The organism is Ramlibacter sp. 2FC (genome assembly GCF_005503345.1).
Taxonomy (GTDB): Bacteria; Pseudomonadota; Gammaproteobacteria; order Burkholderiales; family Burkholderiaceae_C; genus SCMQ01.
Window position 1 is genome coordinate 54,945 of sequence record NZ_SCMM01000003.1, and the last position, 56,797, is coordinate 111,741.

The 56,797-nt window shown below is 62.3% G+C and carries 52 protein-coding genes, 3 tRNA genes and 5 pseudogenes (2 of these 60 only partly in view); 13 read left to right on the forward strand and 47 right to left on the reverse strand.

Features of this window, described 5'->3' with window-relative positions; translation table 11 throughout:
* From FFS10_RS02680 to FFS10_RS02735, 12 genes and pseudogenes are all read right to left on the reverse strand, one after another.
* A pseudogene (locus FFS10_RS02680) lies at positions 1–244 on the reverse strand (integrase core domain-containing protein) (its annotated part extends 164 nt beyond the left edge of the window); the annotation flags it as partial.
* Positions 235–951 (reverse strand): transposase, encoded by a 717-nt coding sequence (locus FFS10_RS02685; protein WP_137891212.1) that lies wholly within the window; start codon positions 949–951, stop codon positions 235–237. The gene FFS10_RS02685 and the pseudogene FFS10_RS02680, both read right to left, overlap by 10 nt.
* Positions 952–1,097: 146 nt before the next feature.
* Positions 1,098–2,279, reverse strand: a complete 1,182-nt coding sequence (locus FFS10_RS02690) for an ABC transporter substrate-binding protein (protein WP_137891214.1) — start codon at positions 2,277–2,279, stop codon at positions 1,098–1,100.
* A gap of 74 nt (positions 2,280–2,353) precedes the next feature.
* Positions 2,354–3,553: a cytochrome P450 gene (locus FFS10_RS02695; protein ID WP_171016035.1), complete on the reverse strand. Its 1,200-nt coding sequence runs from the start codon at positions 3,551–3,553 to the stop codon at positions 2,354–2,356.
* 305 nt (positions 3,554–3,858) lie between these two features.
* Entirely contained in the window at positions 3,859–4,698 is an 840-nt protein-coding gene (locus FFS10_RS02700; protein WP_137891219.1) for an SDR family NAD(P)-dependent oxidoreductase, read from the reverse strand.
* 30 nt (positions 4,699–4,728) lie between these two features.
* The gene (locus FFS10_RS02705; RefSeq protein ID WP_137891221.1) at positions 4,729–5,664 is read right to left on the reverse strand and encodes a DMT family transporter; all 936 of its coding nucleotides are present in this window, start codon (positions 5,662–5,664) and stop codon (positions 4,729–4,731) included.
* A gap of 49 nt (positions 5,665–5,713) precedes the next feature.
* Positions 5,714–6,478, reverse strand: coding sequence for an SDR family NAD(P)-dependent oxidoreductase (locus FFS10_RS02710; RefSeq protein WP_137891223.1), 765 nt, complete (start codon positions 6,476–6,478; stop codon positions 5,714–5,716).
* Between the two features lie 232 nt (positions 6,479–6,710).
* Entirely contained in the window at positions 6,711–7,445 is a 735-nt protein-coding gene (locus tag FFS10_RS02715) for an ABC transporter ATP-binding protein (protein WP_171016036.1), read from the reverse strand.
* Complete coding sequence (locus FFS10_RS02720) at positions 7,438–8,196, reverse strand: ABC transporter ATP-binding protein (protein ID WP_137891227.1); 759 nt, start codon at positions 8,194–8,196, stop codon at positions 7,438–7,440. The genes FFS10_RS02715 and FFS10_RS02720 overlap by 8 nt, the downstream gene beginning before the upstream one ends.
* Positions 8,196–9,116, reverse strand: a complete 921-nt coding sequence (locus tag FFS10_RS02725; RefSeq protein ID WP_137891229.1) for a branched-chain amino acid ABC transporter permease — start codon at positions 9,114–9,116, stop codon at positions 8,196–8,198. Before FFS10_RS02725 ends, FFS10_RS02720 begins: the two co-directional genes overlap by 1 nt.
* On the reverse strand, positions 9,113–9,967 hold the full coding sequence (locus tag FFS10_RS02730) for a branched-chain amino acid ABC transporter permease (protein ID WP_137891231.1): 855 nt from the start codon (positions 9,965–9,967) through the stop codon (positions 9,113–9,115). Before FFS10_RS02730 ends, FFS10_RS02725 begins: the two co-directional genes overlap by 4 nt.
* Before the next feature lie 12 nt (positions 9,968–9,979).
* Complete coding sequence (locus tag FFS10_RS02735; protein WP_249931139.1) at positions 9,980–11,011, reverse strand: SDR family NAD(P)-dependent oxidoreductase; 1,032 nt, start codon at positions 11,009–11,011, stop codon at positions 9,980–9,982.
* 745 nt (positions 11,012–11,756) lie between these two features.
* Between FFS10_RS02735 and FFS10_RS02745 the strand changes: the two genes are divergently transcribed.
* Together FFS10_RS02745 and FFS10_RS23740 are read left to right on the forward strand one after the other, a co-directional pair.
* A complete protein-coding gene (locus tag FFS10_RS02745; RefSeq protein WP_137891235.1) occupies positions 11,757–11,945 on the forward strand; it encodes a hypothetical protein in 189 nt (62 codons plus the stop codon).
* On the forward strand, positions 11,942–12,181 hold the full coding sequence (locus tag FFS10_RS23740; RefSeq protein ID WP_137891237.1) for a ferredoxin: 240 nt from the start codon (positions 11,942–11,944) through the stop codon (positions 12,179–12,181). The genes FFS10_RS02745 and FFS10_RS23740 overlap by 4 nt, the downstream gene beginning before the upstream one ends.
* Before the next feature lie 26 nt (positions 12,182–12,207).
* On the opposite strand, the pseudogene FFS10_RS02755 reads toward FFS10_RS23740, so the two are convergent.
* Positions 12,208–13,498: pseudogene (locus FFS10_RS02755) on the reverse strand (IS4 family transposase); the annotation flags it as partial.
* A gap of 192 nt (positions 13,499–13,690) precedes the next feature.
* Here FFS10_RS02755 and FFS10_RS02760 point away from each other — a divergent pair.
* The 4 genes and pseudogenes from FFS10_RS02760 to FFS10_RS23820 form a co-directional block, all read left to right on the forward strand.
* Positions 13,691–14,824 (forward strand): annotated as a pseudogene (locus tag FFS10_RS02760) (ISL3 family transposase); the annotation flags it as partial.
* Between the two features lie 18 nt (positions 14,825–14,842).
* Positions 14,843–16,069, forward strand: a complete 1,227-nt coding sequence (locus tag FFS10_RS02765) for an NAD(P)/FAD-dependent oxidoreductase (RefSeq protein ID WP_137891241.1) — start codon at positions 14,843–14,845, stop codon at positions 16,067–16,069.
* A 34-nt stretch (positions 16,070–16,103) separates the two neighbouring features.
* A complete protein-coding gene (locus tag FFS10_RS02770; protein WP_137891243.1) occupies positions 16,104–17,309 on the forward strand; it encodes a cytochrome P450 in 1,206 nt (401 codons plus the stop codon).
* 77 nt (positions 17,310–17,386) lie between these two features.
* Positions 17,387–17,917, forward strand: a complete 531-nt coding sequence (locus FFS10_RS23820) for an SDR family NAD(P)-dependent oxidoreductase (RefSeq protein ID WP_212744074.1) — start codon at positions 17,387–17,389, stop codon at positions 17,915–17,917.
* A gap of 33 nt (positions 17,918–17,950) precedes the next feature.
* On the opposite strand, the gene FFS10_RS02780 is transcribed toward FFS10_RS23820, so the two are convergent.
* The 5 genes from FFS10_RS02780 to FFS10_RS02800 all read right to left on the reverse strand — a co-directional run bounded on the left by FFS10_RS02780 (position 17,951) and on the right by FFS10_RS02800 (position 22,583).
* Complete coding sequence (locus tag FFS10_RS02780) at positions 17,951–19,003, reverse strand: alcohol dehydrogenase catalytic domain-containing protein (protein WP_212744075.1); 1,053 nt, start codon at positions 19,001–19,003, stop codon at positions 17,951–17,953.
* 64 nt (positions 19,004–19,067) lie between these two features.
* Positions 19,068–20,129 (reverse strand): ABC transporter ATP-binding protein, encoded by a 1,062-nt coding sequence (locus FFS10_RS02785; RefSeq protein ID WP_137891245.1) that lies wholly within the window; start codon positions 20,127–20,129, stop codon positions 19,068–19,070.
* Between the two features lie 27 nt (positions 20,130–20,156).
* The gene (locus tag FFS10_RS02790; protein ID WP_137891247.1) at positions 20,157–20,978 is read right to left on the reverse strand and encodes an ABC transporter permease; all 822 of its coding nucleotides are present in this window, start codon (positions 20,976–20,978) and stop codon (positions 20,157–20,159) included.
* Positions 20,975–21,820: an ABC transporter permease gene (locus FFS10_RS02795; protein WP_137891249.1), complete on the reverse strand. Its 846-nt coding sequence runs from the start codon at positions 21,818–21,820 to the stop codon at positions 20,975–20,977. Before FFS10_RS02795 ends, FFS10_RS02790 begins: the two co-directional genes overlap by 4 nt.
* A 7-nt stretch (positions 21,821–21,827) precedes the next feature.
* The gene (locus FFS10_RS02800; RefSeq protein WP_137891251.1) at positions 21,828–22,583 is read right to left on the reverse strand and encodes an extracellular solute-binding protein; all 756 of its coding nucleotides are present in this window, start codon (positions 22,581–22,583) and stop codon (positions 21,828–21,830) included.
* On the opposite strand from FFS10_RS02800, the gene FFS10_RS02805 reads away from it, so the two are divergent.
* Positions 22,497–24,058 (forward strand): IS3 family transposase gene (locus FFS10_RS02805; RefSeq protein ID WP_137891253.1). Its coding sequence is split into 2 segments (ribosomal slippage): positions 22,497–22,935 and positions 22,935–24,058, totalling 1,563 coding nucleotides; the frame shifts between segments, so codons are not numbered across the junction. The two genes, FFS10_RS02800 and FFS10_RS02805, sit on opposite strands and share 87 nt — an antisense overlap.
* Before the next feature lie 12 nt (positions 24,059–24,070).
* Here the strand turns inward: FFS10_RS02805 and FFS10_RS02810 are convergent.
* From FFS10_RS02810 to FFS10_RS02825, 4 genes are all read right to left on the reverse strand, one after another.
* Entirely contained in the window at positions 24,071–24,523 is a 453-nt protein-coding gene (locus FFS10_RS02810; protein WP_137891255.1) for an extracellular solute-binding protein, read from the reverse strand.
* Between the two features lie 390 nt (positions 24,524–24,913).
* Entirely contained in the window at positions 24,914–26,362 is a 1,449-nt protein-coding gene (locus tag FFS10_RS02815; RefSeq protein ID WP_137891257.1) for an NAD-dependent succinate-semialdehyde dehydrogenase, read from the reverse strand.
* A 310-nt stretch (positions 26,363–26,672) separates the two neighbouring features.
* Entirely contained in the window at positions 26,673–27,647 is a 975-nt protein-coding gene (locus FFS10_RS02820) for a Bug family tripartite tricarboxylate transporter substrate binding protein (protein ID WP_137891259.1), read from the reverse strand.
* A 583-nt stretch (positions 27,648–28,230) separates the two neighbouring features.
* On the reverse strand, positions 28,231–30,195 hold the full coding sequence (locus FFS10_RS02825) for a relaxase/mobilization nuclease and DUF3363 domain-containing protein (RefSeq protein ID WP_137891261.1): 1,965 nt from the start codon (positions 30,193–30,195) through the stop codon (positions 28,231–28,233).
* 604 nt (positions 30,196–30,799) lie between these two features.
* On the opposite strand from FFS10_RS02825, the gene FFS10_RS02830 reads away from it, so the two are divergent.
* Positions 30,800–32,122: an IS110 family RNA-guided transposase gene (locus FFS10_RS02830; protein WP_171016039.1), complete on the forward strand. Its 1,323-nt coding sequence runs from the start codon at positions 30,800–30,802 to the stop codon at positions 32,120–32,122.
* A 31-nt stretch (positions 32,123–32,153) separates the two neighbouring features.
* Here the strand turns inward: FFS10_RS02830 and FFS10_RS02835 are convergent.
* The 9 genes and pseudogenes from FFS10_RS02835 to FFS10_RS02870 all read right to left on the reverse strand — a co-directional run.
* Positions 32,154–32,648 (reverse strand): annotated as a pseudogene (locus tag FFS10_RS02835) (S26 family signal peptidase); the annotation flags it as partial.
* Positions 32,645–33,163 (reverse strand): DUF2840 domain-containing protein, encoded by a 519-nt coding sequence (locus FFS10_RS02840; RefSeq protein WP_502702647.1) that lies wholly within the window; start codon positions 33,161–33,163, stop codon positions 32,645–32,647. The pseudogene FFS10_RS02835 and the gene FFS10_RS02840, both read right to left, overlap by 4 nt.
* Complete coding sequence (locus FFS10_RS02845; protein ID WP_137891269.1) at positions 33,163–33,426, reverse strand: chromosome partitioning protein ParB; 264 nt, start codon at positions 33,424–33,426, stop codon at positions 33,163–33,165. Before FFS10_RS02845 ends, FFS10_RS02840 begins: the two co-directional genes overlap by 1 nt.
* Complete coding sequence (parA, locus tag FFS10_RS02850) at positions 33,423–34,157, reverse strand: ParA family partition ATPase (protein ID WP_249931140.1); 735 nt, start codon at positions 34,155–34,157, stop codon at positions 33,423–33,425. Before parA ends, FFS10_RS02845 begins: the two co-directional genes overlap by 4 nt.
* Before the next feature lie 208 nt (positions 34,158–34,365).
* A pseudogene (locus FFS10_RS02855) lies at positions 34,366–35,169 on the reverse strand (replication initiator protein A); the annotation flags it as partial.
* A gap of 44 nt (positions 35,170–35,213) precedes the next feature.
* A complete protein-coding gene (locus FFS10_RS02860) occupies positions 35,214–35,501 on the reverse strand; it encodes a helix-turn-helix transcriptional regulator (RefSeq protein WP_137891273.1) in 288 nt (95 codons plus the stop codon).
* Between the two features lie 92 nt (positions 35,502–35,593).
* Positions 35,594–36,157: a DUF2285 domain-containing protein gene (locus FFS10_RS02865; protein ID WP_502702645.1), complete on the reverse strand. Its 564-nt coding sequence runs from the start codon at positions 36,155–36,157 to the stop codon at positions 35,594–35,596.
* A gap of 40 nt (positions 36,158–36,197) precedes the next feature.
* On the reverse strand, positions 36,198–36,392 hold the full coding sequence (locus tag FFS10_RS23825) for a transcriptional regulator domain-containing protein (RefSeq protein ID WP_502702646.1): 195 nt from the start codon (positions 36,390–36,392) through the stop codon (positions 36,198–36,200).
* Between the two features lie 132 nt (positions 36,393–36,524).
* The gene (locus FFS10_RS02870) at positions 36,525–36,866 is read right to left on the reverse strand and encodes a DUF2958 domain-containing protein (protein WP_137891275.1); all 342 of its coding nucleotides are present in this window, start codon (positions 36,864–36,866) and stop codon (positions 36,525–36,527) included.
* 143 nt (positions 36,867–37,009) lie between these two features.
* Between FFS10_RS02870 and FFS10_RS02875 the strand changes: the two genes are divergently transcribed.
* Complete coding sequence (locus tag FFS10_RS02875; protein WP_137891277.1) at positions 37,010–37,318, forward strand: helix-turn-helix domain-containing protein; 309 nt, start codon at positions 37,010–37,012, stop codon at positions 37,316–37,318.
* A 12-nt stretch (positions 37,319–37,330) separates the two neighbouring features.
* Here the strand turns inward: FFS10_RS02875 and FFS10_RS02880 are convergent, their stop codons facing one another.
* On the reverse strand, positions 37,331–37,675 hold the full coding sequence (locus tag FFS10_RS02880) for a DUF2958 domain-containing protein (RefSeq protein ID WP_137891279.1): 345 nt from the start codon (positions 37,673–37,675) through the stop codon (positions 37,331–37,333).
* Between the two features lie 184 nt (positions 37,676–37,859).
* Between FFS10_RS02880 and FFS10_RS02885 the strand changes: the two genes are divergently transcribed.
* Positions 37,860–38,294, forward strand: a complete 435-nt coding sequence (locus FFS10_RS02885; RefSeq protein WP_171016040.1) for a hypothetical protein — start codon at positions 37,860–37,862, stop codon at positions 38,292–38,294.
* 102 nt (positions 38,295–38,396) lie between these two features.
* Here the strand turns inward: FFS10_RS02885 and FFS10_RS02890 are convergent, their stop codons facing one another.
* From FFS10_RS02890 to radC, 4 genes are all read right to left on the reverse strand, one after another.
* Complete coding sequence (locus FFS10_RS02890; RefSeq protein WP_137891283.1) at positions 38,397–38,702, reverse strand: DUF736 domain-containing protein; 306 nt, start codon at positions 38,700–38,702, stop codon at positions 38,397–38,399.
* Positions 38,703–39,260: 558 nt separating this feature from the next.
* A complete protein-coding gene (locus FFS10_RS02895; RefSeq protein ID WP_137891285.1) occupies positions 39,261–39,788 on the reverse strand; it encodes a thioesterase family protein in 528 nt (175 codons plus the stop codon).
* Positions 39,789–40,080: 292 nt separating this feature from the next.
* Positions 40,081–42,123: a ParB/RepB/Spo0J family partition protein gene (locus FFS10_RS02900; protein ID WP_137891287.1), complete on the reverse strand. Its 2,043-nt coding sequence runs from the start codon at positions 42,121–42,123 to the stop codon at positions 40,081–40,083.
* Between the two features lie 658 nt (positions 42,124–42,781).
* Positions 42,782–43,312: a RadC family protein gene (radC, locus tag FFS10_RS02905; protein ID WP_137891289.1), complete on the reverse strand. Its 531-nt coding sequence runs from the start codon at positions 43,310–43,312 to the stop codon at positions 42,782–42,784.
* A gap of 463 nt (positions 43,313–43,775) precedes the next feature.
* On the opposite strand from radC, the gene FFS10_RS02910 reads away from it, so the two are divergent.
* The 3 genes from FFS10_RS02910 to FFS10_RS02920 are packed head-to-tail and all read left to right on the forward strand — an operon-like array spanning position 43,776 to position 45,786.
* Positions 43,776–44,432: a hypothetical protein gene (locus FFS10_RS02910; protein WP_137891291.1), complete on the forward strand. Its 657-nt coding sequence runs from the start codon at positions 43,776–43,778 to the stop codon at positions 44,430–44,432.
* On the forward strand, positions 44,429–45,538 hold the full coding sequence (locus FFS10_RS02915; protein WP_137891293.1) for a helix-turn-helix domain-containing protein: 1,110 nt from the start codon (positions 44,429–44,431) through the stop codon (positions 45,536–45,538). Before FFS10_RS02910 ends, FFS10_RS02915 begins: the two co-directional genes overlap by 4 nt.
* Before the next feature lie 14 nt (positions 45,539–45,552).
* A complete protein-coding gene (locus FFS10_RS02920; RefSeq protein ID WP_137891295.1) occupies positions 45,553–45,786 on the forward strand; it encodes a DUF2188 domain-containing protein in 234 nt (77 codons plus the stop codon).
* Positions 45,787–45,915: 129 nt separating this feature from the next.
* Here the strand turns inward: FFS10_RS02920 and FFS10_RS02925 are convergent, their stop codons facing one another.
* The 11 genes from FFS10_RS02925 to purF all read right to left on the reverse strand — a co-directional run.
* Positions 45,916–48,513: a S8 family peptidase gene (locus FFS10_RS02925; protein ID WP_137891297.1), complete on the reverse strand. Its 2,598-nt coding sequence runs from the start codon at positions 48,511–48,513 to the stop codon at positions 45,916–45,918.
* A gap of 27 nt (positions 48,514–48,540) precedes the next feature.
* Positions 48,541–49,512 (reverse strand): AAA family ATPase, encoded by a 972-nt coding sequence (locus FFS10_RS02930; RefSeq protein WP_137891299.1) that lies wholly within the window; start codon positions 49,510–49,512, stop codon positions 48,541–48,543.
* A 48-nt stretch (positions 49,513–49,560) separates the two neighbouring features.
* Positions 49,561–49,977, reverse strand: coding sequence for a helix-turn-helix transcriptional regulator (locus tag FFS10_RS23830; protein ID WP_137891301.1), 417 nt, complete (start codon positions 49,975–49,977; stop codon positions 49,561–49,563).
* A 218-nt stretch (positions 49,978–50,195) separates the two neighbouring features.
* Positions 50,196–52,541 carry a hypothetical protein gene (locus FFS10_RS02940; protein WP_137891303.1) on the reverse strand — a complete coding sequence of 782 codons (2,346 nt, stop codon included), beginning with the start codon at positions 52,539–52,541 and terminating at the stop codon, positions 50,196–50,198.
* An 82-nt stretch (positions 52,542–52,623) separates the two neighbouring features.
* On the reverse strand, positions 52,624–53,328 hold the full coding sequence (locus FFS10_RS02945; RefSeq protein WP_137891305.1) for a hypothetical protein: 705 nt from the start codon (positions 53,326–53,328) through the stop codon (positions 52,624–52,626).
* 322 nt (positions 53,329–53,650) lie between these two features.
* A tRNA-Asp gene (locus FFS10_RS02950) sits at positions 53,651–53,727 on the reverse strand.
* Between the two features lie 71 nt (positions 53,728–53,798).
* Positions 53,799–53,874, reverse strand: a tRNA-Glu gene (locus tag FFS10_RS02955).
* A 34-nt stretch (positions 53,875–53,908) separates the two neighbouring features.
* A tRNA-Ala gene (locus tag FFS10_RS02960) sits at positions 53,909–53,984 on the reverse strand.
* Positions 53,985–54,061: 77 nt separating this feature from the next.
* Positions 54,062–55,450, reverse strand: coding sequence for a glutamate--tRNA ligase (gene gltX, locus FFS10_RS02965; protein ID WP_137891307.1), 1,389 nt, complete (start codon positions 55,448–55,450; stop codon positions 54,062–54,064).
* Between the two features lie 22 nt (positions 55,451–55,472).
* Positions 55,473–56,687 (reverse strand): O-succinylhomoserine sulfhydrylase, encoded by a 1,215-nt coding sequence (locus tag FFS10_RS02970; protein ID WP_137891308.1) that lies wholly within the window; start codon positions 56,685–56,687, stop codon positions 55,473–55,475.
* 15 nt (positions 56,688–56,702) lie between these two features.
* On the reverse strand, positions 56,703–56,797 hold the 3' portion of the coding sequence (purF, locus tag FFS10_RS02975) for an amidophosphoribosyltransferase (RefSeq protein ID WP_137891310.1). 1,408 nt of this gene lie beyond the right edge of the window; 95 of the gene's 1,503 nt are visible here — the last part of the coding sequence; the start codon falls outside the window, past its right edge; its stop codon occupies positions 56,703–56,705.

Below are 56,797 nucleotides of genomic sequence, written 5' to 3' on the forward strand. Positions count from 1 at the left end.
TGGCGAGGATCGCCGAGTCCTTGCCCGCATGGCGCTGCGCAGGGCTGACGTAGCGGATACCGCTGTGCCGATGCTCATGGTTGTACCAATGCACGAAGTGCGCGGCCCAGGCACGAGCCTCGTCGAGGCTGGCGAAGCCCTTGTCCGGGAACTCCGGCCGGTACTTGGCGGTGCGGAACAGGCTCTCGACGAAGGCGTTGTCGTCGCTCACGCGCGGGCGCGAGTACGAGCGCTTCACGCCCAGCCGCTCAGGCGCAACTCGTCCTCGATGGCCTGCCAGCCCTGGCTGGCCTCGCTGGCGCGCGTCCAGTCCTCGCGCTTGAACAGGCGCTGGATCAGCCGCTTGACGTTGGCCGTCTTGCGCAGCCGCAGCAGGTAGGGCTGCTCGCGCCGCTCGCACAGCTCGATGATGTCTTCGTTGCCGTAGCCGCAGTCGCCCCTCACCAGCGCTGGGGCCTTGTCGCCCAACTCGTCGAGCAGCCGGCCCAGGGCGGCCTTGGCGTGGCCCGAGCTGTGTTGCTTGCCCGAGGCGAGCACCGCATCGAGCACCAGACGCAGGTTGCCGATCCAGAAGCTGTGCAGCACATGGCTGGGCCGACCGAGCTTGTGCGGGTTGTAGCCGAGCTCGGCGCCTTCCTGGCGGCCGTATAGCGGCTTGATCGTGGCGTCGATGTCCAGCACCCAGGGGCGATCGAGCGCCCGGCGCACGCTGGCCATCAGCGATTGGCGCATCCACGCATCGCTGGCATCGGGCGGCATCGCCGCCAGCGCGCCGCGCACCGAGTCTTCGCTGACCATGCCGCGCAGGCGTGAAGCCTCGCCGTCGGCGGTACAGCGGAAAGACATCGAGCGCCTTGCTCTCCAACTCGATCGGCACGCGCGGGTCCTCGACGAACTTCTCGTGCTGGCACGGGAACTGCAAGGCGGCACGAGTGACGCGATCATGCGCATGGGTGACGCCGAACTTGCACTGGGGGTGCTGGCTGCCCGAATCAAGCCGCCAAGGTCGTAACTGCTGATCGCTGACTACGGGTTACAGACCGCATCGGTGTGCGTAACGTGTCGGCGAAAAAAATCGGGTTTGGGCTTCCACCCCCCTATCGGATCTTGCCGACGACCTTGGGTTCGCCGTTCTTGATGACGGCAATGTAGTCGGTCGTCATGATTTGACGATCGGCGCCGAAATTCTTCATGCCACCCAGTATCAGTTCGTCGCCCAGGATCGACTTCATCGGCAGCGCCTTGCCAAAGGCCGCGGCGACCTTTCCGGTGTCGTTGACGTCGCCGCCCTCCTGGATTGCCTTGAACAGCACGTTCAAGCCATCGTAGTAAGTCGCGATCGTGTCGTTCGCTTCATGGCCCACCGTCTTCTTGTACTCCGCGGCCAGCTGCTGGAATGCCGCGTTCTCACGGTCGACGTAGAGGAGGTTGTAAACGCCCTCGGAGTCCTCCTTGCCGGCCGCTGCCACGATGTCTTTCGGGCCCGGGCCGGAGTTCTTGGTGAACAGGCCCTTGTAGCCGAGCTCGCGCGCCTGGCGGATGACGAGGCCGGCCGTAGCCGGCGCGATCGCGCTCAACTCGATCAGGTCAGGCTTCATGGCGAGAACCTTGGTCAGCAGCGGCTGAAAGTCCTTCGTCGAGCGCTCGAATGTTTCCGCAGTCAGCACCGTGAAGCCTTTTTCATTGTAGACCCTTTCACTCAGCTTCGTCAGGTCCCAGCCCGTCTCGTCGTTCGGGTTCAGGATGGCGACACGCCTCTCCTTGCGGTTGTCTTTCAACCAGGCCACATATCCCGGCACGTAGTCGGCCGGTGTGCTCAGGAGACGGAACATGTATTTGGAGCTGGCGTCGAATGCCTTCGGCGTGATGCCCGACGAGACGCCGATGACCTTGTCGTCCTCAACGCGCTGCTTGAGCGCCATGGTCGCAATAGAGGTTAGGATGACCACGTACTTGACGCCGTCCTGTTTCACCAGCCGGTTGTACGCGGAGACGGCTTCGACGGTCTTGTACTGATCGTCGTAGGCCACGATTTCGATCCGATGCTTCTTGCCGCTCACCTCAAGGCCACCCTTGGCGTTGATCTGGGACGCGAGAATACTTGCGCCGTGCTGCATGCTCAAGCCCCAGGGCGCGCCGGGTCCGGTGAGGGGCGCAATGACACCAATCTTCAGGGTCTGCGCGCTCACACCAGTCATGGCGCCGGCGAACAGCGCGGCGCCGATGGCGAGCATCCCGGCCGTGTGGCGGATGCGGCTGAATGATGGGAAGTGATTCATCAGTGTGTCTCCATTGAAAAAAAAAGGCGGGGAATCGACGGCTCGAAGCGAATTGCCAACGGGTATGCGCTGACTCACCAGCGCACCGGAAGCGCCTTCAGGCCAAAAACAACCGCGTCATGCTTGTATTGCAACTGCTCGAAGGGAACCGCGAGCTGCAAGGCTGGAAGGCGGTCGAGCAACAGGTTGAATGCGATATCCATTTCAGCCTTTGCCAGGGTCGCACCCAGGCACTGGTGTGCGCCAGCTCCGAACGCGAGGTGATCCGGCCGGTTGCGCGTGACGTCGAACTTGTCTGCGTCCTCGAACACCGATTCATCTCGACTTCCGGAAGTCAGCGACGCGAAAACCCCTTCCCCGGCCCTGATTTTCTGACCTGCGATCTCAGTGTCCTTCACGCACAGCCGTCCGGTGGCCTTGTCGTTCACCGCAAGATGGCGAAGCATCTCGTTCACGGCGCTCGCCATGAGGCTGCGATCATTTCGCAAGATCTCCATCTGGTCCGGGTTCCGCATAAGCAGCAGGGCTCCCAGAGCGATCATGTTCACCGTTGTTTCGTGCCCCGCCGTCACCATGAGCTCGACGATGCCCACGACCTCGTCCGTACTCAGCAGACCTGTCCGGATGAACTCACGGAGATACTTTCCCATCAAGTCGTCCTGGTCTGGCTGCGCCTGTCTCCTGCGGAACTGTTCATGGAGGTATGCATGCAAATCCACCTGCGCCTGCCTGTTAGTCGCGCCATCGAGCCGCATGTCAAACTTCGTCTCGGTCTTCTCGTGAATGAAGGCGTGGTCTTCCTGAGGCAAGCCCAAGTAGTCGGTGATCACCGTCGTCGGCAGCCCCACCGCAAAGTCCGCCAGGAGATCCGCAGGAGACACCTTTGCGAGCATCCTGTCCAGCAATGAATTCGCGATCTCGGTAATACGCGGCCGCAACGCATTCACGCGCTTGACCGAGAAGTCTGCGGTGATCATCCGCCGCCTGACCGTGTGGTCTGGTGGGTCCATCCGCAAGAACGTCGCAGGTTCCTGCGTGACCTGGCTTCCCCTGCCCGCGGATACCGTCGGATACCCGGGCGCCGGCTTCTGGCTGAACGTCTCGTGATCGCTCAATACCTTGATGATGTCAGCATGGCGCGTGACAAGCCAAACATGCTGGCCGTTCCACAGGCGCACCTTCTTTACAGGAGCGTCCCTCCGATAGCCGGCGTAGGCTTTCGGAGGGTTGTAGGAATCTCGCGCCGCAGGGTAATACGGGAAATCCAGTGACATCGGTCTGCTCCTTGATCTGCGCTTTGCGCCAACTGCCGGCTTGCGTGCAGCCGGCGGGGTTATGATAAATGGATAACCATTCATACCTTCGCATGGAATCCTAGCCTCTGAAACGCCCATTGTCATTGGGGCTTTCCCTCATTAATTAACCATTAACCATGTATGCAAAAAACAGGGGCATCGTTGCACGAGCCATCCCGTTGTGGCGTCGTTGTGCATGTGCCGCGTCGAGCGAGGCAGTCCTGTCGCCGGTGGCAGCCCCGAAGCAGCGAATGAAGTCGGGCCAGTAGGCCCGGCCGCCAGGTTCAGGCTTTCCGATTCTTCACGGGGCCCTGCGACATATCCGCCAGGTGGTCCCACGCTTCCCATTCGGACAGCCGCCTGGCGTATTCTTGCCGAATCAGTGGCAGGCCCCTGTCGCCAAGGAACACCCGCAGTGGCGGCTTTTGCGCATCGACCAATGCAAGCATGGCCGGGCCCGTTGCCTCTGGAAGGCCTTGCACGGTAAGCCCGCGCCGGCTCGCCATCTGCACGCGCGCACTTTCATACGCCTCGATGGGTTTCGCATGCCTGGCCGACGGCCCGTTCCAGTCAGTGGAAAATCCGGCCGGCTCGACCAGCGTGACATGGATGCCCATGTCCGCCACTTCGATCGAAAGGGACTGACTGAGGCCTTCGAGCGCCCATTTGGAAGCGTGATATAGGCCGATATTCGCGAACGCGGTGATGCCGCCGATGGACGAAATCTGGATGATGTGACCGGCCCCCTGCCGGCGCATGATCGGAAGGGCGGCCCGCGTGACCCACAGGGCACCGAAGAAGTTGGTCTCGATCTGATCCCGCGCCTCGGCCTCACTGACCTCCTCGACGGCTCCGAATTGGCCATAGCCCGCGTTGTTGATGACGACATCGAGGCGCCCGAAGCGCTGGTGCGCCTCGTCGATCGCGGCGCCGACATCACGCTTGTTCGTCACATCGAGCCTGAGGGCGGCGATCCTGTCGCCATATTTCTTCTTCAGCGCGTCGAGCGTTGCGGGATCACGAGCCGTCGCGGCGACCCGATCGCCACGCTCCAGGGCAGCCTGTGCCCATACGCGGCCGAAGCCCTTGGACGATCCCGTGATGAACCAGACCTTGCTTGCCATGATGTGCCGCCCTTCCTGAAAATGTCCGCTTCAATCGACTACCGGATCCGGCGCCACCTGAGGCATGGGACGCCACTGCCGCGCCGAGTCGCGGACATTGAGCCACGCGCTGCTGGCGCCGCACAGCGCAATCACGACGATGCCAAACCAGCTCCAGGCGTCGGGGGCCGCGCCGAGTGCCATCCACCCGAGAAAGGTGGCTACCGCGATCTGCGCGTACGCAAACGGCATCAGCGTCGCCGTCGGCGCCTTGCCCAACGCCATGATGAGCAACAGATGCGCCCCGGTGCCCAGCAGGCCAATGCTCAAGAGCAGCGCCAGATGCAGCGGCGACGCCGCTGACAGCGTGGCGCCGATGTGCTGTGAACTGGCGACCAGGAACGGCACGGCCAGTACGGTGCCGATAATGCCGCTGTAGAAGTTGGTCGTGTAAGGATTCTCGTGAGGCGAGAGGCGGCTCGTCAGCACCTGGAAGAACGCGTTCGTGAAGGCCGTGGCGAGCGGCAGCAGCACCGCCCAGCCAAACAGGCCGCTGCCCGGACGGATGATGGCCAGCGTGCCAGCGAGCCCTCCGGCCACGAGCAGCCACCGAAGCGGCGAAACCTTTTCCTTGAGCCAGACCCGGGCCAGCAAGGTGATCAGCAGCGGCGAGGTCATCACGATGGCGGTCCACTCCGCCACCGGCAGGTAACGCAAACCGTGGAAGGCCATGGCCGATCCGCTGAACAACAACGTTCCGCGCAGCAGCTGGAAGCGCGGATTTGCCGTTCGGAAGGTTTTGTCCGCCGAGACGCCGATCCACGTGGCCATCACCGCCGCATGCATTGCGAAGCGAAGCCACAACATCAGCGTGACGACGATGAACGCGCCAAGGTAGCGCGTGGTCGTGTCCAGCGCCGCAAGGGTGGCCGCGGCCGCGACCATCAACAGGATGCCCGCAATGGGGCGGTGTGATGCGTGGGTCATGACATTCCTGGGAGGGCCTGCGCTCTTGCCTGGCGCACGACCGGGCGCACTAGATCGGCCGGCCGGCGGTCGCTCCACCATCGACCATGTAGACAGCGCCCGTGCAGAACTTCGATTCGTCGCTGGCCAGAAAGAGCATCATGCTGGCCACCTCGTCGGCTTCGCCATAGCGCCCCAGCGGGATCGTGCGATAGATCGCATCCCGGCTGGCGCCCTTGCCTGCCTGGGCCGCTTCGAGTTCCTGGACCATCGGTGTGTCGATGGTGGCCGGATTCACGGTGTTGACCCGTATCCCCTTCGACGCGCCCTCCAGAGCAGCGGCGCGCATGAGACCGATTACCGCGTGCTTGGACGTCACGTAGGGCGACAGGTTCGGGATTGCCCGGACGCCGGACGTCGATGCGGTGATCACGATGGAGCCGCCCGCGGCCTCCATCGCCTTCATCAGGTACTTCAAACCGAGCCACACCGCACGAACGTTGATCGCCATGACCTTGTCGAACAACTCGATCGGGCAATCGACGAGCCGATGGTTTTCACCCGGAATGCCGGCATTCAAGAGCGCGACATCGACCTTTCCATGCAGTCGCACTGTCTCCTCGACCATGCTTCGTATGGCGGCTTCGTCGGTGACGTCCGCCGCACGGTACGACACGCCCTCCCCCAGTTGCGTAGCCAAGTCCCGCAGCGGTCCCTCCCGCATGTCGACCAGCATGAGCCGCGCGCCTTCATGTGCGAACTGCCGCGCCGCAGCGGCACCAATGCCGCGCGCGGCGCCGGTGATGATGGCAACCTTCCCGTCAAGTCTTCCCATGGTCTTACTATCCTCCGATGTAAATGTTCAAGGGCTCCACGCAGCCAACGCCTGGGCCTTCCACAATCTCACGCCTTGCGATGGACCAACTCGGTAATCGAGGCGTTCCCGCCCTGGCGTCCAGGGCGTCGAAGAGCTGCTGCAACCCCTCGGCTTCGTATTCGTAGATCGCGACGTATTTCCAGGGACGGGGCGTGCCTTCCCGCTGCACCGGCGACTTTCGCCGCGCCCATCACTCGGCCCCAACGGTTTCCGCCTGCGCATTGCCACCGAGGTAGGCATTGCGGACGCTGTCGCTATTGAGCAGATCCGCGCTTGCGCCCTGCAGGGCGACTGAGCCGGTCTCGAGCACGTAAGCCCGGTCCGAGATCTTGAGCGCGAGCCGTGCGTTCTGCTCGACGATGATGACTGTGACGCCATCGGCGTTGATTGCCTGCACCAGCTTGGCGACTTCGTGAATCATCTTGGGCGCCAGGCCGAGTGTCGGCTCGTCGAGCATGAGAATGCGCGGCCTGCTGACCAACGCCCGGGCAATGGCCACCATCTGCTGCTCGCCGCCGGACAGGCTCGAGGCCACCTGCCCGCTGCGTTCGGCCACACGCGGGAAAATGGCGTGCAGCTGCTCGAGTCGCTCGCGGAACTGGTGCTTGTCGCGCATCCGGTACGCCCCCATGCGAATGTTTTCCTGGACGGTCAGATCGGGGAACAGCCGCCGCCCCTCGGGACAAAGCACGATGCCGCGATCAAGTCGTTCGTGCGGCTTGAGGGCGGAGATGTCCTGCCCGTCCAGGCGGACGGTGCCGCTGCCGGGCCGAACCAGGCCGGCGATCGTCTTGAGCAGCGTGGATTTTCCGGCGCCGTTGGCCCCGATGATGGCCACGATACGCTTGTCCTGAATCTGGACCGACACGTCGCGTAGTGCGCGAACGCCGCCGTAATCGACGCTGAGGTGGGTGGTCTCAAGCAAATTCGTACTCCTCACCGAGATAGGCCTCGATCACGGCAGGATTGGCCTTCACTGCGGTCGGCGCTCCTGTGGTGATCGGCTTACCCTGGTTGATGACCAGAATGCGGTCGCAGACGCCCATGACCAGCGGCATGTCGTGTTCGACCAGAAGGATGGTGATGCCACGCTCGTCGCGCAGCCGGCGGATGAGCTTGGCCGCCGTCTTCTTCTCCGACGGGTTCAGGCCCGCCGCCGGCTCGTCCATGAGGATCAGCTTCGGTGAAGCCATGATCGCCATGCCGATACCGAGAATCTTCTGCAATCCGTAGGCGAGGCTGCCGGCCGCGCCGCCCAGGACATCGGCCACTCCGATGAAGCGCGCGACTTCGTTCAAGTTCGCCGAACCCGACCGGTTGCGCTCGGAGATGTAGGCGAACGGGTTGTGACTGCGGTGCGCGACGTCGGCGCGACGCAGGTTCTCCTCCGCCGTATGCTGCGTGAAGACATTGACCGCCTGGAACGTGCGCGCGATCCCGCGACGAGCGATTTCATCGCTGGTGCGCCCCGATATGTCCTTGCCTTCGAAAGCCACCGTGCCGGCACTCGGCCGGTAATGGCCGGCGATCACGTTGAAGAGCGTTGACTTTCCGGCGCCATTGGGACCGATGATTCCGAAGATCTCCCCCTTGTCGACCGAGAAGGAAACTTCGGAGACCGCCGTGAGGCCGCCGAAGCGGCGGCTCAGGCTCTGCACCTCGAGCATGTGTGCCATCAGTGACCCTTCCCGGAGCGTCGAATGAGAGAAACCAGTCCCTGCTTGAAGAACAGGACGAATACCAGCAGGAAAATGCCATAGACCAGGAGCTGGTATTGGCGCGCGTCGCGCAGCACCTCGGGCAGCGGCACGATGAGGATCGCCCCCAGCACCGGACCGAGCACCGAACTAACGCCCCCCACCGCATTGATCACAATCAGGTCGACCGAGGCGCGGAAACCGAACGGGTCCGGCGACAGGGAGCCCAGGTAGAAAGCATAGATGCCGCCGCTGATGCCTGCGACGAAGGCGCTGAGCGTGAACGCGGCGATGCGCCATGCGAGGGCATTGGAGCCGATCGCGCGACTGAGCATCTCGTTCTCATTGAGCGACTCGAAGATGGCGCCGATATCGGAACGTTCGATGGCCCGCATGGTCACGTAGGTCGCGACCGTGAACAGGAGCCCGAGAACATAGTACTGGTGCACGTCGTCCAGGCGCACTCCGAAGATGGAGAACTTGGGGATGCCGTGCAGCCCGTTGTTGCCGCCGAACAGCGAGGTCCAATCCTGGAAGATCAGGTTGACGATCTGCGCGAAGGCATAGGTCAACAGCACGAAATACAAACCCTTGATGCGCAGGAAGACCGGCCCCACGGCCGCGGCCATCGCGGCGGCGATGGCCGCGGCCGACAGCATGGAGAGCGCCGGCGGAAAGTCAAGTCGCATCGTGAGCAGCGCGCTGCCATAGGCGCCAATGCCCATGAAGGCGGGTTGCGCAATCGACAACTGCCCGAGCTTCATCATGATGTTCAGGCTCAGCGCCATCGGCGCCATGATCACCACCATGGTAGCGATATGGAGGATGTAGTTGTTGCCGAATGCCCAAGGCACGAATGCCAGCAGCGCACAGGCGACGAGAATGACTTTCTTGTTCATCGCAAACTCCTTCCCATCAGGCCCGTCGGGCGAGTTATGACGACCAACAGCACGACCGCGAAGGATGAAACCAGCGCGATGGTGGAATCGAAGTGCGTGGACAGGCCCGATTCGACCAAGCCCAGGAGAAGCCCCCCCGCCACGGCGCCCGGCAAGCTGCCCAGCCCCCCGAGGATCACCACGACGAAGGCCTTGAGCATCGGCAGCTCACCCATGTGGGGACCGACGGTGTAGATCGGGGCCATGAGCGCTCCCGCCAGCCCCGCCAGCAGGCAGGCAAAGCCGAACGCCGACGCATACATCGACCCCGACTCGACACCCATCAGGCTGGATGTTTCGGAGTCCTGCGCGACGGCTTGCATCGCCAGCCCGAAGCGAGAGTGCTTCAGGAACAGGTAGAACAGCAGGATGATGGCCATCGCGCATAGCGCCACGATCGTCCGGTCCCAGGGCACGACAGCGCTGCCGAGGCTCCAAGTGCCCGAGAACGGGCGCTTTACCGACTCTTCGGCGGGACCGAACACGATCAGCGCAAGGGATTGCAGGATGATCCCGACCGAAAGCGACATGATCATGCCCGCCATTTCATCGCCGATCAGGCGGCGAAACAGCAGCCGTTCGAGAATCACACCGAGCAGGCCGCTGATCACGCCGCCCGCTACCACCGCTGCAAAGAATGGCCAGCCCAGCTGGCCGAACAGCACTAGGACGAGAACGGCGCCCACCATGTAGAACTCGCCGTGGGCGAAATTCACGATGCGCATGATGCCGAAGATCAGCGTGAACCCCAGCGCCATGATCACGTAGATCAAGCCGGCGAGAAGTCCGTTGACGAGAACTTGTTCAAACATGATTGGATGTCCTCAGCGTCCAGTGGACGGCATCGGAGATGCCTGTTTTGGAATGATGGCCAAGAGCGCGTGGTGGACACCCCCATCGACGAGGATGTCCTCGCCGTTGAGATAGGCCGCGCGATCGCTTGCCGCGAACATGATCACGTTCGCCAGGTCCTCCGGCTCGCCAATGCGGCCGGACGGTATCATCCGTCGGCGTCCCTCGGCGATGACCGCTTCGCTGTAGGCGGCGGCAGTCGCTGGCGTGCGCACATAGCCGGGCGATACGGAATTGCAACGGATTCGGTGCTCGGCCAGCTCCAGAGCCAGCATGCGCGTGAGCATCATCAGTCCGGACTTGCTCACGCTGTAGGCCCCGCCGTGCGGCAGCGGCAAATGACCGCAGATCGAGGCGACGTTCACGATGGTTCCGCCATTGCCCGCGGCGATCATTTGCGCGGTGAACACCTGCGCACAAACCAGTGCCCCTGTCAGGTTCACCGCGAGGCCCTGGTTCCATTGGACCGTGTCCACCGTCAACAGCGGTCCGGCGTATCCGACCAACGCGGCGTTGTTGATGAGTACCTCGCACGCGCCGAGGTCCTTTTGAACCTGCTCGGCTGCGGCAACGATCGCTTGCGACTGCGACACGTCGGCCTCAATGGCGATCGCACGGCCACCGGCGCGGTTGATTTCAGCAGCCACTAAGGCCGCGGCGTCGCCGTTTCGGTCGATGACCGCCACGCGAGCCCCGGCAACCGCCAACTGGCGCGCTGTTTCGGCTCCGATGCCGCTGCCGGCGCCGGTGACCACACAAACCCGTCCGGCAAGGCCGAGCCACGATGTGCCATCCTTCTCTATTGCCTGAGTCAACACAAATTCCTCGGTTAGTCTGTGAAGTTCGGTCGATGACGCGCTCAGATGCAGGGGCGATCGATGCCCCGCCCCGAGCGCCCCGCCTTGGGCGATTTCAGCTTGCCCACAACGACCAGGTTGCCGTTCTTGATGTAACCCACAATGGGTGGACACGATGGTCCGGTCGGTGATCAGGCCAATCTTCAAGGTTTGCGCGTTCACAGCGCCAAGAAGACTCACCCGAACAGTCCGACGCCACCAGCCAACCTCAAGGCTGCTCGACCCAATTTTGCGACGCCGCCAAAATGGTCCATAAATTCTCCACTAAATGGTTAATCATTAGACGCTGAATGGATTCTAGTAAGATCTAGACCGACTAGGCGTTAGTGTTAACCCTTGGTCTTACGAGCGCGCTGACGCTGACCTTGCCTCTCAATGGGGTAGTTCTTAGCCCATCGATTACGCCGCCTTTTTGCGCTGTGCCTCGTACCAGCGTTGTTCGTACCCCGTTAGTCCCTGAGGCAACCCAGCGTCGGATGAAGCCATTTTTAGGAGGCCATCAAGGTCAGGACCGCATCCTTGGCCTCGCGTCGGGTGGCTAATCTCCCGCCTTAAAGACTGGCTTTCCTTAGGCTGGTCCCAGAAGCTCTCGGCTGGCACGTCATCCCAGCACCCCACCGATGCCAGCTTGTAGCCATCCGTCCGAGCCTTCTTTTCAATGAGCTTCGAGCTTGGCGAAGCGTTCTGGGTTTGACTGGAACTGAACTTTCTACGAGCAGGCATTCACTGCAGTCCGCTAATGGTTAACCCTGATCCCGTCTTTCCGGTCCGCGAATTACATTAAAACCAATGCGGTTAAGCGCGTTTGGTTGACCATTTCCGCCAACGCGCTGCGCCTCTTGGGCGCAACCGCATCATTGTCCTGTCCCTCATCATCAACGGAGATCACCTCATGAGCCCAATTGGCAAGATCAGAAAACTTGGAATACCCGCCTCCACGCTCGCCGCCTGTGTTGGGCTGTCCGTGAGCCTTCATGGCGGTGTCAGTGCTCAAACCTTGAAAACTGGGGTGATCGCCCCGTTGGCTGACAGCGGCACGCCTTCGGGCATCGCCGCGGCAGATTCGAGGAGGATGCAATGAAGGTCAGAGTAGATGTTCCACGCTGCGTGGCAGCTGGTCACTGTGTCGCCGAGGCACCCACCGTGTTCGATCAAAGCGATGCGGACGGCTCGGTCATTCTGCTCAAGCAGATTCCTGATCCCTCGGAAGAGGGGGGGGTCCGCAGAGCCGCCCACCTATGTCCTGCCTTTGTGATCCATCTCGAGGAGGATCACCCGTCCGAATCGGCAGGCCAGTCACAAACCAAATCGTTTTAGGCCGAATGGCACTTACTTTGGCTTCAACGCATTGCCGTGCTTCTGAACTCGATGCGCCCGGGCCGATAGCCGACCTTGCATTGGGCGATCAGCATGGACAGGCGCTGGTTGTCCTCCGCCGCCGACAGCCCTCGCGCCACCCACTCCGTCCACAGTTGCACGGTGTGCTCGAAGCTCAGACCCGCGCGGGTCCACGCCAGCATTGGAAGCGGCCTGCGCCATGAGCAGTCGGACCACGTTATAGGCCAGCGCATGGACCCACAGCTGTTTCTCATTCATCGGAGGCGTCTGGCAGCTCAGTACGTCCATGCCCTTCGTGGTCTAGAGGTTGCGCAGGTCCAGCTCGACGTTCCATCGTCGCGCGTACAGCGCCGAGAGATCGGCCTTGCTGACCTGGCGGTGATCGGCCATCGTAGTGACCAGCACTTTGTGGGCGACTTTGACTTCCCGAAGCGTGATCTCATCGGAGGCGCGCGCGTGCTGCTCGGGCGTCATCCACTGCGGACGGGCCGGCTTGGGCCGGCGCACGATGTGGTCTCGCGTGCCCTGCGACTGGCCGCGTCGAAGGTCGGTGATTCGCGATCCGTTTTTCTCGAACAGCACGTCCACGCCTGCCGCCATCAGCGAGGCGATCAGGAAATAGTTGCAGTACAGGGCGTCGGCGAGCATCACATCGCCTGGGCGAACGCCTTCGACCAGGCCGCGCACCAATCCAAGTTCGCCACTGCCTTTGCCGCTGTGTGGCCCGATCGCGGCATCCAGCGCCGCGCCGGTGGCCAGGCAAATCACCATGACCAGTCGCGTCAGCGGGAAGCCGACCTTGGGCGCCTGGGTGCTGGGCTGGGGATACACGGCTTGGTTCTCGGGGGTATCGGGCATCGACAGCCCGGTGCCGTCCACCAGCTTGACCGCGCGGCCGCGCCAGAGCCATTGCGCCCGCGCCTTCTGGCTGAGCATGCTGCCGGTTTGGCGTGTGAGCGCACTGACCATCTCCAGGGGCAGGCGCTGGCGCGCCCTGCAATAGCCGCCGGTGCGAACGCTGCACGCGCTCAGACCGTCGGCCGCGCGCTGCGCTGCCCAGCCGTTGACCGCCTTCTGGCACGAGCCATCGGCCTCCAGCACCTGACGCATGAACATCGACAACGTCACCGTCGGCGGATACAGCCGCTCGCGGTGCTCGGGCAGCAGCGCTTCGGTCATCTGCAGCAGCTGCGGACTCGTCAGCACGTTGAAGAATTCCACCGCCTCGGTCGATCTCGCCCGGCGCCCAATGCTGCGGCGACGTTGATGCAGAGCGCTTTGGGCATTACGATCCATGGTGGCTGGCCTTCGGAAAGATGGTTTGGGTGCTTCGTAAACAACCATCCTATCGATCCTGGGTCAGCCACCTGCCTTTGCCTTCAAGCACTTACGCGCGTCGCTGGATGCCAAACAGCCAAAGTAAGTGCCATTCGTCTTAGGCGCGAGATAGATCGAGCGTACCCGGGGCATGAACATGATGGCTCTTCGTTGATTTCAGTGGGATCGGTATGGGGTGATCCTGAGACCGGCTGCGACCGGGCGCATGTGCATGGCTGGGTCAAACGCGAATGGCGGCATCTGGACACGTGCCAATTCGAGACGCGCATCGTGGCCGAAGTGCCGCGCCTGAACTACAAGAGCGGCCGGGTGGAGGATGCGGCAGTTGCCTGGGCGGAACGCTACAGCCGCATTACGCTGATGATGGAAGCCTTCGTCGTGCGGTTGCTGCAAGCGGCAGCCAACATCAGCCGCGTGGCCGAGCTGATCAAGCTGGACTGGCATACGGTCAACGACGTCATCGCCCGTGCCGCCGAACGCGGCCTGGCGAGACGCACGCAGCAGCCGATAGGCCACCTGGGTTTGGACGAGAAGAGCTTTGCACGCGGCCACAACTACGCCAGCGTGCTGACCGACGTGGATCGCTCGCGGGTGCTGGAGGTCACGCCCGGGCGCAAGCTCGAAGACGCCGTGGATGTGCTGTCCAGCTTGAGCGTCGAGCGGCGCGCCGGGGTGCGCGCCATCGCCATGGACATGTGGCCGGCCTACATGAGCGCGGCCCGCACGATGCTGGCCAACGCGGACATCGTGCACGACAAGTTCCACGTTTCCAAGTACCTAAACGACGCAGTCGACCAGGTGCGCCGAGCCGAGCACAAGCGACTACGCTCCCAGGGAGAGTCGCCTCTGACGGGCACCAAGTACAACTGGCTGAGGTCATTGCCCGACAAGCGCTGCGCCGAGGCGGTGGCGTTTCGCCACCTGTACCAGGCCAATCTCAAGACCAGCCGGGCTTGGTCGCTCAAGGAGAGCTTCACCGTCTTCTGGGACTACCTCTATCCGAAGTCGGCCGAGCGCTTCTTCGATGCCTGGGCCACACGCGCGATGCGCAGCCGCATCGAGCCCATAAAGTCCGTCACCAAGATGCTTCGCCGTCACCGCGATGGACTGCTCAACTACACCAAACATCGCATCACCAACGCGGCCGCCGAAGGCTTCAACTCCATCATCCAGACCATCAAGGCCAATGCCCGGGGCTTCCGCTGCTTCGACAACTTCCGCACACGCATCCTGTTCTTCTGCGGCAAGCTCGATCTCCTGTCTGCGAGTGTTCGATCCCACTGAAATCAACGAAGAGCCAACATGATTAATTCGATCGTCATCGTCGGCGCAGGACAAGCGGGCTTTCAGGCCGCTGCGTCGCTGCGGCAATGCGGATTTTCCGGTTCGATCACCCTCGTCGGGGACGAGCCGGGCCCTCCCTACCTGAGGCCTCCGCTGTCGAAGGCCTATTTGCTTGGCAAGGCGACAACGCAGGAACTGGCGTTCAGGCCTCAGGCGTTTTTTGACGAGAACCGGATCGAGCTCGTTGAAGGCCGCGTCGAGTCCGTCGACCGAACCCGTCGGCGGGTGAGGCTCAGATCGGGTGGCACGCTCGGTTATGACCACCTGGTGCTTGCCACCGGCGCCCGACACCGGGAACTGTCGCTTCCCGGCGCGGACTTCCAGGGTGTATTGGGTTTGCGAACCCTGTCCGACGCGGACGCGTTGAAGGCGCGTCTTGCATCGATCGAAAACGTGGTTGTCGTGGGGGCCGGATTCATCGGGCTTGAATTTGCCGCTGTGGCCCGCGCGCTCGGCGCTTGCGTCCATGTCCTGGAGGTCGCGGACAGGCCGATGGCTCGCGTCGTTTCCGCGAAGACCGCGGACTTCTTTGCATGCGTGCACTCGGCGTCAGGCGTGAATCTGCATTTTCGACAGGGCCTAGCGGGCATCCATGGCGACGAGGGACGAGTCACCAGCGTCAAGTTGATGGACGGCGCCATGCTGCCCGCGGCTTTCGTGGTCGTCGGCATTGGCGCCGTGCCGAATATCGAGCTGGCGGCGGACGCGGGTCTGGAGATCGACAACGGCATCAAGGTCGATTGCAACCTGCTGACTTCCGATCCAGCCATTTCGGCGATCGGCGACTGCGCCTTTTTTCCTGACGTTCATGCGGGCCGTGGCATCCGACTCGAGTCGGTTCAAAACGCCGCTGACCAGGGGCGCGCCGTGGCTGCTCGCCTGACTGGAAAGCCCGAAGCTTATGCGGCAGTTCCGTGGTTCTGGACCGACCAGTACGACCTGAAGCTGCAAATCTCAGGCCTGTCGACGGGCCACGATGAATCCGTCGTGACCGGAAGTCTCGAAGAGCGAAGTTTCTCCGTGCTTCTATTCAAGCGCGGACAACTGGTGGCCGTTGAAAGCGTCAATCGTGCCAGTGATTTCATGGCCGCACGCAAGCTGTTGGCGAAACGCCTGGGCCCCTCACCCGCCGAGGCGGTCGCCTCGGGTTTTGAACTCCGCAAGTGGGCGGCGGAAAACCTGTAATCGGCCGATACGGCAAACCTAACCGGAGAAGCACATGTCCCAGCAATGCCCCTACTATCCCACGCCTCGGGAGAACCCCCCTCATCCGACCAATTACCTCGCGGAGCATACGGAGCACTACCCGCTCGTGAAAGCCCGACTCTGGAACGGTCAGCACGTCTGGTTGATCACCCGCTATGAGAACGTTCGCGCCGTCCTGATGGACAGCGAGACATTCAGCCAGAAGCCGGAACCGGGCTACCCGACGGCGACGGAGGGGCGGGGAAGCACCGTTCCGACCGAGGTCCCCACGTTCGTGCGGATGAATCCGCCGGAACATACGGTCAAGCGCAGGATGGTCACGGCCGATTTCACGTTGAAGGCGGCGAATACCTTGCGGCCCAGAATGGCTGAACTGGTGGATGGACTGCTGGACCGGATAGAGCAGAAGGGGCCGCCGTCGGACCTGTTCGCGGATTTTGCATCGCCGATGCCCACCGCCATCATCACGGAGTATCTGGGGCTGCCGCTGGAGGATCTCGCATTCACCCAGGAAAAGTCCTGGACCAAACTGAACCCCGAGACGGATGGCCCGACGGCCAAGCAGGCTCAATTGGACCTGATCGCGTATCTCGACAAGCAACTCCGGCTCAAGGACCAGGACCCTCACGCCAATGACGTGATGTCCCGGCTGTTGCGCGATCACGTGAAGCCAGGCCATATCGGCTGGGAGGAGGCGCTCTACACGATCGAGCTGATTCTCGCCGCGGGCCTCGAGACCACCGCCAACATGCTGGCGCTCGGCGTACTGACGCTGCTGCAGCACCCTGACCAGTTCGAAATGCTGCGCGTCAACCGTGAGTTGATGGGAAGCGCAGTCAATGAACTGCTTCGCTATCTCACCGTCAACCAGAGCATCGCGGTCGGCGCACGGCTTTGCAAGAAGGACACCGTCATTGGAGGCCAGCCGATTCGTGCAGGCGAAGGAGTGTTCACCGTCCTGCAATCGGCCAATCGCGATGAGACGGTGTTCCCCGATCCCGACCGGTTCGACATTACCCGAAACCCGGCAAATCACCTGGCATTCGGGTATGGCGTGCATCAGTGCCTGGGGATGGCGCTTGCCAAGGTCGAGATGGAAGTCGCCCTCAACAAATTGCTGGATCGCTTCCCCACCCTGAGGTTGGCGGTGCCCTTCGAAGAACTGCAGTTCAAGCACGCCACCGTATTCGGCGTGAAGGCCCTGCCGGTCGCGTGGTAGGCGCAGGCCTGCCTCCGGTCGGTGGGGCGGCGCCGCGACCTGGCGCGTGAAATCACAGGAGCAACAAGCATGTCCACATGGTTCATCACGGGATCGCGACGGGTCTCGGCCGTCATTTCGCCCAAGCAGCGCTCAGGCGCGGCTTCGATGTGGTCGTGACCGCGCGTGAACCCGCAAAGGTGCAGGATCTGGTGGCCGACGATCCCGAGTCGGCGCTGTGCCTTGCGCTCGACGTCATGGATTCGGCGCAGATCACGCAAGCAGTTTCGCAGGCCGAGCGCCGCTTCGCGGTGGCATCGACGTCCTCACGAACTCAAGACATTCATCGACTCCGAGGTGCCGAAGTACGTCCGTCTAGCCAAGGAAGCCAACATACAGCCCGAATGAACCCCGGGGCGGATGCAATCTGCACCCGCCTCGGTTCAGGCCCATTGCATCCGGACTTGAAATGCGTGGGCCGTTTGGCCTGCACCTCTTTCAGCCTGTCAGACGCGTCGACCCCAGTCAGGTCCCCCGCAGCCGCCCCGCGGAGCCTTGAGCACTGGCGGCGCACAGCCGCCACCTTCGCAGCCACGCCGCCGCAGTGCGTGTCTTGGACGGCGCGCTGAATTGACGATGCCGCGGTCCGAAGCGGCCGGGGTTCACTGAAACTGTGTGACCACGAACGCCCCGGCGCCAGCGGATTTCGTCATGTTTTCGAAAACACCTTCAACCTCTGAAAGTGTGATTTCCCTGTTCACCATCCTTTCGGGATTCAGCCGCCCCTGCACCACCATGGGAATCATGGCTTCGAAGCGATGCGCCGCCATGCCCAGCGATCCGACGAGCGTCAGTTCCTTGTAGACCATGGCATCGATGGGAACGCTGATGTGCCCCGCGTCTTTCTTTGTCGTGATCCCAATCTGAAGATGGCGGCCGGTCTTGCGCAGGCTCAGAAGACCGTCGACGCAGGTCTGCGCCAGGCCCAGCGCGTCCACGGACACATGAGCGCCGCCACCACTGATTTGCAGAACCGCCTCAACCGGCGGAGTTTCAAGGCTATTGACCACATGGAGAGCGCCCATCTGCCTGGCCAGAGCCAGGTTGTCCGGATTGATGTCCACGCCAATCACTCGAGCGCCCAGCGCAGCGGCAATGTTGATCGCCGACAGCCCAACGCCGCCACAGCCGTAGACGACAACCCATTCGCCTGGCTGAACCTTGGCACGATCGACCAAGCCATGGAACGAGGTCATGAATCGGCAGCCCAGGGCCGCTCCAGCCGTGAAGTCGATCTCTTCTGGCAATGCCACAAGATTGCGATCGGCTAACGGGACCGCCACATATTCAGCGTAGCCCCCTGAATAGGTCTTTCCGGGATAGAGGGGGTTGTCGCACAGATGTGACAAGCCCGCCTGACAATGAACGCAAGTTCCATCACTGCCGGAGAACGGCACCACCACGCGATCCCCCTTTTTGAATCGGGTTACGCCGGGCATAACCTCCTCGATAACCCCGGTGAACTCATGACCCATGATCAAGGGGAATTCGCGCTTGAAGTCGCCGTTCCAGGCGTGCCAGTCACTGCGGCACACGCCGTTGGCCTTCACGCGGATCACGACGCCAAGCGCCGCGGGCTCAGGGTCCGGCATATTCCGGACGGCCAGCTGCTGGATACCCTCAAGTACAAGTGCCTTCATTTCGTAGCCCTTCAAGCGAAAAACTGATTTATCTGGCGTCCCTGGAAACTTCGTGATCGATGTCCCGTTCGCCGTAATTTCACGCGCCGACCAACCTCACATCCTCATGTGACCAGCTCAGGCCGACTTCCTCCCCCTCAACAAACTCCTCGCCCAGACAAGGTGCATGGATCGTGAATATTTCGCCGTGTGGCAACTGGACACGGTAACGATTGGCAGCTCCCAGATAGACGCGCCCGAGTATCTTTCCCTTGATTCCGTCACCCGCCACACTCTTTCTCAGGGAAATGGATTCGGGCCGGAGCATCACTTCGGCTGCGCCACCAACTTTGACTGAATTCAAGTCGGTCGGGATATTCAGCCTCAACCCCGACTCGCTGACAACGAAACGATCGCCGTTGCTGTCATTGACTGCGCCACGGACAATGTTCCCGGTTCCGAGAAACCTCGCCACAAAGCGACTTGCCGGGTTGCGATAGATGTGACTCGGACGACCGATCTGCTCGATCCTTCCGGCGTTGAAAACAGCGATCCGGTCCGAAAGCGACATCGCCTCTTCCTGATCATGGGTCACCATGATCGTGGTGATTCCCAATGAACTATGAAGCTGCTTCAGTTCAAACTGAAGATCCTCTCTCAGATTCTTGTCCAACGCTCCCAACGGCTCGTCGAGCAGGAGAATGGACGGCTCGAAAACGAGGGCACGGGCAAGCGCCACCCGTTGCTGCTGACCGCCTGAGAGTTGAGAGATCTTTCTATCCGACAGGCCAGTGAGCTTCACCCGTTCGAGCACTGTGTTGACCGCCGGGGTGATTTGCGCTTCCGGGAGCTTGCGGATCTTGAGGGGAAATGCGACGTTTTCCCGGACGCTCATATGCGGAAAAAGTGCGAAGCTCTGGAAGACCAGTCCGATATTTCTTTTGTTCGGCGGCAGATCCGTGACGTTCCGGTCACCCAGATAAATTTGACCGCTATCGGGATGCGCGAGCCCCGCGATCATGGACAGTAACGTTGTCTTGCCAGATCCGCTGGGACCTAGCAAGGTCAGGAATTCACCCTGTCGAACTTCCAACGATACATTGTTCAGTGCAACTACTTCCCCGTATCGTTTTTCGACTGATCTAATTGATATGTTGCTCATTACTACCTCACGTTGTGGCGCCAGCGATTACTGCACATTCAATTTGACTCCCCGAGCCCCATGAAGCTTTGCAACGATCATTAGGAGCAGAACGCTCAGCGTGATTAGCAATGAAGCGACAGCCGTAATGGTCGGATCCAGGTGCTGCCCGAGGTCGTTGAACATCTTTTTAGGAATCGTCACGTGGTTTCCCGCCAAGAAATAAGTGACGACCACCTCATCGAAACTGATGATGAACGCAAAAATCCACGCAACCGCAATCGATGGAAGAATGTTGGGCAGCGTGATGCTCCAGAACACCCTGAATCTGTTCGCCCCCAGAGTTCTGGCGCTATCCTCGATTCGCTGATCGACTGCCTTGACAGCAACGCCGATGACGCTCACGACAAAGGGCATTGCCACTACAGAATGTCCGATCACAAGCCCGGTAAAGGTACCCAGAACGCCAAGGGTGGCGAACATGAAGTAGAGAGCGAGTGCAGTGATGATGTGAGGAATGATCATCGGCGCCATGAAATTGGATTCCATCGCGCCAACCCAGCGTCCCTTTGATCTGGCCATCCCGTAAGCTGCCAACGTGCCGAGCATCACTGCGATCCCGCTTGAGACGATCGCCAGCTTGAATGATGTCCAGAAAGCCTCTATCCAGACAGGATTCGAGGCAAACGATTGGTACCAACGCAGGGAAAATCCCGTCGGCGGAAACTGGAGCGCGGACTTGTCCGAGAAGGACATCAGCACCACGATCAATATCGGTGCGCACAGGAATACGAGAACCGACGCTCCACCCAGATGGACGAGAACTCGGCAGATCCGGTCCAGAGCAGATTGCGAATTTTCTTCCTTCATTTCCCACCTCTCGCGCCAAGCGCCGCCTGGTGTCGATACACACTGTAGACAACCAGGGTGACTACCAGCAAGACGCTTGACAGCGCAGCAGCCAAGTTCCAGTTCGACAGCACATTGATGGTTGCGTCGAGCACTGTGGCAATCATGGGGACACTATTCCCACCCAGTATGGCCGGCGTAACAAGAAACCCGAGCGTCAGAATGAAGACAAGCATTGACGATGCGAGAAGCGCAGGGGCGGTGAGCGGGAAGAATATCTTCCAGAAAACCACTAGCTGGCTGGCACCCAGCGACAGGGCAGCTTGCATGAGCCGCTTGTCGACCGCCACCATGGCGACATAAACGGTCAACACAACGATCGGCAGGAGCAAACTCACGGTCCCGACCAGAACGCCAAACTCGTTATAAAGAAGCGGAAGCGGTGCCTCAATGACTTCCCACTCCAGCAAAAGTCGGTTCAGAATTCCGTTGTTGCCCAGTATCACGATCCAGGAATACGTTCTGACCAAGATGCTGATCCAAAATGACAACCCCACTGCCGCGAGAATTGCGATGCGGATTTTTGGCGACCTCAGGGTGAAGATCCAGTAAGCAAGTACATATCCAAGGACAGCAGAGCCGATTGCACTTCCGAGCGCCACCTTGAAGGTGTTGAGGATCACCCGGACGTAGACACTGGTCTCGAAGAGTTCCAGGTAGGCCGAAAAGGGCGTCGACTCTCCCCTGATGCTCAAGGAAAGCAGCTGAAGCACTGGCAGATTGAACGCCAGCAGGATGAAAGCCGCCGCGGGCAACAGGTAGACGCCGTTGCCCGCTCGTTCAAGCATTGAACGCAGATTCATGACTCGCTTAGAGGCCAAGCTTGAATTGCTGCCAGCGCTTTTCCACTGTGGGCGCTATTTCAGTCCATCGCGCAATGTCGTTCATGAACTGAACCTTCCTATTGGCGGCGGAGGTCGGGTATTGCGAAGCCTTCTCCGCAGGGAGGAGCTTGTCGAGGTTCGGGCTTGAGCCGGAATACGGGATCCGGCTCATGTATACCAACTGGTTCTCAGGAACCGTGAATTCCCGGAAAAACTTCATCGCAACCGCTTTCTGTTCAGGAGTGGTTCCCTTGGCGATCGAGAAGTACGAGAGGTCCAGCAGTCCTTGCTGGTACGTGAAATTTATGCCGGGCTTTCCATGGACGCGACCGGAGTAAGCGACGGAGTAGACGACCTCCTTGTCCTGCAATAGTTGCGGGGCTTGGGATCCTGCGGTCCACCAGATGGACACGTGGGGCCTGATCTTCGCCAAGCTCCGGAATGCGCGGTCGATATCGAGCGGGAACAACTTGTCCATCGGGACGCCATCTGCCAGGAGTGCGAACGGCAGCATCGCGGCGGGATCGTCGATCATTGCGCGCTTGCCTGGGAAGTCCTTGACGTTCCAGAAATCCGCCCATGAGTTGCCCCCCGCGTCACAATAGTTGTCGCCCCAATAGAACCAAGAACCTGGGGGCGGCGATGAAGGAAAGAAGTGGCTCGATACGGACAAGCATTCAAGGATCGTGCGGTAGCACGGTTGTTGCCGCCTGAAAGCGCGGCAGTGCAAGAAGTGGCCCATGCGGTGGGTGTTGGGGTTGAGACGTTGCAACGCTGGCACAAGGATGCGCAGTCCAGGCCCGCCCGCGGGCGGGCCTGGACTGCGGCGGCGCGGCTGGAGGCCGTGATCACCACGGCGGCGCTGGCTGAGGCGGGCAAGAGCGCATGGTGCCGCGAGCACGGCGTATACCCGGCCGAGTTGGACAAATGGCGCTCCAGCGCCACTGCCGCGCTGGCCGAACCCGAGGAGGCTCGGGCCAGCCCGCAAGCCACCCGGCAAGACAAGAAGCGCATCAAGGAATTGGAGCGCGACCTGCTGCGCAAGGACCGGGCTCTGGCCGAGACGGCAGCCTTGCTGGTGCTGTCAAAAAAAGTCGCGGCGATCTTCAACAAAGGCGAGGACGAATGACAGTCCTCGAGGATCGCCAGACTCTGGCCCACGACATTCACACGGTGCACAGCGCAGGCGCGCGCCTGCATCTGGCATGCGAGATTGCCGGCATCGATGTGCGCACCCTGCAACGCTGGAAAGCCCAACAAGGCCTCTTATGCGGCGATGGCAGACCGCAGGCGGTGCGTCCGACCCCTGGCCATGCCCTGAGCCCGGCCGAGCGCGCGGAAGTCTTGCGCGTGGCCAACGAACCGCGCTTCGCGGCCGTGCCGCCTGCGCGCATCGTGCCCACACTGGCCGACGAGGGTGTGTACATCGCCAGCGAGTCCACCTTTGCGCGCGTGCTGCGCGAGCATGGGCAAGCTGTCCATCGTGGGCGCGCCAAGGCGCCCAAGCGGGTGCGCCCGCCCACCACGCACATCGCCACTGCGCCCCGAGAGGTTTGGTGCTGGGACATGACCTATCTGCCGGCCACTGTGGTGGGGCGCTGGTTTCACCTGTACCTGATCCTGGACCTGTACAGCCGCAAGATCGTGGGCTGGGAGGTGCACGGCAGCGATAGCTCCGATCACGCCGCTCACCTGGTGCGCCGCACGGCGCTGGCCGAGGGCATCGCCGCGCTGGCCCACAAGCCGGTGCTGCATGGCGACAACGGCTCCACGCTCAAGGCCACCACGGTGCTGGCAATGCTCAACTGGCTGGGTGTGAAGCCCTCGTACTCCAGGCCGCGTGTGAGCGACGACAACGCCTACGCCGAGTCGCTGTTCCGCACCGCCAAGTACCGCCCGGAGTTCCCCGCCAAGGGCTTCGCCAATCTTGCCGCGGCGCGCGCCTGGGCGGCCGATTTCGTGCGTTGGTACAACTTCGAGCATCGGCACAGCGGTATTCGCTACGTCAGTCCGGCGCAGCGACATGCCGGTGACGATCACGCGATTCTGGCGGCACGTCATGCGCTGTACACCCATGCGCGAGAGCAGAACCCGGCCAGGTGGTCAGGCAAGACACGCAACTGGTCGCCCGTGGGCGCCGTGACGCTCAACCCCGAGCGCGATTCCATCGTCAGGGCGCATTCGGGCTGCAACGATATTCAGCAGTTGGCTGCATGAATGAGGCGACAACTACCTTGACGCGCGCCGGTTGAGCGGTTTTACATCGGTTCGCCAAGCAATCACCGTGGAGAAATAGGACCAGCCAATTCCGTGACTGTCGCGCGCATCCGGATTGATCGGCATTGGATTGATAGCGTCCCAATCCAGCGGCTCCAGCAGATTCTCTGCTTTCGCTTGCGCCATCCATGCTCTGGGCACTAGAACAATCGGCGTCGTTATATTCTTCGAGGCGACCATTGCCTTGATCTTTCCCAGCAAGTTGGGGTTTTCTCGAATGACCCTGATTCCAGTTTTTTTCTGGAAAGGCTCAACGAAAGCCGCCTGCACTGCCTCGCCGGTATCCCCGCCGGCTTCAAGCATTCTGATTTCCTTGACCTCCTGGGCGTAGGAACCAGAGAAGGACGCTGCTGCGAGCGACACCAGAAATGCTCGTCTAAACATTTTCATTTGATTCGACTCCATGTTGACTCCTAACTGCCGTGTTGAATGATGGCGGTAACGCTTGCTGGCGAAAATGCTGATCTAGGCAATCGGGTCGCCCCCGCATTGCGCGAGATTGTTATTGGTTAATCAATAACAATTGCATTTTGTTCATGCGTTAACCAATGAATATCAGTGTTTTCCCTATGCCGACCCACGCTGATTCAATGGTTACCGCAATGTGCCAATGACCTCGTCCAGAGGCACAGGGCCAAACGCATGACCTGAGGCGCGAATCGGGGTCGGAGAACAAGGGGGGAAGGAACAGGGCGCCGGAACCTGACCGGAGTCGAGCGACAGCGGGATACGCGGACTTTATGTGCTCGCGCGCACCGGCTTCAGCGATGCGTCGAACCTGACCGTTTGCGGTCTTCAGGACACGTGATGCACGTACTTCGGATGCATGAATGCAGCCAAGCCTTCATGGCCGCCTTCATTCCCGTAACCGCTATTCTTGATGCCTCCGAACGGCGCCTCGATCTGGGACACGGCAAAGCTGTTGATGCCAATGCCTCCAGCTTGTAGTTCATCGCAGACCGTCACCGCGGTTGCGGCCGAGCTGGTGAACGCGTAGGCTGCCAGCCCATACGGCAACCGGTTGGCTTGCGCAAGCCCTTCCTCGAGTGTCGAGAAGCGTCGGACCAAGACCAAGGGGCCGAAGGGCTCGACCTCCATCGCCTTGGCAGCGTCAGGGACCTCGGACACCAGGCTGGGGCGCCAGAAGTTTCCCCGCGGATGGGGGCGAAAGCCACCCGCCAGCAGCTGACCACCATGGGCCACCGCATCGGAAACGAGCTCTTCCATTGCATCCACACGGCGCGAATTGGCCAGCGCCCCCATCTCACTGGCGGGATCAAGGCCGGATCCGACGACGACCTTGTCCATTGCTTGCGCAAAGGCACTTACAAAAGCGTCGTAAATACCGTCCTGTACGAAGAAGCGCGTGGGCGATGTACAGACCTGACCGGCGTTGCGCGTCTTACCCTGCACACAGGTCACGACCGCTTTGTCAATGTCCGCATCATTGAATACGAGCACGGGTGCGTGACCGCCCAGCTCAAGCGTGCATGGCTTGGGACTTTCGGCAGCCAACCGGGCAATCTCGCGGCCAACAGGCGTTGATCCGGTGAAAGTCACTTTACGTGTGACATTCGAGCGAATCAGATGAGTCGATACTTCCGCTGGCTCCCCGAACACAATGTTCAATACGCCAGCAGGCAGTCCCGCGTCAGCGAGCGCCTGGGCCAGTGCAATTGCGGAGGCTGGAGTTTCTTCTGACGGTTTGAGCACGACGCTGCAACCCGCGGCCAGCGCACCCGCGATCTTGCGAGCCGGCAGCGCCGCAGGAAAGTTCCAGGGTGTCAGCGCTACCACGGGTCCGAGCGGCTCCATTATCACGAGCTGTCGCGCGCCAGGCAGGCGCGCTGGAATCACGCGACCGTTGGCGCGCAGAGCCTCTGCGGCGTACCAGTCAAAGGCCTCCGCGGAATGCAGGAACTCGGACGTGGACTCAACGAGAGTCTTGCCCTGCTCCATTGTCATGAGCCTGCCTAGTGCAGCGGCGCGTTCGCGAAGAAGGACCGCGGCTCGCTGCAACGTGGCTGCACGGTCAATGGCAGGCTTGCGTCGCCAGTGCTCGAAAGCTGCCTCGCAAGCGTCCAATGCGTCGTCGAGATCCTGTCGACTGGCGCGTGGAACCTCTGCCAGTACCTCGCCGGTAGCTGGATCGCGCACGATCGCGCAGACCCCGTCGCCGCCATCGCGCCATTGCCCGTTAATAAAAAGTCGTGGCGCAGGGTACTTGTCGTTGGATACAGTCATTGCGATTTCCTTTCGGGTTGATGCACCGGGGTTGCGTTGAACTGGGAGGAGACCGTCACGCCTGGATGCGATCTCTTTCGAAACGAATCTTCAGTTGTTCGTTGGCGGTCGGCAGCGGACTGAGGGGCAAAGCATCGTGCAACCCGGATTCGCAGGTGAGACGCTCACCGTGCTGCCGCATCGAGGTTTCTCGTGGGACATGAGGATGTCTTGTCGGCGAAGGCCTGCGGGGCTGATTGATTTAGCAAGCTTTTGAGCTTGCGGTGCCGACTTTTCGAATCGGCACCACCGTTTTCAAGATGTCCTCCGCTCACTCAGGCTGAATGCCAGCTTCGCTGATGCGGCGCTTCCAGAATGCGCTTTGTTCGCTCAGGAAACGAGCGAACTCATCGACAGTGGTCGCCTCCACGATGGAGCCAGTGCTTTGTTCCAGCTTCTGGCGAACTTCCGGCGTTTCAAGCGCTGCGCGGAGCTCCGCGTTCAGGCGTGTGACGACCGGCTTGGGCGTACCCGCCGGCGCCAGCAGGCCGATGTAAGCAAACAGTGTGAAGTCTTCCAGGCCCGGCGTTTCGCGCAAGGTCGGGGTTTTGGGAAAAATACCGAAACGCTTCGATGTCGTGATGGCGAGCGCCCGGATCTTGCCGGAGTCAATCAGGGGTCTTGATGCGGCAAGATCGACGAAGGTGAAATCGACCTGTCCACCGATTAGGTCGGTGAACACCTGCGGCGTGGTTTTGTAGGGCACGGCAAGCGCCTTGAACTTGCCCATTGAAACCAGCATGGCACCGGCAACCTGGCCGGTCGTGTTGCCGTAGCCATAACTCAGCTTATCGGGGTTCGCTCTACCGAATTTCAGCAGGTCGTCAGCCGTCTTGAAGGGAGAGTCGCCTCGAACCAGAAAGGCCTGCGGATTCATGGTGAGCCTGCCGATCGGTGCGAAGCCGTTCAGCGGATCGTAGCGAAGCGTCCGAAACAGGAAAGGATTACTCGACTGCGTGGAGTTGGTACCGACCAAAAGCGTATAGCCATCCGGCTGTGCTCGTGCGACGTATTCGGCCCCGATCTGCCCACTCGCTCCCGCTTTATTATCCACGACGATGGTGGCCTTCATGCTCTTGGCCATCCGCTCTGCCACTGTGCGCGCGACCACGTCGGCGCCCGTTGCCGCGCCGAAGGGAACAACCATAGTGATCGGTCTAGACGGATAAGCCTCTTGCGCGAGAGAGCTCCCTGCGAGCAGCGAAGCCGCCAACAGCGGCAGCGACCTGAAAATATTGCGAATCATCTTGCCTTTCTCCTTCGATACGCCATGAACGCGAGGTTTTGCCTGCGATGAAAAAGCTGCGCGCCGGCTGGACTTGCCAGCCGCCACGAGTGGTTCAGCATCTGGATGGCGATCAACGGTTCATCTCACACCCTCATTGCAGAATCCACTTCGCGACACCTGCAACGTTGCCTCAAGCCAATCAATCAGATGTTGACCTATATATGGTTGACCATTATGCATGAGCTCGACGCCACACGTCAATGCGCGACAGAAATCTCTCTCTCCTGTCGACTGCACAGGCTCAAGGTTCTCAGGTCATAGGCAGGTCCGGTACGCTATGACACTCGCGCCCAAGCGCGCCTGGACATCGTCAGACTGGTTCGAGGGCTTCTGCAATCGTGCGACTGCACTCGGCCAACCGCTACCTGTCACCTGGGAGCGCAGCCTCACGGCTGCATGATTTGGTGTACGCGGAAACGAGACAAAGTCAGGGCCAACGCGCGCAGGCCATTGGGCGGTTAGCTAAACATACCGACCGCAGCCTGGATATCTGCGCAGGGAAACCGAAGCACCAGGCGGCACGGACCACGGCGCAGGGCAATCAGGAAACGGACATGCCCCTCTGGCGCCCCAGCAGCCAACTGACGGACTGGCCACGCATCACCGCGCAGACTTGTTGGCCCAAGCGCTGTTCAATTACAGGGCGCCAGGGCACCAGGTTAAAGCCCATGCCGTCGTCGAGCATGGCGAAACGACCGCTGTCGAGCTGGATGCTGCGACGGTAGATGCCGCTGACCCGCTCGCCATCCTTGAGCGGGCGGTAAGTCTGGCCGGTCTGGTCCTGCAAGGACTTGCCGATGATCGCGAGTTCCCGATCCCGCAAGTTCGACAGCAAGTTGCGCTCGAGCACGATGCGCTGGCCGTGGTGTTGTGCCAGACTCAGCTCGACCAGGAAGTCCCCGCGGCTGCGCATCGCATCGCGCACCTGGGCACCAAAGCCTCGCACTGCCAGACCGACATCGCTCAAGACCAGTTGTCTGTCCAGCCAGGTAGCACCGACGGTGCGCACCTGCTGGTCGATGGGCAGGTGCGAGCGCAGCTCGATGGTCGGGCCCGTGCCTCTGTGGGCATCGTGCCGCCGGGCCTTCTCCATCAGATCCGGCGGCACCTGCCAAAGACCTTCGGCCATGCGCTGCACGATGCCCGCGCCTCGCAACGCTTCGAGCCGGCGCACGTGGACCTCGACTGTGGATAGCGGATCCCGATCACTGGTCTGCTCGAGCTGGCCCAGATGCTCGGCGGTCCTGTAGATGCCGTCTCGAGCGACTGTCGCGATGTTTCGATCCACCGCCCGCTCCCCTCCAGCGGCCTTCACTTCCACGATGCCGCCCAGCGGCAAAGCGGCCAGATCGGCGCCGACCGGCAGACGCACATAGTGCGCGCGGCCATCGATGCCATCCACCACCAGATAGCCCCGGTCATTGAGTTCATCGGCCAAACCCTTGGCAGCGATGCGGCCGATGACAGCCTTTGACGGCTCCATTTCCAGGACCAACTCCCGGTGCTGCCCCTTCATTGCCCTATGTATCGTGCGCAGGATATCGCCACGCTCGCCCATCCCAGCCAGTGTCTGCTCCATGCTCGGGGATAGTCGCCAGTGGTTCGCGTCGATGCGCTCGACCAGCTCCATCGCCTCCAGCCGCTGCAGCCGGGCACGAAGGACTGTCTGGCGCTGTCGGTCCTTGGGCTGCTGGGTCAGGTCCATGATATCCAAGGTGGCCTGCCGCAGCAGCGCCCGGTCAAGGCTCGTCAGCCGCTCCTGTTCAACCTCCTGCAGCAACCCCTGCCGTATTTCCAGTTCGGTGCGCGGCCCCAGCCATTCGGTCGCCAGCTCGCTGGCCCGCATGCGCATGCCATGTGCCATGTAATCCGGCGCAATCACCAAGTCCGACCCCCTTCCCGGCCCCTCTGCGGTGCGTCCGCGCAGCACGATGTGCGTGTGCGGGTTGTCCGTGTCCCAGTGATCCACGGCCACCCAGTCCAGCCGGGTCTCCAGATCGGTCGACATGCGCTGCATGAACTCGCGCGTGTAGCTACGCAGGTCCTCCAACTCCCCTGCATCCTCCACCGAGACAATGAAGCGAAACTGATGCCGGTCACCCTTGCCCCGCTCCTCGAAAGCCTTCAAGTCGGCGGCGTCAGCCTCAGGTCCGTAAGCTTGGCCACGTTGCCCATCGCGTGTCACACCGTCGCGCTCGATGTAGCGCAGGTGGGTTGCAACAGATTTGGCTCCAGCCTTCTTGAGCACGACATAACGGGACTTGATGACCACGCGCCGGGCGGTCACCCCAAGCGTGTGCCCCGTCCTGCCCGCTGCGACCCGCCCCCGACCAAAAGTCGACGCGGGACGGGCGCCGCGTGCACCAGAAGCATTTGCTCCGGCCTTGGAAACCTGCTTCAGAACTTGCGAAACAAAGCGCTGCGCACGTCGCCCGCTCCCCGCACCATCCCCGCCTTTTGGGGTTCCGGGCTTGACCTTGAAAGGGTTGTCGTCACGCGAGGTCATGTCGCAAGCTCCAGCGCAATGCGGCAACCCAGATCGAAAATGGCACGCGGCGAACCCTGATGTCTTGTGTGTTTGAACCCCGCCACAGCACACAGGCCACAAGCCGCCGTGCCGCGCCAACCCCACGTGCAGACTGGCTTGGCGGCCGGGTGCGTGCCGGCCCTTTTATCTTGCCCTCTGTCTTCACCGGTCCCTGAAGCCTCCGACTTCGGTCTCGGCTCCGACACCGCGCCAGCCGCACACAGGGTGTGCCACGCTGCCTGATGGGCAGCGCCAGTGCAGCGATGGCTGCACACTGGCAGCAAAACATCTGCACGAGAGACAACGCCGTCATAGCGAGCGGCCTGTTCCGGGTGGCCGGAACTGCACACGAACCATGAACCGTGGTGTAGCGTAGGGGCTGCAGGTGATAGCCGGCAGCAGCGTGGCCGTTCGGTGATCTGGCGCCCCGGGTGGTGCCCGTTCGCGAGAGTGGTTCTGGCCACGGACGATTGCACATTTTGGTGAGCACTGCTTCCCGCTGGAGAGATTTGTCTTGCATTGAACGTGGCCAGGCTCTCGGCTTGACTTGCGCAATCTGAGTTGTTTGGACTGGAGGATGCAGATGTTTAAATTGCCGATACTGGATCCACGGGCGGCCTTCGTGGACGTGGGAAGCGAGCAGATGCATGTGTCCATTGCGGGAGGACCGCCCGAAGTGTTCGGCACGGTCACCTCGCAGCTGCATGCGCTGCGCGACTGGTTGATTGCGCAAGGGGTGCGCTCGGTGGCGATGGAGGCTACCGGGGTGTACTGGCTGCCGCTGTACGGAGTGCTGGAGAGCGCTGGGCTGCAGGTCGTCATGGTCAACGGGCGGCAGACGCGCAACCTGCCCGGACGCAAGACCGACATGAAGGATTGCCAGTGGGGAGCGACGCTGCACGCCCATGGTCTGCTGCGCGCAGGGTTCGTGCCGCCGTCGTACATCCGCCAGTTGCAGGACTACATGCGACTGAGGGATGACCACATCACCATGGCGGCCAGCCACGTGCAGCACATGCAAAAGGCACTGGAGCGCATGAACGTCAAGCTCCACGACGCTATCAGCTCGCTGACCGGGGTCAGCGGCTTGGCCGTGGTGCGCGCCATCCTGGCTGGTGAGCGTGATCCTGGCAGGCTGCTTGCCCTGTGCGACATACAGATCCAGCGCAAGAAGGCCGAGCGCGTGAAGGAGTCGTTGCGCGGCACCTGGGCAGACGAGCACCTGTTCGCCCTGGCTCAGGCGCTGCAAAGCTGGGAGCACTATCAAGGACAGATCGCGGCGTGTGACGAGCGGATCGCTGTGCTGCTGAGCGACAGCGGCGGGGACGGCGAGACGGGGGAGCGGGTCGCCATTCGCGGCCCGCGCAAGGGCGCCAGCGAGAACGCGCCGAAGATCCCGCATCTGCGGCAGATGGTCACTCGGCTGTGCGGCGGCAAGGATCTGGCAGTGCTGCCAGCGCACACCGAGTACGGCGTCTTGCGCCTGGTCGCTGAGGTGGGCACCGACCTGAGCAAGTGGAAGACGGAGAAGCACTTCACGTCCTGGGCCGGTTTGGCGCCGGGCAGCGACCAAAGCGGCAAACGTCGGCGCTCGCGCAGACGCCAGCGAAATCGTGTTGGCCGCATGTTCTGCGTGATGGCGCGCTCGCTTGCTCGCAGCAAGGACATCGCGTTGGGGGGCTACTACCGACGCATGGCCGCGCGTCGAGGAGCCTCGGTGGCCAACGTGGCCTTGGCGCGCAAGCTTGCCGTCCTGTTCTGGCGGGTGATGGTTAAGGGCTTGGACTTCGTCGAACACGGCCTGGCTAACTACGAGGTCAAGGTGCTGCAAACCAAACAGCGCGCCCTGCAGCGACTGGCCAAGCAACTTGGCCAGCAGGTGGTTCCCCTCCCACAACCCGCCTGAAAAGGGACGGTTCATGGAGAGAGCTCCAGGTCCAAATCGGCTGCGCACTGCCGATCACGTTGGCTGCGGCAATGGGACCAAAGTACCGGCTGTCAAACGACGCCGGGTTCGTGCTGCTCAAGAGAAACACCTCGCCACGCACCAGTCGTCGGCACTTCTGCCAGGCAGACAGCGAACGACCCTGCCCATCGGCACGCGTCACAGCGGCCACCGCCTCGTCGTCGATGCGCACCGATTCGCCATCAACGCACACCCGTTGCGGCGCCACGGCACCAATGCGCTTGAGCAGGGGCACGCCAGCCGGCAGGTAGCCGCGCTGCGCCGCCAGCGCGGCAGCGGGTGCCGGAAGCCGGGCCAGCACGATGCTGCCGACCTGCAGCGAGTCGGCGGGCACGATGCGGTACCAGCCGCGCGGCATGCTGTCGGTTGGGTTGTAGACGATCTGCACACGGTTGGGGATGGCCAGCGGCATGAGCAGCGCCGCCAGGCCGATGTCCATGCAGAGAATCATGGCGGCGCGCTTCATTGCAGAACTCCACGCGCCACGTGCGCCATATGCCGCTCGGGCGTGTACTCAGGCAGCGGCTGGCGCGCTGCCAGCCGGTTGCCAACCGTGCGCCAATACGTCACGGCCACGGTACACGGATCAATGCCCCACTGCTCAATGGCATCGATCGCCGCGAGCACTGCTTTAACCTGCCGTTCGCCCTCAGCGCGCAGCAGAATGCGCGCACCTGGCACCACGCCCGAGATGCGCTGCGCGCCGTCGAATGGCATGGGCGCCTGCAGCACCATCAACTGCCAGAGCGCAGTGCCGTAGTCGTTGGCGATCCACTTCACACGACAGCAAACCGCGCCAGGTACGAACACCACGACGCGCCGCCAACGGTCCAGCGCTGTCTCGCGCACGGGTTGCCCAAAGCGCAGCCACACATTCACCCGTTGCTCGACAAAGGCCAGCGAAACACGCATGGGTGTGGGTGTGGGCGCCATCCGTCCAGGCCCCGCCGCCGGCACAGCCGCTTGAAGTCCTGACTGCATCATGGCGTTCCCTCCGGAAACTCACGCTCCAGCAGTTCCCGCAACATCTCGACGGCGGTAACACCCCGCTGAAACGCCACGACCTTGATGCGTCCGCGCAGCGCAGGCGTGACGTCGATGGTGAGCCGTGCCGTGTAGATCGATGCCCTGGTGACGGCAACGACGGCCTCGGCCTGACGCACCCAGGCTGAGGCCGGATCGGCACCGGGCCTGCGGCCAATCGGTGCCCGTCGTTGCAAATTGGGACGCTGTGGCTTGGTCATCGCAGCATCTCCCCCACGACCTGTGCCAGCGCCGCGATCTCGCGCGCGGCTGCGCAATGTGGCGCCACCTCGAACGCCAGACGGCCAGCGGCCACACTGTCGGCAAACACGATGCGCTGGGACACTTCCACCTGCAGCGCGGGAAACGGCTGATCGGCCAGCGCTGCGCGCGCCTCGCGCCCGATCACCGTGCCCACGACACGCCGGTTGACCACAAAGGCCGCGCGCAGCTGCGGCCGGAACACCCGCGCCTCGGTGATGAGCTGCACCATCTCATGGCTGGCCCAGACATCATAGGCGCTGGGCTGCACCGGAATCAGCACCAGGTCTGCGGCGAGCAGCGCGGAGCGCGCGAGTGCCGCCACCCGGGGCGGGCCGTCAATCACCACGAAATCAGCCTGCAAGGCAATCTGCGGTGCTTCCTGGTGCAACGAGTCCCGTGCCAGGCCAAACACGCCGTACAGGCGACCGTGTCCGCTTTGCGCGCGCCGCTGCGCCCAGTCCAAGGCGGAGCCCTGCGGGTCGGCATCGAGTAGCGTCACGCGCTGCCCCTGCATGACGAACTCACCCGCGAGGTGCGTGGCCAGCGTGGTCTTGCCTGCCCCGCCCTTCTGGTTAAGCAGCGCGATCACTTTGCCCTGCCGGTTCTCTGCTCCTGGTAAACGGCTTTCATCGGTGTCGAATGAAGCACTGCCCGTTTTTTGGGCAGCGGTGTTTCCTCTTTTATCCATGGTTATGTCTTTAGTTAGATAAGTTAAGGAGGCCCGAAACCGTTGCTGGGTGCGGGCTGGCGGCCGGTGCGCACGTGTGATTACCCGTGTCGTTTGCGGGCGATTCCCCGAATGCCGTGCGGGTGATTCCCGAGTCCGGACACAGCTTGTCCACTGACTTATCACCTGCGGCTGTGGATAAGTCGGGCTGCGTCGGCTGCGACCAGCAGCGGAACCGGAGCCAGTCCGTGCTGCCGACGTGCTCAAGGGAGAGCCAGTAGCCCGGCAGCGACTGCCGGTGCACCAGCCGCCGCAACTGAACGGCGAAGTCGGCGTAGCGCTGCAGGCTGCCCGACTTGAGGTGTAAATGGCGCAGGTTGAAACGCCAACCCTCCACCTGTCTGCCCCCATGCTTGCGCACCAGGCGGTACAGCCAGCGCTCGATGCCGCCGGTGAGCCGGAAATACGCCGGGTCCAGGGTCAGGACCAGCGCATCCTCCATCACCCCGGCGTAGAACCAGTCGGCCAGGATCAGCTCGATGCCGTAGGAACGGCCCCGGGCACCGGGCAGCTCCTTCCATTCATTGATCCATGAAAAGCGGTGCATGCGCCGCCCGGCGGGCTGGCGGATGGACGTGGCCACCGTGGTGGACTGCAGCCGGTCCAGCGCCGCCTTGAGCATCAGATAGTCCTTGAAGCCGGTACCGCGCTGCACGAAGGTGAGGATCTCGTGCGGCGTCGCGGCCATCAGACGCGAGGTTCGCAGGCCCTGGTCCCGCGCCTGCACGATGTGACTGGCCGCCCAGATCAGCACGTCGGCATCCCAGATGGTGGCAATACCATGCTCGGGCACGCCTTCGACCGTCAAGGTCACACCACCGGCCTCGAAGCGGATGGGTACCACCCTGCGCGACTTGGCCAGCGAGAAGAACGGATAGGCCATCAGATCCTGCGCATCGCGCGGGGCCATGTCGCCGCCCGGCAGCGCGCGGAACAGCATGAGCTGCTCCCGCTCACTCAAGGGCTTGACCATGGCCACGATCCCGTTAGTGACGCTGACACCGGATCAAGCCCCACTCAGCGTACCGAGGCCCGCTGCGGGCAGCCAGGATCGGAGGTCATGTCATAAGCCCGGCTGTTGGCCCAGGCACGCAGGTCCTCCGCCGCATACAGCACGCGCGCGCCGAACTTGCGGAAGCGCGGTCCGCCGCCCAGGACCCGCTGCTTCTCCAGCGTGCGCGGCGAGAGCCGCAGAAAGGCTGCGGCCTCGTCATTGGTCAGAAACTCGGGATTACCGGGCGTTGCAACGGACGGCTGCGCAGCCGCAGGTAAGGGATGCAAAGGCAGGGAATTCGCAGTTGCCATGAAGGCCTCCATCGACGGTCATCGCCTGGCAGCGAAATGCCGCCAGATGGAGGAAGTCTCAGGAAACCCGGTTCACCTGCGAAGGGAGATATTCAGTGCTCGGGTTCGTCTCCGGGGGCACCGATGTACTGTTGGCGCACCCCGGCCAAGGCCAGATAACCGCCAAGCATCAAACCCTCGGCACGGGTCAGGAGGTGGCGAACTTGCGCGCGAAGTTCGCCATCGGCCGTCCAGCGTGTGCGCACGGCATCCACCCCAAACAATACCCCGGCAATGTCGCGGTGGCGCGCGCCAGCCTGCGACGCATCAAGCGCCTGCAGGGCGCGCAAATGCAGCAGCGCTGCGCGGCTCGCTGGCCGAGGCAGGGGTCCGGGGACTTCGCCACGAAACACGCGGGCCTGTGCCTGGTACTCAGACAGGCGCGTGCGCGGGGATGGGTCGAGCGGCACCAGCAGACCACAGGCCGCACCATCTTCCAACTCAGGGGACAGCGACACACGCAAGCAGTGCGGGCCATGCAACGCCACGAGGACCAACTCCGTGCCCGCATGCGCGATGCGCTTGCGGCCAGGAATCTGCCAGGTGCTGAAGGTCTTGGCTACCGAGGCATCGTGCTGACCAGTGGCTCGTGCGTGGAGCCATTCGGCGGTACCCACGGCCCAGAGTGGATGCGCTTGGCGGGCATCCAGGTCAGGATCATCGGCAATACTTCAACCCCCATCGGGCCGCATCGGCCCGGTGGCGCTTGCCGAGCCAACTGGCGCGGTAAGCAGGGTTGCGGCGCAGGTACTCCCATGCGAGCGCAGGACCGTCCAGGTCCAGGGTGTAGAGGTAGGCTGCCGCAGCGCGCCAAGGCGCGGAACAGTCGGCGGCATCGATGTGGATCGTCATTGTTGTTGCTCCCTTGGCGGTTCCAGAAACCTGCCGCAGATAGTAGGGGCAACTGGTCGCCATCAAGACAGTTGACTGTTACCAAAGGTTGCGACCAGCACACCGTTTGGGTGTCCATGGCGGCAACACCCATCAATCGTGAATCGCCCCATCCCGTGCCGCATCAGCGGCATAGGCCGACAGCGCTTGCCTGGCCTTGAAATGCGGATCGGCCACGATGCGCAGGCCGCGCGGCCCCCTCACGCCCTCTAAGGCGGACAGACTCACCGTGCCCAGCTCGGGAAATCCGGTGCCCGCATCGCACAGTCCGTAGGCCTGGTCGCCATCGGCATCCAGGCTCACCAGCAGCCAGACGGCACCGGCGTCCAGGGTGTGGAGCTTGACGACGGGAAAAGGATCGATGGTTTCGCCACGCGCACGGGCTGCGCCGTTGGCCAGCATTTGTGTGCGCTGCAGCTCAGTGAGGAGGGTCATGGCGCATCCGTGGGATCGTTAACAGAAATTTACTGTTGTAGAACCACCCTGAACAGTTTCAACTCTAGTCGTTGTTTGCATTCAAGGCAAAAGAGTTAAATATAACGTGGTTTAAATTGTTCTGAGCCGCGACGCTCCTGCCCATGCAGAAGCGTGCAATCCAGCGAGGACGGCCAACCGGCGCGACGACCTTTGAGTCCGCGCCCGCTCTGGCGTTCGGGGCTGCGGTGCGCGCCACCAGAACCGAAGACGGCATCGCCCAGGAAACGCTGGCCCATCTGGCGGGCATCGAACGATCTCACATGGGCAAAATCGAGCGGGGCGAGCACATGCCCACGCTGGCCCTGGTGTTCAAGATCGCGCGAGCGCTGGGCCGCAGTGCTGGCGAGCTGATGCTGGAGACGGAAGCCAGGCTTCCGGCGGAATGGCATCAACCGCCAACCGGCAGTTGATGCCTGCGGCGCCTACGCCACGATACGCCCCGCCATCCGGGCTTCCCGTGAATACGCACTGATCGGCTTGTCTGCCTTGAAGTGCAGATCCCGCTCAACTGGAAGCTCGAGGCGTCCCCGCACCGTCGTCAGTTCGGCCAGACTCACATAGCCCAGCTCCGGAAAGCCATGCCCCAGATCGCACAGTCCGAACGCATGGTCTTCATCATCAGGGTCAATCTCTGTCAGCAGCCAGGTGGCACCCGCATCGGGTGTGAACAGCTTGACCACTGGCTGTGGGTCAAAACCCTCGTCGGCGAGGGTTTGTCGGCCGTTCGCCAGCAACTGTGCACGCAGCTCGCCGGAAATAAGGTTCATGATCGCAACTCCTTGAATGGACGCTCCCGATCGGAGCGCTGCGATCCCAGCGCACGCGCAAAGCGCGGCCGTCACACCCCCGACTCGGTCGGTGCGGGCTGGGGGTTGACGGGCGTGCGGCGTGCGCCAAGCTGCGCGGCTTGTCCGGTCGGGATGTGGCCAAGCCCAACAGGAGTGCGCCACCATGAACTTCGTCGACTGGGCATCGCTTCAAGACAAACTGACATCCACGGCCATCCAGTCGCTGGCCGATCAGGCATCGCCTGTCCGGCGGACTTGCAGGGGTGCCAAGCACCGCGCGGCGGGGACGGGCTTGCAGCCGGTCCCCTGGAGGGCAAGCGAAGCGCGCAGGCGTCAGGGATGGAAGCCCAAAGGGGCGAGACGCCATCGGTGGCTCGATGCGCAGCACGACAGCGCGACCCGGCATCGCCCGGGGGACGCACGGAAATCAGTGGAACCTGCGATGCGTCTTTACTCAAAACCTCAGAAGTACAAAACCACCTTCACGCATCTGCGTAAACCCACAGAACCGTGCATTCGTAAAAGGAGCTTTGTGTTCATGCGGAAATCCGGATTTACTCATCCGCGTCAAGCCGTACATCCGCAAACCCGTCAATGAGCAAAACAGGTAACACGTAAAAAGCCCGCAACATACTGCGGGCCACTCACTTGCTGGAGTTCGTAAAACGCCCCGCCGCAAGGCGGGGCGTCAGGGCGACGCTCAGTCGCCCTTGCTGCGCGACCAGATCAGGCTGTGCGTGCCGTCCTCGGCTTCCACCAGGCGGGCGTAGATGGTTGCCGGGAACGACGGGTCATCCAGCGTCACCGACAGGTAGGGCCGTTCTGCCTTGCTGACTTTCTTCCACGCCGCGCCGATCTCGAAATTGCCAGCGACGATGCGGTAGTCCGGGGCGTTCCCGCTTTCCTTGTCGTTGGGAACGATCTTGACCTTGACGTTGAGCGTCAGGGTGCGAACCGTGCCGGTGAAGCTGTTGCCTTGGGCGGTGAAATTGCCGATATTGGCCATGATGAAGTCCTTTGAAAGTTGACCCGGTCGCGACCATCGCGGCCTTGGGCAGTGATCCGATGGGCGCGGGTCCGGGCGCGCTGCACCGCAGAGCAAAGCGATGAGGCCGCAACGCAGTGGAGGACCGGGAGGTACGAGAAATTTGCCTCGCGAGGAAGACCGCAGGTCGGGGAAATTTGTCGTACCGGACGGTTGCAGCGAACAGGCCCGAGGCGAAGCCGTGCCCGCGCCAGGATTCACGACCAATGCAAGGCCGCTGTGGGTGTGATCCTGCCGCCAAAGGACGCATGGCCCAGGCAGTATCACCGCCAAGACGTGTTCCGGCACATGCCCAGATGCGGCCCAGGTCTGTTCCACAGCGACGAGGACAAATGCCCCACCGCATCGGCGCTGGCTTGATGGTTCTCGGCGTGTTGGGTTCTGGCAAGGCGGATGGCCTGTCGGAGAGCCTCTGCCATTCGTGGCGACCCGCCCGCTTGCACCGAGGCCGGTGCCAGATGGGGCAACCTGGCGCAGCAAAGGCCGCTCCACTCTGACGCCCCCTGGGGCGGGGCGTGTTCAGGAAGTTTCGGGTTCCCGGCTGCTGGAAATCAAATAGCGCGCGACACACCTGCCGCGCGCGTCGCCAACAAAATTACCATCTGATTTCGTCACGAGCGCCCCAACTTTCGCAGCAATGCGAGACTCCATCGACACACGCTGCGCCACCACCAGTGTGACGGAGCTCTCGCAAACCACCTCGTGGTCATCGGATGCCTGAACGCAGAAGGTCGCGCTTCGCTCCCCCAGCCGTTCAACCCACCCTCTCAGCTTCAGGGTCGATCCTGGCGGGATCGGCCCCTTGTGCTCCAACTGGATCGTCCGGCCCACCACGACCTCCAAGACGGCATCCACGTGCCGCTGCATCTCGCGGATGCAAATGGACTCGACAACAGCGACCAGATAGCCGGTCGCCAGGCATTCGATCAGCCTCTGCGCATAGTCGCTCCCATGCGGGAGCCTGGAAAACAGCGCCCGGGCCGTCTGCTCTGGAGGCACGCTGTAGGTTTCTTCAAAGGAAATTTCACTGAGGCCTTGGTGGTTCATTGGGATTGGGAGAAGGGTTGTCGACGCGCACTCGCTCCGGAACCCCGCGTCAAAGCGGGGTGAAAGGAACAGCGTTCGATCCTCGCGCGGATGAACCGCGCGACCAACCTGCCGGGGCGTTCCCCAGCGTAGCGGGCCTGGTCAACACGTTCATGGCAATGCATCACATCGGGGCGCTATTGCGCCGATGTTGCGTTGGGTGCTGTCGGACGACAAAACGCGCGCGGCACACCTGCCGCGCGCGCTGCGTTGATCGGGTCAAGCCCCCGGCCCAAAGGCCGGGGCCTCATGCTCACGCCACAAGGTGCACGTCTGCGCGATCTGCAACGTCGGCGGCGGTCACCTCCTCAATCGTCGCCACCGCCTGCGTGTCGGTGACCGGCACTTCCACCCCTCGGAACATCCCCGGCAACCAGCCTGTCCCTGCCACCAGCCGCTCGGCTTCGCCAGCAAGCTCTGCCTTCTTGAGCTTGGCCAGCCGGTTGACCTGCTCCGGCGCGAACGCCTGCACCGCTTCCAGCGTCTTGGCCTTGGAGACGTGCTCGAAATAGCCCGCAGCGGTGGGCGTCCACCAGTCGTGCATGTCCAGCCCCACCGCCTGCGCCAGCAAGGCGGCTGGCGTATCACCCTCCCGCGCGGTCACCGCACCGATGGTCACAGCCACGCACACGGCCAGCAGCGACAACAGCTCTGGCTGCGGAAAGGTCAGCAGTTCGGTAAACAGTGCGTCCGGGTCTTGGGGCAGGCGGTCCGCCCAGGCCTGCCGGACTTCCCGCAGACCCATCATGGCCGGAGACTGCGCCACATCCGGCGCGTGGGCATCAAGGCCATCCTGCGGTGACGCGCTGATGTTGACCGGCGACCCCTCCATGCGGCAGGCATCGACCACTACGCGCAGCGCCAGCCGGTGCACCACGGCCACCAGCGCAACATGGGGATGGCGCGCCACCTCCGCCTGCAAGGCCGCAGTGCGATGCGCACTCAGCCGCTTCGCCAGCTTCTCCGAGATACCCGCCTTGGCCGGTTCGGCGTCGTCCGATCCAGCACTGCCGTCCGCTGCCCCCGCTTCCTGTCGCTCCTGCACCCTCAGCGCCCTCGCCTGCTCTTCCCGCAGGAGCCCGCGATGCACCACCACGCCTCCCATGTGATCGACCGACACCACAGCCCCGGCCATTGGCACGACACCGGGCGCGTAAACCATCAGCGTCTGCTCGATGGCCTCCAGTTCGTTGCCGAGCCGGTCGAGTTCGTCTTGCAGCGCCTGCACGCCATCATCGGAGAGGTCGGCGTCCTCATCGTCGAGCCGGTCCTGCAGTTCGTTCCGCTTCGCCTCCAGCTTGGCAATCCGCTTGGCCTCGGTCTTGTTCGGGTCACGGCGCGTGCGGCGGGCCCGTTGGAACGCATGCAGTTCCGATGCCGTGGCACGCGGTGCGATCTCCACCCAACCCCAGCCCTCGGATTGAACCGCTTCCGCCACGGCGGTCAGTTTGTTCCGCGCCAGCGTGTCCAACAGCGCGGCATCCGTCAGGTAAACCCCTTGCTGTTCGTCCGAAAACAGGTCGCGCCGTACCCCACCGCCTGCGGCCTCGTAGGCTTCCACACCGACAAAACGCGCCAGCGCATCACGGCCCGCCTCGATCTCTTCATGGGTCAGGTGATCGCGCAGCGCTTGCGGGCTGCGCTGCCAGTGCGGCGACTCGTAGAAGGCGGTTTCCTGCGCCGCGTGGTCGTCGGTGATCGCCAGCGCCATCAACTGGTCGAGCGTGACCTCATCCGCCCGGTAGTCGGCCAGCAGGCGTGGCGAGACGTTGGCGAGCCTCAAACGCCGCTGCACCACCAAAGGCGTGACCCCGAAATCCGCCGCGATGTCTTCGACAGGTCGCCCCTCGGCCACCAGTGAGGCGAAGGCCTCGAACTGGTCAGCCGGGTGCATGGCTTCACGTTGCACGTTCTCGGTCAGGCTCACGGTGCGGGCCGACGCATCGGGTACTTGCAGGCAGGGCACGGGATGGTGCTTGTCCAGCTTGCGCCGCTTCACCAACAGCTTCAACGCCGCCAGCCGCCGCTTGCCCGCCACCACCTCGAAATGCGCACCATCCGGCGACGCCGTCACGGTGAGGTTTTGCAGTAGACCAACACGGGCGATGCTGGCCGCCAGTTCGGAAATCGACGTGCCGCCGCTCTTGCGCACGTTGCGGCTCGATGGCCGCAGCCTGGACAGCGGAATCAGGTGCAGTTCGTAGGGCACCACGACGGCGGTGGTGATGGCCGTAGCGGCAGCCGCTGCGGCGATTGCATGCAGGGCCTGGGTTTCGTGAAGGGTTGCAGTGTTCATGGTGATAGCTCCTGTCCCAGCGGGACGTTGCATGGAAAAACAAAAAAGGGGAAAACTCGTCCGTCAATTCATGGTTTCAATGTCTGCATAGGCACGCTCCTGTGGTTTTCAAAGCCGACCGGATTCCAAGATTCGGAGCCCGGTGTGGCTTCGGTGGGTCCGGCGCAGTGACCTGGGCTTGGCCCCTGTTGCCGCCGTCTTTCCTGAGTTCATCGCCCGCGAACCACCGGGCCGGCGGGGACGGGCCGTCAAGGGAAGGAGCGCAGGGTTGGTGCGGCCCGCAGCCGCAGGCGAGGACACGGCCCTGCGCGCCTTGACGGCCAGGCACTGCGGGCCACGGTCGCGGGAAAGCGATGAAGGAGGGATAAGACGGTGACCGGCCAACGACCCAGTCAGTCACCAGGGGCGACGAACCCACGCCGCGCGGCGAGCGCCCCCGCATGCCGCAGGCATGCCTGGCTGGAGGGAAGCAAAGCGCCCGGCGGCGCGACATGAACCAAATGCACAGGCCGATCAGGCGCAGCCTGTTCGGCGGTATCCCCGGGGCGCCAAGCCTGCGCGGCGGGGTGGGCCGAAGGCCGACCCCTGGAGGCAAGCGCAGCGCGCAGCCTTGACCCAACACCAAGGGCGAAGCAAAAAGGGGGCGATGCCCCCTGGGTCACATGAGCCCGCGTTCGGCCATCGACAGGATGGCGCTGCCCGCCACGATCAGGTGATCCAGCACCCGCACGTCCACCAGCGACAGTGCCGCCTTGAGTGTCTGCGTCAGCATCTCGTCGGCCCGCGACGGCTGGGTCGAACCGCTCGGGTGGTTGTGCACCAGCAGCAAGGCCGCCGAGTTGCGCATCATGGACTCCCTGACCACCTCGCGGGGATAGACCGATGTCTGGCTCACCGTGCCGCGAAACATCTCGACGTAATCGATGACGCGGTTCTGGGAATCCAGATGCACCACCGCGAACACCTCGTGTTCCAGCGTCCCCAGCTTGACCCGCAGGAAGTCCCGCACCGCCTGCGGCGAGGCCAGGACGTCATCGCCGCGCACCCGGCCCAGCAGGACCTCCTGCGCAGCCTGCAGTACCTCGTCAGCATCAACCTGCCGGTAGTCGCCCGCAACGTCACGAACGAGAAGGACAGAAGAGTTGGAAGTTTCGATGGAAGCGAAAGAAGAAAACAGATCGTGCGACATGGTCAGCTCCGGTGATCGGGCGGGATTGCCCGAGACCGGCACCAGCACGGCGCAGCGCAGTTGTCACAGGTTCGAAGACGGCCGCCAGGACGCAAGCGCACAAGGTGCGCGCAGACCTTGACAGCGAGAACGCCGTGGTACGGTGAAGGGGACAGCAAGCCAGCCCCACACGCAACCACCACCACCACTGCTTTATGGCAAGCGCAGCGCGCAGGCCTATCGGGCCGGTGGCGTGAAGGATCGAAGCCGAATGGCCGAGACAGGTGCAGCCTGACTCGGGGTGTAACCCGCAGAGCCTGCCGGCACACCGTACCGGGACGCACAAGCATCGACAAAGCTCGCCATGAGGTCCGGTCGTTTGACATGATTTTTGCCTTCGTCAAGTCGAAACTTCTTGTTTTTCCTCCTTATTTAAGGTATAAAAACCGGAAGTTAAGCCCACTGGGCAGAAAGGCAACTAAACATGACGCAGATTTACGCAGACGCCGGAGACATTGACGGTCGACTGACTCAACTCGGACTCGAAGAAAGCAAGCTGGCAGAGATCGTGCGCCGTGGATACCTCGCCTTTGCGTCATGCACGCCGAACGATCCTCCTCTCTACCCAGGTTTTAGCGCCTGGGCGGCCATGGTCCGAGGACTGCGGGAGTACTTGCTGCCTGAATGGGAGCGCTGTGACGAGAACAACTATTCGCTGGTCATCAATCCAACGGGAACCATGGCAATTGCCGTAGCGACCGGCGACGATGCAACGGGTCGCCCTGACGCCGCTCCCACAACAAAGTCTTCCAAAGGGCCGAGCACTATTGAGGCTGTCACCTCAAATCAGATGCAGTTGGAGCTTCCCTACGTTTTCGACTCTGTGCCGGCCTCGTCGCCTGCGCGCCCTGAAAACACGGATGAGCAGCGGATGACCTGGATTCTTCTTCTCCACCGTGCGCGTGGCGAAGTCCGGTGCGAACTGTCGTTGCCGACGTCAATGGGTTCAGATGGCCGTGTGGACGGATGGCGCGAGCGAATTATTTTGAAGGCAATCCCGACCGACTCCGAGATCATGGAAATCACGCCGCCACAGCCGTCGCTGCCGGACATCTCGGTCGACGTCAAGCGTCGAGCATGATTGCTAGCCGACTTTTCAACCCGTCTCGGCTCACTTTAGCGCGCAAACGCCGCGGGCTGACAATGATTAAATTGGCAACTGCGGTTGGCGTAGAGCCACGTTCGGTTTCAGCCTATGAAAAAGGCGAGTTTGGACCTGATGACAGTCGAATGGCCAGCTTGGCATCGGTATTGAAGTTCCCCGAAGCATTCTTCTTTGGAGATGATTTGGACGAACCTACACCCGATATCGCCAGTTTTCGGGCGCTGTCGAAGATGACCGCTGGGCAACGGGATACGGCGCTGGGTGCCGGCGCCATTGCGCTGATGCTCAACGCATGGATCGAGGCTCGCTTCGAGCTGCCATCCCCAGATCTGCCGGATCTGAGCCGCGAGGGCAACCCCGAAGCCGCCGCACATGCATTGCGGCAGCAATGGGCGCTTGGCGAGCTACCGATCAAAAACATGATCCACCTGCTCGAAGCGAAGGGGGTCCGGGTTTTCTCGCTGTCTGTAGATGCGGCCGAGGTCGATGCTTTTTCTATGTGGCGTCAGAGCACGCCCTTTGTGTTCCTGAACACAAAGAAGTCTGCAGAGCACAGCCGGTTCGATGCCGCGCATGAACTTGGGCACCTGGTCTTACATCGCCATGGATCACCACAAGGTCGCGAAGCCGAACGTGAAGCCAACGCCTTTGCCTCTGCATTTCTGATGCCTAGGGCAAGCGTGCTCGCCTATGCGCCTCGGATGGCCACCATCGACCATCTGATCAAGCTCAAAAAAATCTGGAGTGTTTCGGTGGCAGCCTTGACATACCGGCTGCACTCAATCGGCGTACTCAGCGATTGGCACTACCAGTCACTGTATATCGAGCTGTCATCGCGGGGCTATCGCAAGAGGGAGCCCGATGAAGGGCAACGGGAAACCTCGCAAGTGCTTCAGAAGGTTTTTGCCGCGTTGCGGGATGAAAGCATTTCGAGAGGTGATATCGCGGGCGAGTTGTGTGTTCCCGTAGAAGAGCTGGATCAACTTGTGTTTGGGCTCGCGCTCACGGGGCTCAGCGGTGGCGGTGGCAATGGAAGTGCTCGAACAAGAAAGCCACCTCAACTTCACGTCGTGAGCTCATAAAAGGAATTTCAAGAATGACCAAAAAGGATGTCCATGCGGTTCCCCATGAAGATGGCTGGGCCACAAAGAAAGAAGGAGCGGGGCGCGCAGGCGTAGTCGTCAACACACAAAAAGAAGCGATTGAACGTGCACGCGACCAAGCCAAACGAGAGCACGTTGAGGTTGTCATCCACCGCCGTGACGGAACAATTCGGGATAGTGACAGCTACGGGAACGACCCGAACCCGCCAAAAGACAAGAAGCACTGATTCACTTCGCTGCTTTGTGGCAGTCATTGTCCGATTGACGGGCAATGGTCGATTGTCATCGTCACCACACATCATATGCCTTTGGTGGCCCCAGCGATTCTGTTGACGGCGACGAAACGCGTACCGAATTCAGCCAGCAACTGGCTGAATGATGACCGGCGGTTTGATCCTGTCGCGTATTTCTTGGTACACAGGAATACCCGAACCGACTGCGACCTCCAGGGATACGCAGACCGCGAATCGAACTTTGCCCGTCAACTCACCCGCGTCAGCGGCGCAGTTCACCTTACACTGGAACCGGTTGCCATCGACGAATGCCACTGCATCCGTACCTTCAAGGATCTCATGCTGCACGGAGCCACGTAGCGCCGCCTTGTCATGCACGCTATTGGCTCTTTTGATCCGAAGTTGATCCTGCGGCGGCATCATCCAGAGCTTGGCACGGCGGTACCCCTGGTGGGAACAATTGATTGGCGCCATCCATGCCAACGTCACGGTCAAACGGCGCCATGCAATCTTCCCGGCCAATGTCGGCGGCAGCGGTGCAGAAAACACAAAGGCCTCATCTGCACCCAACTCTCCCACACCGAGCAGCGTTGCTCGCTCGGCCGCACAGGTAATGGCTCGTTCGACATCGACGGGGCCGTACCCCAACCATCGCGTCACCAGGTCCTTCTCGGCTGCATGCCTCGCCACTCCATGAGTGATAGTCGCGATTTCCGGGTGCTCGGCCAAGAGCCGCTGCGGCCAGTCACCCCACTGCGCGCCATGAACCAACAACGCTTTGAGCAGCACTGCGTCATACATGGCTCCCGGTGCATCTTCCACCTCGGCACGCAACAATTCAAGCATGTCATAGGCTTGCACGGCCGCACGACTGGCAAGAGCAGCGGCGTTGCTGGTGCCTCGGGTATATGCAGTCGCGGCCAGTGTTTCCCCTTGTAGCGGCGGCACCGCCACGCGATGACCAGGTGCCACCCCTGCCGTGACGACCTCCAGCACGCTGGCAGTCGGATCGGGCTGCATCCTGGCGCGATAAAGCACACGTCCTCCCGGCATCAGGATGTCCGGTTTGATGGCTCGACGAAAACCATGGCCGACGCGCGACAGCGGACTGAGCCCGCCGGCCGCGAAGAGGTCGAACCGTCCGGGCACCACGGGCGGATTTGCCTGGTCAGCGTGCAAGGCACCGACGGTCAGCACATTCAGCGCCTCCGCAGGAGCCAGCAGGCGCCGCTCCACGTGTTCGGTGGTCATCGCCGTGAATGCCAGCGCAGATCGCTGCTCGGCAGTCAGTCCATCCAAGGTGTGGCTCGGCGTATTGAGGCTGAGCGCCCGCATGTCGTTGCCCACGCTGACGATGAACAGTACAGAATACCGGAACGACAGCCAATCCAGCAGGCGCGCCCATGGCGACATCTGGCGTTCGAACAAGCGCGCTTCGTCGCCAATCGACAAGTTGATGACACGCACCGACGGTGCCGCCGCGGGCTCCTGGCCCTCCCCTTCGCAAATCCGCTTGACGGCTCGGTGGATCAAGTCGATCAACAATACGTCGTCCGGCGTATGCTCGCGCCGGCGGGCGTTGAAGTTGTCATTGGGATCAGGACGCAGGACCGGGCGCACATAGAGGCGGCGTCGCAAAGGTTCAGCAGGACCGTCCAACTCACCGTGCAGGATTAGAGAAGCCATCGCAGTGCCGTGTACCCGGTCCTTGGCCGCGTAGTTTCCCTCCCAACCATCTGGGTCATCCACCAACAGCCGTCCTTGTAGCTGCGCGTGGTTCTGCAAGGGCAACCCGTCGAGCAGTGCCACCACCGGCAGTTGGTCTGAGGCCCCAGCCGCGGGAGCTTGAGAAAGTACATCGGCCTCGTTGACGCCATCGGTGATAGATTGCGCTTTGGGCCGGAAGAACATGATGCGGTCAGACAACACCAACTCAGGCGTCTCACCCGCCATCACGCCGGCAACGGCTTGCGCGGGCAATTCCACAAGAAACCCGTGGTAGCCGATCTCTCCAATGAGCGCACGGCGCAGAACCTGTCCGCCGAGCCCTTGGACCAGGGTTTCTATTTCCTCGCGGGATTTGTCGTTCTTCTGCTGCGAGACGAAATACCATGCCTCGATCTCGAACCGGATGACCTGCAGGCCATCGTCGATACAGTCCTGCCAATACTGGCGAACGTCAACATCGATACGGTCCGCCACGCTCCAATGGCGAATGTTGCGTAACTGTCCAAACAGGTTGCGGAACTTGTTCAGTCCACGCTCGAACTGAGCGGCGGGGTCATTCTGGTAACGGGTCCAGAGCGCCAGCAACTGTGTGAGCGCCTCCTGGTTGCTTCCCAACAGAAACAAGCGCCCCGAGAAAGGCTTTTCTTCCTTGCCTTGGATGAAAAAATCATCATCCGGTGCAATCTGGTCTTCGGCCCATTCAATAAGCCATTCCAGTCCAGGTATCTTGGCAACGGCCTTGGCGAAGTCCTCCACCGTGCCCGCAACTTCCAGAACCAGGATCAGTTCTGGGTTCTCCATCGGCGCCGTCTGCTGCAGCTTCAGGCGCTGTGCATCGAAAGCCTGTTGCAGCACGGCGAGCTGTGGGGCGATGCGAGAACGCTGGCGTGCAATATCCGGAATATGCACCTTGCCTCCTCCGCCTGGGAGGAGGTTTCGATCAGCGGGTGTAGGTTCGGGAAAAAATAGAAGTGGGAAATTTCCTGTTGCCATCCGTTGATCATCCCTTGTTGTCGCTTGTTATTGGCTAATGGTGAATCGAGCCTGCCATTGCTTGAGCCTTTCCGCCACGATGCGCTTCAGATTCGCATCAGGGAGCGACAGCACATAGCGCCGCTGAATATCCTCGCAAAACTGCTCCAGGTCCGAAAAACTGGAGGCTTGAATCTTGGTGGCCAGGGTCTTTGGCGAGAAGCCGAGCGGTCCTTCCAGACGGGCCTGAAAGCGCGTGAACCATTCTTCCTTCTGCGCGAGCGTCGGTGCCGGCAGCGAAAGCCGCAACTGGAACCGGCGCCACACTGCCCGGTCCAGCAGTTCGGCATGATTGGTCGCGGTCACCACCACGACATGGCTGGGCAGGGCATCGATCTGCAGCAATAGCGAACTGACAACACGCTTGATCTCACCGGTTTCATGGACATCACCACGCTCCTTGCCGAGCGTGTCGAATTCGTCGAAAAATAGAACGCATTGATGCGTACGAACGAAGTCGAACAGCTTCTTCAAGCGTCCACTGGTCTCGCCCAGAAAGCTGCCGATGACAGCCTCGTAGCGCACGACAAATAGTGGAACCAGCAATTGAGCAGCGATGGCTTCGGCAAGAGAGGTCTTGCCATTGCCTGGCGGGCCGGACAGCAGAACGCGGTTCCTGGGTTCGAGGCCATAAGAGCGAAGGATATCCTTGCGATGCTGCTCTTCAACCAGCTCACGGCATGCCGCGAGCGATGCGGCGTCCAGGAACAACGCGTCGAACGCGCGGCGCGGCTCGATCTCATACAGCAAGCCCCCGTGGCCCCCATCAAAGGAGCGAACCACCTCGGGTGAACGCGTCCGCCCATTGGCCCGCAGGTTTTCTTCTAGCTTGTTCGCGAGCTGATGGTGATGCTTGGCGCGCTCTTCCGCCGCCATCGCTTCCACCGTGGTGCGCAGCAACTGCTGGTCACCCTGGCTCCCGGCCTTGACGAGACTGACTATGAGGTCCGCTCGTGACATATCTTCCCCTCTCGCAATATCGAATTCATGTGTCCTTCCGGCATCTTGTCAGATCGCAACGCGGATCGATCTACTGCCAGCCTTGCGGCCAGGCTTCACAACGATCTCGACCTGCTGGTTCAGCGCAAGTAGGGCTTGCATCAAACGCTCGAGGGAAATCCCGCGGAGCTTGTAGTTGCGGATCGCCGACACCTTCGGTTGGGGCATGCCCAGAAGCTGCGCTGCCGCGCTCTGACTCAACCCGTTTGCGTCAAGCAATTCATTGAGCTTGGACGCCAACGTAACCTTGGCTGAGCCGTCACTGCTCGCATCAGGGAGACAGGGCGCACCACTCCAGCGTGCCTCGCCATCGGCCGCACCGTGGCCTCGCGGTGCGCACCCGGCACATCTTGGCTTGCTCGGGGATGATGGTTCATTTGGATCGCGGCATTTGTGTCGTTTGGCAATTGACAATAGTATATCCATATAGGTATCGATTTGGCCTCCATCTAACGTCCACTGGTGAGTCTCGTTTCCGTGTCGTAGCCACCGAACAACGCCCTCCTCAGGTGGTGGGACAGAGCCGGTGTCGGCCCTTACGGTGGTGATGCCGAATGAAGGGTCGCGGCAACTGGGCCGTAGACCGTCGCCCCGTCAATTGACCAAAAGAGACGCGGACGCGCGGGTCGGCGCGTTGCCAAGAGTCAGTGATGTAGAGGAAACCGAGCAAGTGCCGGACCGACGTGATCCGACAGCACGCTGCGCGCCCATGTACCGCGGGCATCGGCAATCCCGGCGACGTAAGTCAGCGCGATATGTATTCGCGCCAGCAACGGGAGTGATTCCTTGCCGATGGCTGATTCGATCCACTCCGCGGCGCCCGGGCCAGTGTGGAGGAAGTAGCTGACCAAGGCCCACGTGATCGGCTCCACGATGCCGGATTTGTGACAGACGAAACTGCCATGCCCTGGTACATCGTGGACGGCCACCTCCTTGAAATCATGAGCGCCATCTGGCCGTGAGAGCACCACCTTCGCCTGCGCCAGTTCGAGCAGCAGCGGCTCGTCCAGCCGCGCCGGCTCATCCTCGTCCGGAACGGTTATCGCCATCGGTACAGCCGCGAGATGTGAAAGGATCAGCCATCCTCCCAGATCTGTCATGGATTCCTGCAAGTCTTCTTCGGCAAGATCGAATTCGAACGTTCCACGATCAGACTGGACCGACAGCGTGCCCTTATGCGTCACCGTGGCATGGACCAGCTTTCCAGCCAGCGCGAATGCGATCCTTGAGCCAGCGGCCAAGGTGGATGCTGTGGGTGAGCGCTGCAGCAAAGCACTGAGCAGGTCGAGCAGGTCAGTCCCCCTGTCGCGTTGAACGCGACGCACCACGGCCTCAGCTGCAATGAGATCGCCTAACGGCAGCCTCGAAGCAACAGCGATCAACCGGTCGGCGGCGTATGTGGCGTCTTTCCAGTCGGCCATTCGCTCGGCCAGGAGCACGGCCAGGTGCATCGCCATGAGCGTCGGGACACGAACAAACCAAGCGGGCTGCTCGGCCCAATCGATGCCCGGCTTGATGAAGCCGCGCCGACGCAGCTCACCGATGCCGGCCGCTCCGACAGCGTCTTCGAGTCGGCGTCGTTCGACGGCCAGCGTCGTGATCCCCTGAAGAAGCGCAACGCTGTTGCGCGACTCCAAGTAGCCGTCCAGGATGGCGCCTGCGGCCCCCCTGAGCAACATGCCGACATCGCCGTCGAGCGGGAACGCATTCTCTGCGCGATGCAATGCGTTGATGTCCATCAGCGGCGGAATCCTCACCACCCGGCCGGCCGAGTCGTCGGGCAAGGACTGTAGGTCGGCAGGCACCAGAGCCCTCAGGATCCAGGGCTCGCGCAACGACTGAACCGACTCACCGCCACGGGTCACGTCGATGCGATGGTCAAAAAGGCTGGCGCGAGCGTGCTTGAACTCGATGTCGTCCAGCGGGTGCAAGGCGATCTCCTCGACGATCTTGCCGAAGGCGCTTCGTTCCCGACCTGTAGACTTCTTGACGATGGCATCCAGCGCGCTGTCATCGGTGGTGACGATGACACGCAGTGCCGGACCGAATCGGGCGCTCGCCAGGTCGTTCAGATCGGCCAGCACCTGAGACATCGAGGGATCGACACCGTCCAAGGCTAGGACTAGCGTTGCTGTCTTTGTGTGCGAGACGCGACGCAGCCATTCGCGCGCTTCATCACTCGAAACAGTCCAGGCCAGTTCACTGGATAAATGGTTCGCCATGGTGGCGAACAGGCCCGCCGCGTCCGGCTCCAGCATCAGCACAGCCGCGTTCGGGGTGGCGCTCGTGCCCTCGACGAGTGCTCGAAGCACGTTGCTCTTCCCGGAAAGCGGTGGTCCATGGAGGACGATGGCGCGCCGCCCCTCTTGGATGGCCCTGGCCACCAGCGCGGTAGCCCTCCTCCGCAGTACAAAGCCTCGCACAAACGGAGAAAACAAATCGCCCCAGTCTCCAGTGCGGCTCTCGATCAGGCTCGCGGAGACTGCCTTCAGCGCCCGTACCCAGTGCAGGCGATCAGCGCCCATGAGCGTGTTGACAGCGTCATGGACGTCGCCGGTTGCCGCCAGTGCCGCCTTCTGGAGGCGATCCTGGAGCTCGCGTTCGGTGCGTTGAATGGGGGACCAGGCCTCGCCGCTGTGGGTCACGTGGATACGGGTGTCAGTGCCGTTCGACACGACCACCAGCGGCGTCATCGGAGTCGTCAATCGCGCGTAAGACAGACCCTGGGCCACGTCATCGTCAGTGAGTGGAAGTCCGGCGCGCTTCAGCTCGAAGACCGCCAAGGGCTTGTCGCGCGTGCAGACAATCATGTCTGCGCGCCCCTCGATGCGCTCACGACTTCGGCCATCGATCTCGACGATGGAATGACCCAGGCGAACGGCGAAGCGAGTCTGATGTTGAAGCGCATCCTTTGTCAGCCATGGGAATGCATTAGTCATCACCGCGTGCATCCGCGCTTCGAGATCCGCTTCGCTTTTTCGTCTGGCCATTCAGTCTGCTCCTCGTTAATTCAGTCTTATCAAGTGCGGTCTCCATCCCAGCACACCGCGAAGTCTGCGGCAGGCTGAGCCCTCAGCTCTCACTGCTGGGACTAGGCGCTGTCGGACGACCATACTTGAAGGCAAACATGCGCTCCTCCAGCCATGACGCCAGCAGCTCGACCTGCTCGATAGCGGAGAAGAGATTTTCGCGGGAGACATGGATCGACGGATTCAGCATGAAACTGCCGGTCTCATCGCTATTCGGCGTCATGTCCGCCTCAGAAGGCCGTGCAAAGAACAGCCTGGGGTGCTTTTCCCAAGTCGCCTCGTCATGGGAGACATCCAACGACGTGAGCGACTCTGGATGCTGAGAGCGGTTTCGCGCGAGAATCACCTGCTCCAGCACTTTGAGGTCGGCTGGACAGTCTTCCCACGCGACCTCAAGAGCTTCGCCGAAGCACGCAAGGTAGCCCGACAGGAACCCCTTGCCGAATTCGCTCCGGAAGCATTTCTGGCAGGGCGGCTCGACCCATAGATTCTTCTCCCAAGTCCGGAAGTAGAGCTTCAGCGAGTCGGACAGCATGGAAACGCACGTTCGGCCGAGCACCTCGAGTTCGATGTCGGCCTGCGACCATTCCTGCATGAAAGGCGGTTCACCGTCTTCGCTGTACGGCGGCTCGAAGGGCGGCTCGCCCGCTTCGATCTGCCGCTTGATTTCCACGAAAGGCGAAGACGCGGTTTCGTAGAAATGACGTATCAGCTGCAGTCGTTGTTGCAGGAAATAGAGAATCTCCATCGGGTCAGCGGGCTCCAAAAGGGGTTGCACTGACCCAAGTATCGATGCCTCGCAGCCTGCCGCTCGAACCGATGCCGATCCTCGTCGTTGTCGCTTGTCAATCGCTCGCCCGCGATGCTCAGTGGCCGGCGGATCGCCCGAATCTTCGGCTCGCGTCAACCCGTTCATCAATCCCAGGGGATGTTCCTATTCAAGCGCACCCGGAACCAGCAACGTGGGCATCGAACACTGCACCCAAGTTCAAGTGTTCCCATAAGTGTTCCCACGGCGCAGACAAAGAAAAACGGGTTACAGCAGAACTGCTGTAACCCGTTGATTTCATTGGCGGAGTGGACGGGACTCGAACCCGCGACCCCCGGCGTGACAGGCCGGTATTCTAACCGACTGAACTACCACTCCTAGTCGGCATGACGTTCGCTCTTGCGAGCCAAGTGCCATCACTTGTGCCTTGCTCATCCGAAGATGAATTCTGGCGACCCTACGGGGATTCGAACCCCGGTACTCACCGTGAAAGGGTGATGTCCTAGGCCTCTAGACGATAGGGTCAAAACCTTTGGACTGATCCATCCCGACGCTGTGTTGGTGGAGGTAAGCGGGATCGAACCGCTGACCTCTTGCATGCCATGCAAGCGCTCTCCCAGCTGAGCTATACCCCCTCGGAAATCTCAGAAACCGTCTTGCGTTTTCTTTAATTTGCCTCGTTGGCGTCGAGAAAGAAATTATATGACGTTTTTCAGCCCTTTCGCAAGCAGGCCAAAATTTTTTCCCTGTTCGACAGCGCGAGCACCGCATCGAGCGAAGGCGTGTTGGGCGTGCCCATGACCAGCACGCGCACGGGCATCGCAAGCTGCGGCATCTTCAGGCCCTGGGCTGCCAGCACTTCCTTGATCGCGGCCGCGATGCCGGCCTTGTCCCAGGCGCAGGACGCGAGCTTGTCGGCCAGCAGCGCGAGCGCGGGCCTGATGGCCTCGCTCACATGCTGGGCCAGCTCGGCCGGGTGCGGCGTGAGCTCGATGTAGAACGCGGCGGCCCAGTCGGCCAGCGCGACCGTGGTGTCGCAGCGGTCCTTGAACAGGCCGCAGATCGCGGGCAGGCGCTCGTCGGCCGCGATGCCGCGCTTTTGCAGCTGCTGGGCCACCAGCGCGGCCAGCGCCGCGTCGTCCATGGCCTTCATGTGCTGGGCGTTGACCCAGCGCAGCTTGGCCTCGTCGAACTGCGCGGCGCTGCGGCCCAGGTGGTCGAGGTCGAACCATTCGAGGAACTGCGCACGCGAGAAGATCTCGTCGTCGCCATGGCTCCAGCCCAGGCGCGCCAGGTAGTTGACCATGGCGTCGGGCAGGTAGCCCTCGTCGCGGTACTGCGTGACGGGCTTGGCGCCGTTGCGCTTGCTCATCTTCTCGCCCTGCTCGTTGAGCACGGTGGGCAGGTGGGCGTAGACCGGCGGCTCCTGGCCCAGGGCGCGGAAGATGTTGATCTGGCGCGGCGTGTTGTTGACATGGTCGTCGCCGCGGATCACGTGCGTGATGGCCATGTCGATGTCGTCGACGACCACGCAGAAGTTATAGGTGGGCGTGCCGTCGGGGCGCGCGATCACCAGGTCGTCGAGCTCGTCGTTGCGGATCTCGATGCGGCCCTTGACCTTGTCGTCCCAGGCCACCACGCCGTCCCTGGGATTGCGAAAACGCAGCACCGGCTTCACGCCCTCGGGCACCGGCGGCAGGGTCTTGCCGGGCTCGGGCCGCCAGCGGCCGTCGTAGCGCGGCTTTTCCTTGTTGGCCATCTGGCGCTCGCGCAAGGCGTCGAGCTCTTCCACGCTCATGTAGCAGGGATAGACCTGGCCGGCGGCCTGCAATCGGCTAAGCACCTGCTTGTAGCGGTCCATGCGCTGCATCTGGTAGAACGGGCCCTCGTCGTGGTCGAGACCCAGCCAGGCCATGCCTTCGAGGATCACGTCCACCGAGGCCTGCGTGGAGCGCTCGAGGTCGGTGTCCTCGATGCGCAGGATGAAGTCGCCGCCGCTGGCGCGCGCGAAGGCCCAGGGATAAAGCGCCGAGCGGATGTTGCCCAGGTGGATGAAGCCGGTCGGGGACGGCGCGAAGCGGGTGCGGATTTTCTGCGTCATAGGGGGAATGCTCATCCCGGGGTCATTCCAGAGTATCCAGGCCGCGCGAGAGGTCGGCCTTCACGTCGTCGAGGTGCTCCAGGCCCACGGCCACGCGGATCAGGTTCTGCTGTATGCCGGCGGCCAGGCGCTGCTCTTCACTGAGGCGCCCGTGCGAGGTGCTGGCCGGGTGGGTGATGATGGTCTTCACGTCGCCGAGGTTGGCCGTCACCGACAGCAGGCGCGTCGAGTCGATGACGTGGAAGGCACGCTCGCGCGCCTGCTGCGGCCCCGCGGCCTTGACGTCGAACGAGACCACCGCGCCGCCCAGGCCCGACTGCTGGGCCATGGCGAGCTCGTGCTGGCCATGGCTCTTGAGGCCGGGGTAGTAGACGCGGCCGACCTTGGGATGGGCTTCCAGCCACTGTGCCAGCGCCAGCGCACGCGCCGACTGAGCCTCCATGCGCAGCCCCAGGGTCTCCATGCCCTTGAGCACCACCCAGGCGTTGAACGGCGACAGGCTCATGCCCGCGCTGCGCATGACCGGAATGAATTTCTCGGCGATCAGCTTCTCGGAGGCGCACAGCGCGCCGGCCACCACGCGGCCCTGGCCGTCCAGGTACTTGGTGCCCGAGTGGATCACGATGTCGGCGCCCAGCTTGGCGGGCTGCTGCAGGGCCGGCGTGCAAAAGCAGTTGTCGACCGCCAGCAAGGCGCCGGCCTCGTGCGCGAGATCGGCCAGGGCGCGGATGTCGCAGACGTCGGTCAGCGGGTTGGTCGGCGTCTCGGCGAACAGCAGGCGCGTTTCCGGGCGGATCGCGGCCTTCCACTCGGCCAGCTCGGTCTGCGAGACGAAGCTGCTGGTGACGCCGAACTTGCCGAACTCGCTGGCTATCAGCTTGATCGTGGAGCCGAACACCGAGCGCGAGCAGACCACATGGTCGCCGGCCTTGAGCAGGCCCATGCACAGCAGCAGCACGGCCGACATGCCGCTCGACGTGCCTATGCAGGCCCCGGTGCCTTCGAGCGCCGCGAGGCGCATCTCCATGCTGGCCACCGTGGGGTTGGTGAAGCGCGAGTAGATGTAGCCCTCCTCCTCGCCGGCAAAGCGGCGCGCGGCGGTCTCGCAGTCGGGCTGGGTGAAGCTGCTCGTGAGGTACAGCGCCTCGGAGTTCTCGCCGTACTGGCTTTTGTCCACGGCGGCGCGCACGGCCAGCGTGTCCAGGTGCAGGCCGGGGGGCAGGGAGCTGGATGCCATGGTCTGTCCCCTCTTTCAGTCGCGCGCGTTGGGCAGCGACAGGCGCGAGGTGTCCTCGTCGCCCTCCTGCGCGTCCACGCGGTTCTCGTTGAGGCGCGCGATGTCGCCGT

Coding starts and splice junctions, on each gene's coding strand:
- FFS10_RS02695 (WP_171016035.1), bottom strand. CDS start 3,553: ATGTCACTGGATTTCCCGTATTACCCTGCGGCGCGAGATTCCTACAAC.
- FFS10_RS02900 (WP_137891287.1), bottom strand. CDS start 42,123: ATGAACACTGCAACCCTTCACGAAACCCAGGCCCTGCATGCAATCGCC.
- parA (WP_249931140.1), bottom strand. CDS start 34,157: ATGGATAAAAGAGGAAACACCGCTGCCCAAAAAACGGGCAGTGCTTCA.
- FFS10_RS02815 (WP_137891257.1), bottom strand. CDS start 26,362: ATGACTGTATCCAACGACAAGTACCCTGCGCCACGACTTTTTATTAAC.
- FFS10_RS02930 (WP_137891299.1), bottom strand. CDS start 49,512: ATGTCACGAGCGGACCTCATAGTCAGTCTCGTCAAGGCCGGGAGCCAG.
- FFS10_RS02765 (WP_137891241.1), top strand. CDS start 14,843: ATGATTAATTCGATCGTCATCGTCGGCGCAGGACAAGCGGGCTTTCAG.
- gltX (WP_137891307.1), bottom strand. CDS start 55,450: ATGACGCAGAAAATCCGCACCCGCTTCGCGCCGTCCCCGACCGGCTTC.
- FFS10_RS02800 (WP_137891251.1), bottom strand. CDS start 22,583: ATGGGCCACTTCTTGCACTGCCGCGCTTTCAGGCGGCAACAACCGTGC.
- FFS10_RS02685 (WP_137891212.1), bottom strand. CDS start 951: ATGCGCATGATCGCGTCACTCGTGCCGCCTTGCAGTTCCCGTGCCAGC.
- FFS10_RS23740 (WP_137891237.1), top strand. CDS start 11,942: ATGAAGGTCAGAGTAGATGTTCCACGCTGCGTGGCAGCTGGTCACTGT.
- FFS10_RS02910 (WP_137891291.1), top strand. CDS start 43,776: ATGACGCAGATTTACGCAGACGCCGGAGACATTGACGGTCGACTGACT.
- FFS10_RS02830 (WP_171016039.1), top strand. CDS start 30,800: ATGTTTAAATTGCCGATACTGGATCCACGGGCGGCCTTCGTGGACGTG.
- FFS10_RS02890 (WP_137891283.1), bottom strand. CDS start 38,702: ATGGCCAATATCGGCAATTTCACCGCCCAAGGCAACAGCTTCACCGGC.
- FFS10_RS02700 (WP_137891219.1), bottom strand. CDS start 4,698: ATGGCAAGCAAGGTCTGGTTCATCACGGGATCGTCCAAGGGCTTCGGC.
- FFS10_RS02870 (WP_137891275.1), bottom strand. CDS start 36,866: ATGACCCTCCTCACTGAGCTGCAGCGCACACAAATGCTGGCCAACGGC.
- FFS10_RS02745 (WP_137891235.1), top strand. CDS start 11,757: ATGAGCCCAATTGGCAAGATCAGAAAACTTGGAATACCCGCCTCCACG.
- FFS10_RS02945 (WP_137891305.1), bottom strand. CDS start 53,328: ATGGAGATTCTCTATTTCCTGCAACAACGACTGCAGCTGATACGTCAT.
- FFS10_RS02885 (WP_171016040.1), top strand. CDS start 37,860: ATGAACTTCGTCGACTGGGCATCGCTTCAAGACAAACTGACATCCACG.
- FFS10_RS02690 (WP_137891214.1), bottom strand. CDS start 2,279: ATGAATCACTTCCCATCATTCAGCCGCATCCGCCACACGGCCGGGATG.
- FFS10_RS02845 (WP_137891269.1), bottom strand. CDS start 33,426: ATGACCAAGCCACAGCGTCCCAATTTGCAACGACGGGCACCGATTGGC.
- FFS10_RS02940 (WP_137891303.1), bottom strand. CDS start 52,541: ATGGCCAGACGAAAAAGCGAAGCGGATCTCGAAGCGCGGATGCACGCG.
- FFS10_RS02730 (WP_137891231.1), bottom strand. CDS start 9,967: ATGTTTGAACAAGTTCTCGTCAACGGACTTCTCGCCGGCTTGATCTAC.
- FFS10_RS02880 (WP_137891279.1), bottom strand. CDS start 37,675: ATGAACCTTATTTCCGGCGAGCTGCGTGCACAGTTGCTGGCGAACGGC.
- FFS10_RS02790 (WP_137891247.1), bottom strand. CDS start 20,978: ATGAAGGAAGAAAATTCGCAATCTGCTCTGGACCGGATCTGCCGAGTT.
- FFS10_RS02785 (WP_137891245.1), bottom strand. CDS start 20,129: ATGAGCAACATATCAATTAGATCAGTCGAAAAACGATACGGGGAAGTA.
- FFS10_RS02720 (WP_137891227.1), bottom strand. CDS start 8,196: ATGGCACACATGCTCGAGGTGCAGAGCCTGAGCCGCCGCTTCGGCGGC.
- FFS10_RS02725 (WP_137891229.1), bottom strand. CDS start 9,116: ATGAACAAGAAAGTCATTCTCGTCGCCTGTGCGCTGCTGGCATTCGTG.
- radC (WP_137891289.1), bottom strand. CDS start 43,312: ATGTCGCACGATCTGTTTTCTTCTTTCGCTTCCATCGAAACTTCCAAC.
- FFS10_RS02925 (WP_137891297.1), bottom strand. CDS start 48,513: ATGGCAACAGGAAATTTCCCACTTCTATTTTTTCCCGAACCTACACCC.
- FFS10_RS02810 (WP_137891255.1), bottom strand. CDS start 24,523: ATGGAGTCGAATCAAATGAAAATGTTTAGACGAGCATTTCTGGTGTCG.
- FFS10_RS02795 (WP_137891249.1), bottom strand. CDS start 21,820: ATGAATCTGCGTTCAATGCTTGAACGAGCGGGCAACGGCGTCTACCTG.
- FFS10_RS02770 (WP_137891243.1), top strand. CDS start 16,104: ATGTCCCAGCAATGCCCCTACTATCCCACGCCTCGGGAGAACCCCCCT.
- FFS10_RS02875 (WP_137891277.1), top strand. CDS start 37,010: ATGCAGAAGCGTGCAATCCAGCGAGGACGGCCAACCGGCGCGACGACC.
- FFS10_RS02915 (WP_137891293.1), top strand. CDS start 44,429: ATGATTGCTAGCCGACTTTTCAACCCGTCTCGGCTCACTTTAGCGCGC.
- FFS10_RS23820 (WP_212744074.1), top strand. CDS start 17,387: ATGGTTCATCACGGGATCGCGACGGGTCTCGGCCGTCATTTCGCCCAA.
- FFS10_RS02825 (WP_137891261.1), bottom strand. CDS start 30,195: ATGACCTCGCGTGACGACAACCCTTTCAAGGTCAAGCCCGGAACCCCA.
- FFS10_RS23825 (WP_502702646.1), bottom strand. CDS start 36,392: ATGACGATCCACATCGATGCCGCCGACTGTTCCGCGCCTTGGCGCGCT.
- FFS10_RS02710 (WP_137891223.1), bottom strand. CDS start 6,478: ATGGGAAGACTTGACGGGAAGGTTGCCATCATCACCGGCGCCGCGCGC.
- FFS10_RS02840 (WP_502702647.1), bottom strand. CDS start 33,163: ATGCAGTCAGGACTTCAAGCGGCTGTGCCGGCGGCGGGGCCTGGACGG.
- FFS10_RS02860 (WP_137891273.1), bottom strand. CDS start 35,501: ATGGCAACTGCGAATTCCCTGCCTTTGCATCCCTTACCTGCGGCTGCG.
- FFS10_RS02895 (WP_137891285.1), bottom strand. CDS start 39,788: ATGAACCACCAAGGCCTCAGTGAAATTTCCTTTGAAGAAACCTACAGC.
- FFS10_RS02970 (WP_137891308.1), bottom strand. CDS start 56,687: ATGGCATCCAGCTCCCTGCCCCCCGGCCTGCACCTGGACACGCTGGCC.
- FFS10_RS02705 (WP_137891221.1), bottom strand. CDS start 5,664: ATGACCCACGCATCACACCGCCCCATTGCGGGCATCCTGTTGATGGTC.
- FFS10_RS02820 (WP_137891259.1), bottom strand. CDS start 27,647: ATGATTCGCAATATTTTCAGGTCGCTGCCGCTGTTGGCGGCTTCGCTG.
- FFS10_RS23830 (WP_137891301.1), bottom strand. CDS start 49,977: ATGGATATACTATTGTCAATTGCCAAACGACACAAATGCCGCGATCCA.
- FFS10_RS02920 (WP_137891295.1), top strand. CDS start 45,553: ATGACCAAAAAGGATGTCCATGCGGTTCCCCATGAAGATGGCTGGGCC.